Source organism: Flavobacterium sp. CF136, assembly GCF_000282055.1.
GTDB lineage: Bacteria > Bacteroidota > Bacteroidia > Flavobacteriales > Flavobacteriaceae > Flavobacterium.
In genome coordinates this window covers 55,087-112,757 of record NZ_AKJZ01000009.1, presented here as the reverse complement: position 1 = coordinate 112,757, position 57,671 = coordinate 55,087, and the positions used below count along the sequence as shown (strand labels likewise).

Annotated in this window: 52 protein-coding genes, 1 other RNA gene and 1 riboswitch (2 of these 54 only partly in view); of the genes, 34 read left to right on the top strand and 19 right to left on the bottom strand. The window is 32.8% G+C overall.

The window, feature by feature from the left end; genetic code table 11:
• The 3 genes from PMI10_RS03620 to PMI10_RS03610 form a co-directional block, all read right to left on the bottom strand.
• Positions 1 to 1,986, bottom strand: the 5' portion of a protein-coding gene (locus PMI10_RS03620; protein ID WP_007804592.1) for a hypothetical protein. It extends 786 nt beyond the left edge of the window; the window shows 1,986 of its 2,772 coding nt (coding positions 1–1,986); it begins with the start codon at positions 1,984 to 1,986; its stop codon lies off the left edge, out of view.
• Between the two features lie 182 nt (positions 1,987 to 2,168).
• Positions 2,169 to 5,600, bottom strand: coding sequence for a T9SS-dependent choice-of-anchor J family protein (locus PMI10_RS03615; RefSeq protein ID WP_007804589.1), 3,432 nt, complete (start codon positions 5,598 to 5,600; stop codon positions 2,169 to 2,171).
• Positions 5,601 to 5,921: 321 nt separating this feature from the next.
• Complete coding sequence (locus PMI10_RS03610; RefSeq protein WP_007804587.1) at positions 5,922 to 6,290, bottom strand: hypothetical protein; 369 nt, start codon at positions 6,288 to 6,290, stop codon at positions 5,922 to 5,924.
• 139 nt (positions 6,291 to 6,429) lie between these two features.
• On the opposite strand from PMI10_RS03610, the gene PMI10_RS03605 reads away from it, so the two are divergent.
• From PMI10_RS03605 to PMI10_RS03595, 3 genes are read left to right on the top strand one after another with little or no spacing between them, the layout of a single operon-like run.
• Positions 6,430 to 7,011, top strand: coding sequence for a pseudouridine synthase (locus PMI10_RS03605; protein WP_007804584.1), 582 nt, complete (start codon positions 6,430 to 6,432; stop codon positions 7,009 to 7,011).
• Positions 7,012 to 7,060: 49 nt separating this feature from the next.
• The gene (locus PMI10_RS03600; protein ID WP_007804582.1) at positions 7,061 to 7,513 is read left to right on the top strand and encodes a tRNA (cytidine(34)-2'-O)-methyltransferase; all 453 of its coding nucleotides are present in this window, start codon (positions 7,061 to 7,063) and stop codon (positions 7,511 to 7,513) included.
• A gap of 4 nt (positions 7,514 to 7,517) precedes the next feature.
• Positions 7,518 to 8,333, top strand: coding sequence for a hypothetical protein (locus PMI10_RS03595; protein WP_007804580.1), 816 nt, complete (start codon positions 7,518 to 7,520; stop codon positions 8,331 to 8,333).
• Here the strand turns inward: PMI10_RS03595 and PMI10_RS03590 are convergent.
• The 3 genes from PMI10_RS03590 to PMI10_RS03580 form a co-directional block, all read right to left on the bottom strand.
• On the bottom strand, positions 8,320 to 9,096 hold the full coding sequence (locus PMI10_RS03590; protein ID WP_007804579.1) for an ABC transporter ATP-binding protein: 777 nt from the start codon (positions 9,094 to 9,096) through the stop codon (positions 8,320 to 8,322). The two genes, PMI10_RS03595 and PMI10_RS03590, sit on opposite strands and share 14 nt — an antisense overlap.
• 122 nt (positions 9,097 to 9,218) lie before the next feature.
• Positions 9,219 to 10,247 carry a FecCD family ABC transporter permease gene (locus tag PMI10_RS03585; RefSeq protein WP_007804577.1) on the bottom strand — a complete coding sequence of 343 codons (1,029 nt, stop codon included), beginning with the start codon at positions 10,245 to 10,247 and terminating at the stop codon, positions 9,219 to 9,221.
• A gap of 1 nt (position 10,248) precedes the next feature.
• Entirely contained in the window at positions 10,249 to 11,391 is a 1,143-nt protein-coding gene (locus tag PMI10_RS03580; RefSeq protein WP_007804575.1) for an ABC transporter substrate-binding protein, read from the bottom strand.
• A 173-nt stretch (positions 11,392 to 11,564) separates the two neighbouring features.
• Here PMI10_RS03580 and PMI10_RS03575 point away from each other — a divergent pair, with 173 nt between their 5' ends.
• The 8 genes from PMI10_RS03575 to PMI10_RS03540 all read left to right on the top strand — a co-directional run bounded on the left by PMI10_RS03575 (position 11,565) and on the right by PMI10_RS03540 (position 20,058).
• Entirely contained in the window at positions 11,565 to 11,927 is a 363-nt protein-coding gene (locus PMI10_RS03575; protein ID WP_007804573.1) for a DUF5522 domain-containing protein, read from the top strand.
• 156 nt (positions 11,928 to 12,083) lie between these two features.
• A complete protein-coding gene (gene cobU / locus PMI10_RS03570) occupies positions 12,084 to 12,593 on the top strand; it encodes a bifunctional adenosylcobinamide kinase/adenosylcobinamide-phosphate guanylyltransferase (RefSeq protein WP_007804572.1) in 510 nt (169 codons plus the stop codon).
• 163 nt (positions 12,594 to 12,756) lie between these two features.
• A complete protein-coding gene (gene cobT, locus PMI10_RS21830) occupies positions 12,757 to 14,436 on the top strand; it encodes a nicotinate-nucleotide--dimethylbenzimidazole phosphoribosyltransferase (RefSeq protein WP_007804570.1) in 1,680 nt (559 codons plus the stop codon).
• A 56-nt stretch (positions 14,437 to 14,492) separates the two neighbouring features.
• The gene (locus tag PMI10_RS03560) at positions 14,493 to 15,290 is read left to right on the top strand and encodes an adenosylcobinamide-GDP ribazoletransferase (protein WP_007804567.1); all 798 of its coding nucleotides are present in this window, start codon (positions 14,493 to 14,495) and stop codon (positions 15,288 to 15,290) included.
• The gene (gene cobC, locus PMI10_RS03555) at positions 15,275 to 15,811 is read left to right on the top strand and encodes an alpha-ribazole phosphatase (protein ID WP_007804565.1); all 537 of its coding nucleotides are present in this window, start codon (positions 15,275 to 15,277) and stop codon (positions 15,809 to 15,811) included. Before PMI10_RS03560 ends, cobC begins: the two co-directional genes overlap by 16 nt.
• Before the next feature lie 67 nt (positions 15,812 to 15,878).
• Positions 15,879 to 16,114: riboswitch (cobalamin riboswitch) on the top strand.
• 26 nt (positions 16,115 to 16,140) lie between these two features.
• Complete coding sequence (locus PMI10_RS03550; RefSeq protein WP_007804563.1) at positions 16,141 to 17,994, top strand: TonB-dependent receptor plug domain-containing protein; 1,854 nt, start codon at positions 16,141 to 16,143, stop codon at positions 17,992 to 17,994.
• A 4-nt stretch (positions 17,995 to 17,998) separates the two neighbouring features.
• Positions 17,999 to 19,042 carry a DUF5074 domain-containing protein gene (locus tag PMI10_RS03545; RefSeq protein ID WP_007804561.1) on the top strand — a complete coding sequence of 348 codons (1,044 nt, stop codon included), beginning with the start codon at positions 17,999 to 18,001 and terminating at the stop codon, positions 19,040 to 19,042.
• A 53-nt stretch (positions 19,043 to 19,095) separates the two neighbouring features.
• Positions 19,096 to 20,058, top strand: coding sequence for a T9SS type A sorting domain-containing protein (locus PMI10_RS03540; RefSeq protein ID WP_007804559.1), 963 nt, complete (start codon positions 19,096 to 19,098; stop codon positions 20,056 to 20,058).
• Positions 20,059 to 20,183: 125 nt separating this feature from the next.
• Here PMI10_RS03540 and PMI10_RS03535 read toward each other — a convergent pair whose 3' ends face one another.
• Complete coding sequence (locus PMI10_RS03535; protein ID WP_007804556.1) at positions 20,184 to 21,653, bottom strand: S41 family peptidase; 1,470 nt, start codon at positions 21,651 to 21,653, stop codon at positions 20,184 to 20,186.
• Positions 21,654 to 21,813: 160 nt separating this feature from the next.
• Here PMI10_RS03535 and PMI10_RS03530 point away from each other — a divergent pair, with 160 nt between their 5' ends.
• The 7 genes from PMI10_RS03530 to PMI10_RS03500 all read left to right on the top strand — a co-directional run bounded on the left by PMI10_RS03530 (position 21,814) and on the right by PMI10_RS03500 (position 26,396).
• On the top strand, positions 21,814 to 22,323 hold the full coding sequence (locus tag PMI10_RS03530; RefSeq protein WP_007804553.1) for an RNA polymerase sigma factor: 510 nt from the start codon (positions 21,814 to 21,816) through the stop codon (positions 22,321 to 22,323).
• A complete protein-coding gene (locus PMI10_RS03525) occupies positions 22,310 to 22,795 on the top strand; it encodes a hypothetical protein (RefSeq protein ID WP_007804551.1) in 486 nt (161 codons plus the stop codon). The genes PMI10_RS03530 and PMI10_RS03525 overlap by 14 nt, the downstream gene beginning before the upstream one ends.
• Positions 22,796 to 22,811: 16 nt before the next feature.
• Positions 22,812 to 23,339, top strand: a complete 528-nt coding sequence (locus PMI10_RS03520; RefSeq protein ID WP_007804549.1) for a DUF4252 domain-containing protein — start codon at positions 22,812 to 22,814, stop codon at positions 23,337 to 23,339.
• A gap of 1 nt (position 23,340) precedes the next feature.
• On the top strand, positions 23,341 to 23,877 hold the full coding sequence (locus tag PMI10_RS03515) for a DUF4252 domain-containing protein (RefSeq protein WP_007804547.1): 537 nt from the start codon (positions 23,341 to 23,343) through the stop codon (positions 23,875 to 23,877).
• A gap of 152 nt (positions 23,878 to 24,029) precedes the next feature.
• Complete coding sequence (locus tag PMI10_RS03510) at positions 24,030 to 24,635, top strand: TIGR02117 family protein (RefSeq protein ID WP_369792091.1); 606 nt, start codon at positions 24,030 to 24,032, stop codon at positions 24,633 to 24,635.
• Positions 24,636 to 24,717: 82 nt separating this feature from the next.
• Positions 24,718 to 25,116: an inner membrane protein YiaA gene (gene yiaA / locus PMI10_RS03505; RefSeq protein ID WP_007804543.1), complete on the top strand. Its 399-nt coding sequence runs from the start codon at positions 24,718 to 24,720 to the stop codon at positions 25,114 to 25,116.
• A 224-nt stretch (positions 25,117 to 25,340) separates the two neighbouring features.
• Positions 25,341 to 26,396, top strand: coding sequence for a virginiamycin B lyase family protein (locus PMI10_RS03500; RefSeq protein ID WP_007804540.1), 1,056 nt, complete (start codon positions 25,341 to 25,343; stop codon positions 26,394 to 26,396).
• A 74-nt stretch (positions 26,397 to 26,470) separates the two neighbouring features.
• On the opposite strand, the gene carB is transcribed toward PMI10_RS03500, so the two are convergent.
• Positions 26,471 to 29,323 carry a carbamoyl-phosphate synthase large subunit gene (gene carB, locus PMI10_RS03495; protein ID WP_007804538.1) on the bottom strand — a complete coding sequence of 951 codons (2,853 nt, stop codon included), beginning with the start codon at positions 29,321 to 29,323 and terminating at the stop codon, positions 26,471 to 26,473.
• Between the two features lie 142 nt (positions 29,324 to 29,465).
• The gene (rpmH, locus tag PMI10_RS21825; protein WP_007804536.1) at positions 29,466 to 29,627 is read right to left on the bottom strand and encodes a 50S ribosomal protein L34; all 162 of its coding nucleotides are present in this window, start codon (positions 29,625 to 29,627) and stop codon (positions 29,466 to 29,468) included.
• A 166-nt stretch (positions 29,628 to 29,793) separates the two neighbouring features.
• Between rpmH and PMI10_RS03490 the strand changes: the two genes are divergently transcribed.
• A complete protein-coding gene (locus tag PMI10_RS03490) occupies positions 29,794 to 30,309 on the top strand; it encodes a hypothetical protein (protein ID WP_007804534.1) in 516 nt (171 codons plus the stop codon).
• 99 nt (positions 30,310 to 30,408) lie between these two features.
• On the opposite strand, the gene PMI10_RS03485 is transcribed toward PMI10_RS03490, so the two are convergent.
• Entirely contained in the window at positions 30,409 to 31,068 is a 660-nt protein-coding gene (locus PMI10_RS03485; protein WP_035631293.1) for an alpha/beta hydrolase, read from the bottom strand.
• A gap of 271 nt (positions 31,069 to 31,339) precedes the next feature.
• Between PMI10_RS03485 and PMI10_RS03480 the strand changes: the two genes are divergently transcribed.
• Positions 31,340 to 31,624, top strand: a complete 285-nt coding sequence (locus PMI10_RS03480; RefSeq protein WP_035631317.1) for a GNAT family N-acetyltransferase — start codon at positions 31,340 to 31,342, stop codon at positions 31,622 to 31,624.
• A gap of 74 nt (positions 31,625 to 31,698) precedes the next feature.
• On the opposite strand, the gene PMI10_RS03475 is transcribed toward PMI10_RS03480, so the two are convergent.
• The 3 genes from PMI10_RS03475 to PMI10_RS03465 all read right to left on the bottom strand — a co-directional run bounded on the left by PMI10_RS03475 (position 31,699) and on the right by PMI10_RS03465 (position 35,168).
• The gene (locus tag PMI10_RS03475; protein ID WP_007804528.1) at positions 31,699 to 33,333 is read right to left on the bottom strand and encodes an ABC-F family ATP-binding cassette domain-containing protein; all 1,635 of its coding nucleotides are present in this window, start codon (positions 33,331 to 33,333) and stop codon (positions 31,699 to 31,701) included.
• A 232-nt stretch (positions 33,334 to 33,565) separates the two neighbouring features.
• Positions 33,566 to 34,741, bottom strand: coding sequence for a GlmU family protein (locus tag PMI10_RS03470; RefSeq protein WP_007804526.1), 1,176 nt, complete (start codon positions 34,739 to 34,741; stop codon positions 33,566 to 33,568).
• 172 nt (positions 34,742 to 34,913) lie between these two features.
• Positions 34,914 to 35,168 (bottom strand): type B 50S ribosomal protein L31, encoded by a 255-nt coding sequence (locus PMI10_RS03465; RefSeq protein ID WP_007804523.1) that lies wholly within the window; start codon positions 35,166 to 35,168, stop codon positions 34,914 to 34,916.
• Positions 35,169 to 35,418: 250 nt separating this feature from the next.
• Between PMI10_RS03465 and PMI10_RS03460 the strand changes: the two genes are divergently transcribed.
• From PMI10_RS03460 to PMI10_RS03435, 6 genes are all read left to right on the top strand, one after another.
• Positions 35,419 to 35,949 (top strand): DUF4199 domain-containing protein, encoded by a 531-nt coding sequence (locus PMI10_RS03460; RefSeq protein WP_007804521.1) that lies wholly within the window; start codon positions 35,419 to 35,421, stop codon positions 35,947 to 35,949.
• A gap of 8 nt (positions 35,950 to 35,957) precedes the next feature.
• Positions 35,958 to 36,914 (top strand): glycosyltransferase family 2 protein, encoded by a 957-nt coding sequence (locus PMI10_RS03455; protein WP_007804519.1) that lies wholly within the window; start codon positions 35,958 to 35,960, stop codon positions 36,912 to 36,914.
• A 135-nt stretch (positions 36,915 to 37,049) separates the two neighbouring features.
• Positions 37,050 to 38,777 carry a phospho-sugar mutase gene (locus PMI10_RS03450; RefSeq protein ID WP_007804517.1) on the top strand — a complete coding sequence of 576 codons (1,728 nt, stop codon included), beginning with the start codon at positions 37,050 to 37,052 and terminating at the stop codon, positions 38,775 to 38,777.
• Between the two features lie 6 nt (positions 38,778 to 38,783).
• Positions 38,784 to 39,713, top strand: a complete 930-nt coding sequence (locus PMI10_RS03445; protein WP_007804515.1) for a PDDEXK nuclease domain-containing protein — start codon at positions 38,784 to 38,786, stop codon at positions 39,711 to 39,713.
• Positions 39,714 to 39,818: 105 nt separating this feature from the next.
• Positions 39,819 to 41,648 carry an ABC transporter ATP-binding protein gene (locus PMI10_RS03440; RefSeq protein WP_007804512.1) on the top strand — a complete coding sequence of 610 codons (1,830 nt, stop codon included), beginning with the start codon at positions 39,819 to 39,821 and terminating at the stop codon, positions 41,646 to 41,648.
• Between the two features lie 130 nt (positions 41,649 to 41,778).
• On the top strand, positions 41,779 to 42,480 hold the full coding sequence (locus tag PMI10_RS03435; RefSeq protein WP_007804510.1) for a DUF2971 domain-containing protein: 702 nt from the start codon (positions 41,779 to 41,781) through the stop codon (positions 42,478 to 42,480).
• Between the two features lie 111 nt (positions 42,481 to 42,591).
• On the opposite strand, the gene PMI10_RS03430 is transcribed toward PMI10_RS03435, so the two are convergent.
• The 3 genes from PMI10_RS03430 to PMI10_RS03420 form a co-directional block, all read right to left on the bottom strand.
• Complete coding sequence (locus tag PMI10_RS03430) at positions 42,592 to 43,317, bottom strand: hypothetical protein (protein WP_007804509.1); 726 nt, start codon at positions 43,315 to 43,317, stop codon at positions 42,592 to 42,594.
• Positions 43,318 to 43,409: 92 nt separating this feature from the next.
• The gene (locus PMI10_RS03425) at positions 43,410 to 45,872 is read right to left on the bottom strand and encodes a TonB-dependent receptor (RefSeq protein WP_007804507.1); all 2,463 of its coding nucleotides are present in this window, start codon (positions 45,870 to 45,872) and stop codon (positions 43,410 to 43,412) included.
• Between the two features lie 11 nt (positions 45,873 to 45,883).
• Entirely contained in the window at positions 45,884 to 47,581 is a 1,698-nt protein-coding gene (locus PMI10_RS03420; protein ID WP_007804505.1) for a M23 family metallopeptidase, read from the bottom strand.
• 178 nt (positions 47,582 to 47,759) lie between these two features.
• Here PMI10_RS03420 and PMI10_RS03415 point away from each other — a divergent pair, with 178 nt between their 5' ends.
• From PMI10_RS03415 to rny, 4 genes are all read left to right on the top strand, one after another.
• Positions 47,760 to 48,050: a hypothetical protein gene (locus PMI10_RS03415; RefSeq protein WP_007804503.1), complete on the top strand. Its 291-nt coding sequence runs from the start codon at positions 47,760 to 47,762 to the stop codon at positions 48,048 to 48,050.
• Positions 48,051 to 48,056: 6 nt separating this feature from the next.
• Complete coding sequence (locus PMI10_RS03410) at positions 48,057 to 48,350, top strand: cell division protein ZapA (RefSeq protein ID WP_007804502.1); 294 nt, start codon at positions 48,057 to 48,059, stop codon at positions 48,348 to 48,350.
• Between the two features lie 51 nt (positions 48,351 to 48,401).
• A non-coding RNA gene (gene ssrS / locus PMI10_RS21820) (6S RNA) lies at positions 48,402 to 48,511 on the top strand.
• 48 nt (positions 48,512 to 48,559) lie between these two features.
• Positions 48,560 to 50,122, top strand: a complete 1,563-nt coding sequence (gene rny, locus PMI10_RS03405) for a ribonuclease Y (RefSeq protein ID WP_007804500.1) — start codon at positions 48,560 to 48,562, stop codon at positions 50,120 to 50,122.
• A 72-nt stretch (positions 50,123 to 50,194) separates the two neighbouring features.
• On the opposite strand, the gene PMI10_RS03400 is transcribed toward rny, so the two are convergent.
• The 3 genes from PMI10_RS03400 to PMI10_RS03390 form a co-directional block, all read right to left on the bottom strand.
• Positions 50,195 to 51,718, bottom strand: a complete 1,524-nt coding sequence (locus tag PMI10_RS03400; RefSeq protein WP_007804498.1) for a PAS domain-containing sensor histidine kinase — start codon at positions 51,716 to 51,718, stop codon at positions 50,195 to 50,197.
• 93 nt (positions 51,719 to 51,811) lie between these two features.
• Positions 51,812 to 52,708 (bottom strand): site-specific tyrosine recombinase XerD, encoded by an 897-nt coding sequence (xerD, locus tag PMI10_RS03395; RefSeq protein WP_007804497.1) that lies wholly within the window; start codon positions 52,706 to 52,708, stop codon positions 51,812 to 51,814.
• A 76-nt stretch (positions 52,709 to 52,784) separates the two neighbouring features.
• Positions 52,785 to 53,369 (bottom strand): porin family protein, encoded by a 585-nt coding sequence (locus PMI10_RS03390; protein WP_007804495.1) that lies wholly within the window; start codon positions 53,367 to 53,369, stop codon positions 52,785 to 52,787.
• A gap of 351 nt (positions 53,370 to 53,720) precedes the next feature.
• On the opposite strand from PMI10_RS03390, the gene PMI10_RS03385 reads away from it, so the two are divergent.
• The 4 genes from PMI10_RS03385 to PMI10_RS03370 all read left to right on the top strand — a co-directional run.
• On the top strand, positions 53,721 to 54,281 hold the full coding sequence (locus PMI10_RS03385; RefSeq protein WP_007804494.1) for a porin family protein: 561 nt from the start codon (positions 53,721 to 53,723) through the stop codon (positions 54,279 to 54,281).
• Positions 54,282 to 54,447: 166 nt separating this feature from the next.
• Positions 54,448 to 54,861: a type II 3-dehydroquinate dehydratase gene (aroQ, locus tag PMI10_RS03380; protein WP_007804492.1), complete on the top strand. Its 414-nt coding sequence runs from the start codon at positions 54,448 to 54,450 to the stop codon at positions 54,859 to 54,861.
• A gap of 137 nt (positions 54,862 to 54,998) precedes the next feature.
• Entirely contained in the window at positions 54,999 to 57,488 is a 2,490-nt protein-coding gene (locus PMI10_RS03375) for a DUF5686 and carboxypeptidase regulatory-like domain-containing protein (protein WP_007804489.1), read from the top strand.
• A gap of 154 nt (positions 57,489 to 57,642) precedes the next feature.
• A protein-coding gene (locus PMI10_RS03370; protein ID WP_007804487.1) for a GIY-YIG nuclease family protein crosses the window boundary here: on the top strand, positions 57,643 to 57,671 show its 5' portion. It continues 289 nt past the right edge of the window; 29 of the gene's 318 nt are visible here — the first part of the coding sequence; it begins with the start codon at positions 57,643 to 57,645; its stop codon lies beyond the right edge, outside the window.

Sequence of the window (57,671 nt, the reverse complement as noted above, 5' to 3'; positions counted from 1 at the left end):
ACTTGAATAAAATAAGGGTTCATAATAATGCTGCATAGTTGTATTTGCAGATGCATAATCAACTAATTTATTATAATAAAAGTGGCGTTTATTAAAGCCTTGCTCATTGGTAATGTCTTCAATTTCTTTCACTCTGGCGCCTCCCCCATATATTGTTTTTTCTATTGCCGTTTTGTTATATAAAATAGCAACACTGCCATAAACCCCGCCTTTATCTAATGAAATTATTATTTTGTAGGTACTCCCGCCTACAGTGCAAATAGGAGCGGTGGACGTTGAAGTTGGCTGACTCAGACAAGCTATTGTTTTATCAGTTTTTAGATGGCTTCCATAAAAAGGATACTGATCCAATATCAATATATTATCTTTATATACCTTAACATTGTATTTGGTACTGGCAAGTCCTAATGAACAAGTACCCCCTTGGTAGTTTGCAAAAGCATCAAAATTCAAAACAGAACCATCTGAAACAAATTCAAAAGTACCTATTACCGGAGTTGTATTGCTATCGCAGTATTTTATTATGTTTATTGATTTCGAAAGGGGCTCTTCTACAGGTTTGGTATCCGCATTTGCTTCATAAGAAATTGTAGTATTACCACCAGTAGGATACGTGATTTTTTTTAGCATACCATAATAGACCACATTTGGGTTTACTTCTAAATTAGCAGTAGCCAAATCAGAACTAATATAAGCTGCAATATCAGAATTCAATAAACTACTGCTAAAAGGTTTTGCGTTGGCACTGCCATTATTAAATCCAAATTTATCTTTGGAAAAACTTAAACGAGTTGGTAGTTTATTATTTTCGTAATATTCAAAAGAATATTTTTCTAAATTAGCAGACTGTAAATCCCCATTAAAAATTATTTCTTTTAAAAACAATCTATATCCTAAACCTGTTTCTGCTGATAAACCGGAATTAATCGGTGTTGATCTGTTACTAACCATATCATAGTTTAGATTCACTTGCTTAACCAGTACATTATTTGCTGTAATTTTTACTGATTTTAGAGATTTCCCTCCTCCATCTTCCCTGCCTGAATTGTAGTCAAAAGCCACAATATTATTTTTGAAACTTATTGTAGATATTACTTTTGATTCCATATTATTACCACTGGTACAATCAGTGACAGTTTGCATAAAAGCAGTTCCTGTCTGATTAGAACATCCTTGTGATAGGGTTAAGTTTTCGCTAAAGCTTGTTTTATAGTTCAAACTATTTGCTGCATAGGTAAAAGAGACAACATTATTTTTTGGGGAAATTATTTCTTTTAAAAACCAACTAGAGGTATACGGTATTACTTGGCTGGAACATTCTTCATAATTAATATTTGTTTCTATAAAATTGGAATCGCCACCAAATATATATTTAAATCCTTTCTCATCGGTAATTGTAAAACTGGTAATATTATTGTTTAAAATTTGATAAGAAATCATAATATGTTCATTATCCATAATATGTGGTACCAAATCCTGGTCAAAATAAAAACTGCCAGAAATCCCATTGGCATTAAAAGAAAACCAATCCTGCTCACCATCATAACTGGAATCCCTAACTAAATTTTGTATATATAACTTTGAGGTTTCGTCTGACAAGTCTATTGTGGAGGGATACCACCGGCCTCCTGCGCCTGCCAAGTCATCTGGATAATCTTTTACAACCCTGGAAATTACACCTCCTGCATTTAAGCTCCAGTCTGTTCCAACTATACCGGATAATCCATCAACATTCACCCCGTGGCTATAATAGTTAAGAGAAATGGGGGCATCGATATCCCCAGATTGAACAGTATAAACAGGAACATTATAAGCAAAACCTCCTGAGCTTCCATTTAATGGTAAATTGCCGTATGTTGAAAAGGCATAAGCAGTTGGAGAAGGAGGTATAATTTTTTGAACAAATTCTTTTACGTATGGTGCATTTTGAGATTGTACGTAAGAATTTAGAAATAATAGAATTATTAAAAAGGTTTTTTTTGACATTGAAAATGTTCTTGAATAGTTAATATGGTTTTAATTATAGTTTTAAAATTAATCATCAAATTTGTTGAAATTTATTTTTCCAAAAGTATTAAATTTTAATCAGATTTTTATACTGATTAAAATTTACAAAAAAATAGGCAGCTCAATTCGAACTGCCTGTTTTTATACTATTTATTCTCTGCTTATTTCTTTATGATTTTATCTCTAAAAACAACTTTATTATTTTCGGTCAAAGTGTAAATATAGATACCGGTTTTAAGATAACTTACAGGAACAGCTGTATCATTTTGCTGTCCTCCAGTAATTCCAACAGGGTTTCCGACTAAACGCCCGCTGATATCATAAATTCTTAATTTCAGATTCTTCTCTGTGTTACTTTTGACAAAAACATTCATAACATCTGTAACAGGATTAGGATATGTTCTCACAGCAAATCCGTTATTTGTTTCAAAATCAATTGTTCCCAGATTGTCTTCTTTTAATTCAAAACGGGCAATTACCGGACCATGGTCTGAAGTTGTGGTTGTATAACTTGCAATATCTGTACGCGGGTCATATACTGCGATAGAATTTGCAATATATTCATCTGACAGCTCATTAGAAATTATAATATGATCTAAAAATCCTGTGGAACTTAAATAACTATAAGCACCAGCCTGGCTAATCCCCAAAGTAAGTGCATTGTAATTACTGGTATCATTAACAAATGCTTCGTAAGATGAAGGATTCGGCGTAATAACAGATGCTTTTACATCATCATTAAAATCTCCCAAAATCATCAAATTTGCATTTGGATAATAAACATCCAGACTGTCTTTTAATAATTGGGCATCGTATTTACGCATATTGTATCTCGCTATATCTGTTCCGCTATTGGCACGGGCATGAAGATCAATCAGGGTAATTTCTTTTTTAACCCCACCAATATTCGTTTCTATTTGTACCATATAAGGCAAACGTCCTGATGAAAAGAAACTGTCATCATTACTACCCGGATAATTTGGTAAAGTCGTTGTATTTGCACGGATCTTATCATATAAGTCCTTAAACATTACGCGGGTGCTTTTTACGGTAGTAGTTTGTGTATTGTAAAGTACAACCAGTTTTTGAGGAGGAAAATTCGGGTCGGGTGCATTGAAAGAATAGGACCATGATGTCGAAATCGTTTTATCAAATGTTTTTCCGTTAATGTTTATTTGCTTAATTAATTCATTTAAAGACGGATCATCAGAAACTTCCTGAACCACATACACATCTGCGTTTAATTTGTTCATGACTTTAGCCACATTCTCAATTTGCAAAACGTCATTAGTTGGACCAAATTCAACATTATCAGTACCTTTTACATCGCTGCCAAAGAACTCTAAATTATAGGTTACAACATCAAAAGTATCTGCTTTTGGCAAAGAAGAACCTGTCAAATTTCCAATTTGTTTATTCAAAGAAGTTGCGGTTACAGTTAATGCTCCGGAAATAGTTAATGTTTTCACCGAAGGTGTAAATCTTGCGTAAATAGTTTTTCCGGCTGATGCATCAAGAGCGTTTACCACAACATCGGACTGAAACGAATTATTATCTAAAGACAACTGATAATCTGCAGGAGCTGTAATTGTAATATCTCCATAACCTCCGGCGTTGAAAACAAAAGACTGACTGGCAGAAACCGTATTCACATTTACAACTCCAAAATCTAAAACAGGGTTTGAAGCTACATATCCTGATTCATTTGTAATAGCAATATCATCCAGTGACCATTCTGCAGCATTATTGCTTCCTCCTGCCGTAGTTTCGTATACCCATGCCAAGTAGGTATGACTGGTTTTATATCCTCCCAAACTTATAGATTGTGATTGAACATAAGTTCCTGTTGTTGTTGGGAAATTTCCATCTAATTCTGTCCATGTAGCTGTTTCCGGATTACTCTTACCATCATAATCAACAGAAACCATTAATTTTAAACCCGGACCTGCAAAATATTTATGGGAATAAAAAGACAGCAATGGAAATTGACTAAAATTATCCAAACGTAATTTTGGTGATATTAACCAATCTTTACTGGCTCCGCTATCAGAATAGCCATTCATAAAAACTGCACCTGTTCCGGTATTCACATTTCTGGCAGTCGTCGTATATGCCCATTTATTAACGCTTCCGGCTATATCATACTGTGTCCACCCACTATTTGTTAAAACATTTGCATCGTTAAAATCTTGCACATATGGATTAATTCCTGTTCCGGTAAGGGTAACTATTTTGCTTGCTGCACCAGTTGACTCATGTGTTATCTGACCCGAAAAAGTAGTCGTTGCATTTGGAGTAAACTTTACATAAACTGTTGGAGTTGCATTTGCTGCAAAATCAGATACATTAAATAACAAAGAAGATCCAAAAGTGCTGTTATCTTTCGAAATTGTAAAATTAGCTGAAGCAGTTACAGCAACATTATCCGTAAGATTTGCTCCCTGAATTTGATAACTTAAACTTTCTGAATCATAACTGGCTTCTGAAAACCCTAAATCAAGTGAAGTACTTGTTGTGGATAAAGAAGGAACTATTACATTTGAAGTTGTAACATCAACTTTATTTACAACTGTCTGTATATTACCATGCGAATCTTCAGAAATGGAGAAAACACTATAAGCTGTATTAAGACTTAATCCGGTAAAACTTTTTACATATACCTGAGATTCATCAGTAATATCCAAAATTCCTGATTGCAAAGCTGCAGTTCCGTTTGCATCAAGACCGGCTTTTATCTGAGTTGAACTTGGCGTAGTACTTCCGGAAGGCAATAATACATAATAAGTTTTTCCTGATTCATCTAATTTATTAGAAAAATCAAAGCTTTGTGATAAAATATTATCTGCTTTTGGATAACCTGCATCACTTATTGGAGCGGTAACATCGCTTTGAATATCAATATTATCAATTGCAAAAGAAGAACGTGAACCACTACCAGAGAATTGTCGAGAAATCCATCTAATCTGAACCATAGGCTGATTATCACATTCCGCAGGCAAAGTGACTTTTATTGTTTTCCAATTATCTTGAGGGGTAGTATCTCCTGAACCGATTTTTGTAGTCGTATTATTTCTATAAACAGTTTCTAATAATGATGTAAAATCCGCTGTAGTCCCTACCCGGTATTGCAGCACCATTTCATTAATACGTGTGTTATTGCTTCCATTATAAGGATTACGAATTACCATAGCATCGTATTGAACTTGTATTCCAAAATTATTAGTTGTATTTATAGCTAAACCTATTGATAAATCCAAAAATGAACCTCCATTTAAGAAACCTACTTTTTTATTGTAATTATAGATGGCTCCAGTAGAAGAACTAGCCGAACCATTAGCAGTTAAATCTTTATTGCCATAAATTGTACCTGATGTTGTAAAATTTGAAGGAGTTGGAACACTTGAAGGATTGCTGGCAGTCCATCCTTGCAATCCGACTGGCAAAGTTGTTAATTCTGGCGTCAAGTCATCAAATTTTTGCGTATAAGGCAAGGATTGCGCCGTAGGCATAGTCTGTGCTAAAAGATTCGCCGAAAAGCAATAAAAAAAACTTAAAAATGCCAATAAATGACGCAAAGAGTAAATGTTTTTCATAGTTTAAAAAATAGAGTTTTTAGTGGTTAAATTTATATCCTTTAAAGTTAAGGGAATATTATAAAACCATGAATTTATTAAATCATATTTTATAAACATTTCTCAACAAAAACATCATTATCGACAAATTAATTCAAGTATTCTCAGGTATATCTTAGTTTTTACGAGATTATATGTTATTTTAAAAATTTCAATACTTTTATATTTTTAACAGGAAAAAGCTTAATTTAAATTTATCCGTAATGAAAAATGAAAATATTACACTACAATAAACTATCTTAAACCGAGATAGCTCTTATAATTTTAAAATAAATAACTATTTCACTCATCTAATTTCATATTTCCTCTGTTTTCATGATTATCCGGATGAGAATTAGGGTAACGATTTGGGGTGATATCCGAATTTCTATCTTTATTTTCAATCGTTTTTTTCACCTCTTCTTCAGTCGAAACCCCACGATTTGAATTTTCATTATCTATTTCTGCTTGATTTGAAACTTCTTTTATTTTCTCGTTTTCATTCCGTGCTCTCTCGACAACTTCTTTATTTCCGTCAGCATCTGTTACAACTTCTTTTTTTAGTTTTAATTCATCAGATTTGGTATCATGCGAAACATTTTTACCTTTAGAATCCTCTATATTTTTTTGCACTCCATTTATCTTTTTAGTTCCTAAATTATTAGTTTCCATATCTTTATTTTTTAAATTCCTATTAATATTACGAATTCTAAGACTGAAATCTAAGTTCTTTAACATAGCTTTTGGATAATAAAACAACCCTTCTTTCAATAATAATCAAACAAAACTATCTTTGCATAAAAAATTCAGCATGCACCAACATTTTATTCTTTTTAAACCTTACGGCTATCTGAGCCAGTTTATATATGAATTAAAAAGAAAGAAAAAGCTTTTGGGGGAATTATATGATTTCCCCGAAGGTACAATGGCAATTGGCCGTTTGGATGAAGACTCTGAAGGGTTACTTTTACTTACAACTGACGGAAAAGTAAGCGAGCAAATAAGAAGCAAGAAAGTTGATAAAGAATATTATGTACAAGTTGACGGCATTATAACCCCGAAAGCTATCGAGCAATTGCAAAAAGGTGTTGAAATTGGTTTTGACGGAGGAAAATATAAAACCAGACCCTGCTCTGCTTTTATTGTTACTGAAATTCCTGATTTTGGACCAAGAGCCAAAAAGATCAGAGACGAACGTCATGGACCTACTTCCTGGGCTTCGATTACGGTAAATGAAGGAAAGTTTCGTCAGGTTCGAAAAATGACTGCTGCAGTTGGTTTTCCGACCTTGCGATTGATACGTGTTCGTATAGGAAATGTATATTTGCAAAACCTAAAAGCCGGCGAAGTTATCGAAGTCGCTGATTTTAAATTAAATAATGAGTCAATTTGATAATTAGATCATTTCCCTAAGTCTTTTAATCTTTTAATTTTAAAAAATAATGCTAAACGTTGTTCTTGTAGAACCGGAAATACCAAATAATACCGGAAATATTGGACGCTTATGTGTGGGTACAGAAAGCCGATTACATTTAATTCATCCGTTTGGATTTGTGATTAATGATAAAAACCTGAAACGTTCGGGTTTGGATTACTGGGTACATCTTGATGTGACCGAATATCAAAATATAGAAGAATGGATAAAACAAATTCCGGATCAATCGCGAGTATTTTTGATGAGTTCACATACCGAAAAATCATATTTAGAAACGGATTTTCAGGATGGTGACTGGTTAGTTTTCGGAAAAGAAAGTGTAGGCTTAAGCAAAGAAGTCCTTGCTCGTTTTGAAAATCATTTAACGATTCCGATGTCGAAATTAATCAGAAGTTTTAATATCGCGAATTCTGTTGCTTTTGTAGTTGGCGAAGCTAAAAGACAAATTGGTTTAAAATAACAACATGAGAGAAGAAATTACTGTAAATGAAGCTCTAAAAAAAGGAAGAATAAAACTTATCTATTTGCCGATTTCAATCATCGTTGGCTTTATTGGATTAGGATTATTATTTAAAGAAAATCAATCTATTGGAGAATGGATTCTCCTTTTAAACTTGATTGCAGGAATCTTATTAGCATGGTTAACATGGAGTTATTTTGTTAATGATTGGAAAATCTGGGCGTATGAAAATGTAAGAAACATTCATGAATTGCAACGAAAAGCAGTCGAAGAAAAATTAATCTGGGAAAGTGGCAGCTGGTTCGAAAAAACTGAATTTAAAAGTCCAGAGCAAAAAATAAAGCTGAAAGCATTAGAGAAAAAATTTCTTGAAAAAGATGTTCACAAAGACAATTTAAGTGTACCTAAAGAAACATTAATATTTTATTCAAAAACTGCTTTAGTATTTCTATTAATTATAAGATTGGGAATGATTTCTATTGGAATCTATTTTCTTTGGGAAGAAAATTATTTTGTTTCATTTCTTATCGCAATTGGATTATATCTTACCTATGAACAAATTAAAAAACTAAGAGATAATGAACCTCAAATCATAATTAATGATAAAGGAATAAAATTAAAAAATAAAAAACTTGTCTCATGGGAAAACATACATAATGATAAAGTATTTACAAAAACAAATGGAAAAAATTCCATAAATTATCTCGCCTTTAATAATGAAATGGTTGATATTGGTGAGTTAACCGTCAAATTTGAAGAGTTAGAAAACTTACTTCATGTTTATAGAGTACGTAATGAAATAATCACTAAGTCACAATAAACTTCCCTTTTTCTACATCAAAAATAATATGCTCATCTTTGAACAAAGTGCTAAAACTTCCTTTCGAAATTAAATTACAAGGCTCGTCCTGAACAACTAAATCTGGCGTCATAATAATCATTTCATCACTCAATTGTATCGCCAGATCAATATCGTGAGTTGAAAATAATATGCTTTTTTGAGTTTCCTGCGTTAGCTTTTTCAGCAATTTAAAAAGTGAAACTTTATGCAATAAATCAAGATGCGTTGTGGGTTCATCAAGGATAATTAATGGAGTATCTTGTGCCAGTGCACGGGCAATTAAAACTTTTTGTAATTGTCCGTCGCTTATTTCGAAATGCCTTTTTTGGGCTAAATGACTAATTTGAGTTAGTGCCAAAGCTTCATTTACTTTTATGATATCTTCCGGAGTTAAAGTACCGATCCAATTAGTATATGGCTGACGACCCAAAGCAACCAACTCAAAAACAGAAAGATTACTTGATGGCAGCTTTTCGGTCAAAACCAAACTTAAATTTTGAGCTAAATCTAAAGGTTTGTAGGTATTTATATTTTTATCATTCAGAAAAACAGTTCCTGATAATGGCTGCTGAATTCCGGTAATGGTTCTCAATAAAGTCGATTTCCCAATTCCGTTTGCTCCTATCAAAGAAATTAGTTTCCCTGATGTTAGATTCAAATTCAGGTGTTCGGCAATAGTCACAGTTGTTTTCCCGGACTTGTAGCCAATACTTAAATTTGAAGTTGTTAGGATCTTTTTCATTTTATTTTGATGCTTTTTTTTCTAACACATAGAAACATAGATTTTTTTCGCCACTGATGATACATATTATTTTTCAATATTTAAAAATCATTTTGATTCATTAATCTGTGATAAAAAACAATTTACGTAAAATTTCTTTTTCGTACTAATAACCAAATTACCACAGGTGCCCCAATAATCGAGGTAATAGCATTTATTGGAAGTGTAACATCGAATCCCGGCATTTCGGAAACTATATCGCAAAACAACATAATAATGGCCCCAAAAAATAAAGTACTCCAAAACAAAATCGTATGATTGCTGGTATGAAAAGTAAGCTTTGCAATATGCGGAACTGCCAATCCTACAAAAGCTATCGGACCTGCAAAAGCAGTGATACTTCCTGCTAATATACTTGTTGCAAATATGATAATCAATCTGGCTCTTTTGAAATTCAGCCCCATACTTTTTGCATAATTTTCGCCTAAAAGCAATGCATTTAAAGGTTTTATACTACTGGCACTTAAAAGCAGACCAAAACAGACACAAACTAATAAAACAGAAATTGAATTCCATGAAAGGTTACCAAGACTTCCCAACGACCAAAAAGTAAACTTCTGAAGTTGTTCTGCCGTACTAAAATAGGTTAAAACACTAACAATTGCTGTAGTAAAACTTCCGAACATCAATCCGACAATCAGAATGGCCATGGTATCCCGTAATTTTTGAGAAACCAATAAGACCAATAATAAAACCAACGTACTACCTAAAGTTGAAGCCAAAACGATTCCGTATGATGATAATGCAATCGTTCTTAAAAAAGAAGGCAAAAAACCGGCTCCTAAAATTACAAATGCCACTCCTAAACTTGCACCTGAACTTAATCCCAAAACATAAGGTCCGGCGAGTGGATTCCTAAATAAAGTCTGCATCAGTAATCCGCTAATTGACAATCCCGTTCCTACCAAAACGGCTGTAATTGCTTTTGGTAATCGATAATTTATGATAATATATTCCCATGTCGATTTACTTGCCTGACCACCTGTTAAACTGGTATAAACTTCTTTGAATGGAATCGCAACTGAACCTAAACTAATACTTGCAAAAAACATCAAAACCAGGCCTAAGCCAAGTAAAAGGAATAATAGTGTGTTTCGTTTTTTATTTGTCAATTTAGTTCAGTTTAGTGGCAAAAGTAAATTCGTAACCCGGCAATAAATCCGGGTGAAAAATCTTGATATAATCTTTTAGGACCAAATCCGGACGACTTGGTGATAATTCATAATAAATTGTTCCGCCAGTAGCGCCTAATTTACCCTCAAAAGTATAAATTGTTTTATTCTTAAATGCATCAAACTCGCTGTAATGCGGATTCATTTTTGCAAATTCATTCAGCGTTTTTACAGAACCCGTAGCAATCCAGAAATTAGCAGACTTCGCTTTGTCCAGAACTTTTTCGAATGACAAACCTTCACTTCCGGTTCCTTTTAAATTTGCCCATAAATAATTAGCCTGAGCATCTTTCATAAATTGGGCTACCCAGCTATTTCCTTTTGCAACATACCATACATCTTCATACATAGAACCGTATAAGACAGTTGAAGTCGCTTGTTTTGTAGAAACCAGTTTCTTAGTTTGTTCATAACTCAAAACAATTTTATCAAACAACTCCTTGGCTTTATCTTCTTTACCAAATAAAGCCCCGTAAAGCTTAATCCATTCAGCCTTTCCTAATGGGGATTGTTCCATCCAGTCCGCCTGAATAAAAACATTCAGACCGCTTTTTTTCAAATTATCCAACATCGGATTGTTATTGTCTACACCAAAAGTAACAATCAGGTCCGGCGATAATTCGATAAGTTGTTCCATATTTAATTTTTCGTTTTGACCAACATTTTTAACAACTCCCTGATCAATCAATTTTCTGGTTTTTTCAGAAGACACATAATCGGTATGCGGAAAACCTGTTAATTTACTTTCAACATCCAGCATTTCGAGAAAAGGTATATTTGTGGTTGAGGTAACTACAACAGACTCCAAAGGAACTTTTATTGTACTGTATTTTTGCAAGCTATCCGGAACTTTGGCATCTTTTTCTTTTAAAACATATGTAAATTTTTTATTGGCGTTTGGCCACGGATTTGTAACCATTACTACCGAATATCCTTCGTGTTTTACAATAGAAAGTCCGGAAGCATACTCAATACTGTTTTGGGGAATTTCAGTTTTAGCAATCTCTGTTGTTTCATTTTTTTTGCATCCAATGAGAAGAAAAAAAGATAAAATAAAAATAATTTGAGAAAATAAATGTTTCATATGCAGGTTATATAATTTCAGGGAAATGGCATTGTTATTGTTTTACTGAATCTGTTTTTGAATCATTGCGTAATCAAACTTTGCATCTTTCAATAAGGGCAAAGATAACGCAATTTCTATTTTTTTTATTTACCTTTATTCTTACAAAATTAAACAAATACTATTTTTAAATTATGAGTCCCATAAAAATAAAAGTTTGTTCAGGTTGTCAATCTTCTTTTAGTTGCGGAGATGTTTCTGCTGAAAATAAATGTTGGTGCAATGACTTCCCTCCTATATTTAATCTTTCAGAAGGACCGGATTGCCTTTGTCCTGTTTGCTTTAAAGAAGCATGTATGGACAAAATTGATGCTTATATAGAAACTATCACTCCTAAAAAAGCTTTAAAAAATAAAGCAATATCTTTACCCAAAACCGAAAAGTTAATTGAAGACATTGATTATTACATTGAAAATGGTAATTATGTTTTTAAATCCTGGTTTCATTTAAAAAGAGGCAGCTGCTGTGGAAATGAATGCAGACATTGCCCATATTAATTATAAATTGTTAATTCGTAAAATTAAAACACAATTGGTCTTCTGCGTTAGGGATAGCAACGGCATCCTTTTATTTTTTCTTTAAAAAATAAAAGATAAAGTGGATAGCCCGACCGAAGGGAACGCCCAAATATTCATAATTTATAATTAAAAACAATGATTTATTTAATTACCGGCGGCGAACGATCCGGAAAAAGCAGTTATGCTCAGAACCTGGCTTTACAACTTTCCAACACTCCAATATATGTGGCAACGGCCAGAAAATGGGATGATGATTTCCAGAAAAGAATCGATAGACATCAAGAGGAACGCGATGAACGCTGGACCAATATTGAAAAAGAAAAAAATCTGAGTGAAATTGATTTTACCGGAAAAACAGCTTTAATTGATTGTGTTACGCTTTGGCTGACAAACTTTTTTGTTGATCATAAAAATGATGTTTCATTATCTTTGGAAGAAGCAAAAGCTGAATTTGAAAAAATGGCAAGCCAACCCGATACAACTTTAATAATTGTTACCAATGAAATTGGAATGGGTGTTCATGCCGAAACCCATATTGGCAGAAAATTTACTGAGCTGCAAGGCTGGATGAATCAGTTTCTGGCTTCAAAAGCAGATGAAGTAGTTTTGATGGTTTCCGGTATTCCTGTCAAAATAAAAGGTTGACAATTGCAATGACAAAACTCAATTGCAATATCAATGTCAAAAAATCAGTAAAAAAATCTAAATCCTTAAATTCCAAATTTCAATATTGGCGTAGTATCTTTACATTAGATTCAACATTGAAATTGTAATTGATTTTTGCAATTGACATTGAAATTTACAAATTATGAGCTATTTAGATGATATTTTAAAATCACGCCGTGACACCCGACATTTTACAAGTGATGAAGTACCGGATGAAGTGATCCGTAAAGCTTTGCAGGCCGGACACTGGGCACCCTCTGTTGGGCTGACAGATGCTACAAAATATTATATTATTAAATCGGAAGAAGTTAAAAGTGCCATTAAAAATCTGTTTTTAGATTATAATGAAAAAGCAGCATTACTGACAGATAATCCCGAACAAAAAGAGCATTATGAATCATTAAAACTAGAGGCGATTGAAGAAGCTCCAATTGGACTTATTATTGCCTATGACCGATCGGTTCTGAATCAATTTACGATTGGAACTGTTGGCAGTAATGAAGCGGTGAAGTTTAGTTCTGTCTGTGCAGCGCAAAACATCTGGCTCTCGCTTACCGAGCAAGGATATGGGATGGGATGGGTTTCGATTTTGAATTATTACCAGTTTAAAAAAATACTTGATTTACCTGAAAACATTGAACCTTTGGGTTATTTCTGTATCGGAAAACCAGCTACCAATTATGATAATCAGCCGATGCTTCAGCAATTAAACTGGAAACAAAAATCTGAATCTCCGGATTGTATCGAAATTAAAAATATAGTTAAAAGCGAGATTCGGGATATTCAAATAAACTTTGAAACTCAACCTCAAAACAAAATAAATTTCAATCAGCTGTTACAGGACAAAATAGATTCTAAAACTAAACCAATTGGCGCATTAGGCGTTTTGGAAACTTTAGCTTTTCAGATGGGAAGTGTTTTTGAAACTTTAAATCCAAAAATAAAAAATCCGAATATTGTTGTTTTTGCGGCAGATCACGGAATCGCAAATCATGGCGTGAGTGCTTATCCACAAGATGTTACCAGACAAATGGTTACTAATTTCCTGGAAGGCGGGGCTGCAATAAATGTTTTTTGCAAACAAAACAATATCCGGTTATCTATTGTTGATTCCGGAGTGAATTATGATTTTCCAACCAATGCAAAATTAATTAATGCCAAAATTGCTAAAGGAACCCAGTCTTTTCTACATGCTCCTGCAATGAGTGAAACAGAATTACAATTGTGTTTTGAAAAAGGAAAATCTATCATAACAAATATTGCCAATACAGATTGTAATTGTATAGGTTTTGGCGAAATGGGAATCGGAAATACCTCAACAGCTTCTGTATTAATGAGTATTTTAACCGGTATTCCAATTGAAGAATGCGTTGGAAAAGGAACTGGTGTTGAAGATGAGAAACTAATTCAAAAACAAAATTTACTAAAAAAAGCAATTGATAATTATTCCGGTCAAGCCGAATTAATGCAACAATTGTCTTATTTTGGGGGTTTTGAAATTCTACAAATGGCAAGCGGAATGCTAACAGCTTACGATCATAAAATGCTGATTTTAGTTGATGGTTTTATTTGTAGCACTGCCTTCTTAATTGCTTCAAAAATAAACCCTGACATTATTAAAAATACTGTTTTCTGTCATGTTTCTGCTGAACAGGCACATCAAAAACTATTAAATTATTTGAATGCAAAACCAATTTTAAATTTAGATTTGCGTCTTGGTGAAGGTACCGGATGTGCAATTGCTTTTCCTGTGCTAAAATCAGCTGAAGCTTTTCTGAGTGAAATGGCTACTTTTGAAAATGCCGGGGTTAGCAAAAAGTAAAAAAACAATTCCAATTTCAAAAATCAATTTTAAATTTTATAAAATTTCCTTTTTAAATGAAAAAAGAACTCCATATTTTCTTTACATCCTTAATGTTTTACACCCGAATTCCATGTCCAAAAAACATAGATCATAATCCGGATTATTTGAATAAAGCAACACGCTATTTCCCATTGATTGGATGGATTGTTGGCAGTATTTCCTTTTTAGTTTTTTATGTTTCTTTACTTTTTCTATCAACAGAAAGTGCCGTAATTCTCGCAATCATTGCTTCAGTCTTAACAACGGGAGCTTTTCATGAAGATGGTTTTGCAGATGTCTGCGATGGCTTTGGCGGAGGCTGGACAAAAGAAAAAATCCTGATGATCATGAAAGACAGTGCTATTGGCGCTTACGGAGCGATTGGTTTGGTATTGCTTTTTTTACTGAAATTTAAATTGCTTTCAGAGTCTGTTTTGCTTTTTCAAATTAATGATTCAATTATTGTTTTTCAAATTTTCCTGTTGTTTATTTCAGCTCATGCTTTGAGTCGTTTAGCAGCAATTTCAATTATTTTTACATATGAATATTCACGGGATAATGCAACCAGCAAAAGCAAGCCTATTGCTAAAAGCAACACATGGAAAGAAGTTTTTGGCGCTTTTTTCTTTGGATTAATTCCTTTGCTGGCACTCTCCTATTTTAAATATCAATTTCTTTTGGCTTTAATTCCGGTTTTCATAACAAGATATTTTTTAGCCCGTTATTTTCAAAAATGGATTGATGGATATACCGGAGATTGTTTAGGTGCAACACAACAACTCTGCGAAGTTGTTTATTATTTAAGCATTCTTTTTATATGGAAATTTATTTAGTACGCCATACCGAAACAGTCTGCGAAAAAGGTATTTGTTACGGGCAATCTGATGTTGGACTGGCTGAACCTTTTGAACTTATTTTTGAGAATATTATTTCGCAGTTACCTTCAGAAGCTATTATTTTTTCAAGTCCGTTACAGCGTTGTGTTATTTTAGCAAAATATATTCAAAATAAAATTAAAATCATTTCTTATCAGGAAGACGAAAGATTAATGGAAATGAATTTTGGTGATTGGGAAATGAAAAACTGGAATGATATTCCGCCTCAACAACTCAATCCATGGATGGAAGATTTTGTAAATATTTGTGCTTTCAACGGAGAATCTTTTGTTGAATTGCATAAAAGGACAGGTACTTTTTTATCCGAACAAATTTCAAAAAAAACAGACAAACCAATCATTATCATTACTCATGCCGGTATCATCAGAAGTTTTTTATGCCATCATACTTCATTGCCATTAAAAGATGCTTTTCAGAATAAAGCAGATTTTGGACAAGTTATCAAAATAGATTTCTAAAACCCTTTTTGTTTAGAAATTCTTTTAAAAAGTAAAACAAATTTGAATCTTTCATCTTTTTAACTTTATATTTGCATCCGATTAAGGTTGTGTTTTTATTTGAAAACACATTAAAAGGGAATCAAGTAACTGATTTTTAATGTTTTAAAATCAAAATTCTTGAGCTGTACCCGCAACTGTAAGCTTAGTTCTTTAATAGAGAATGCTTGTTGTTAACTACAAAACCACTGTCACGCCCTGCGTGATGGGAAGGTAAACAACAAGACGCAAGCCAGGAGACCTGCCTTTATAACAAATATCGAACTCTCGGGAAAAAGAGTGTAGAAATTATGACTTTAAAAAAACGATTTACTTTCTGCTTTCTGCTTTTGTGCCAGATTATTTTGGCGCAGAATGACTCTATTACAAAATTAAAAGAAGTTGTAGTTTCTGACAGTAATCTCAAAAAATTCTCAAATACACAATCCGTTTCAAAACTTAATGATTCTATTATCAGCAAAAATGAAGCTTTGCTTACTGATTTATTAAATTTTAATTCAACACTCTATTTTAAAGAATACGGACGCGGAATGCTTTCTACGGTTTCATTCAGAGGAACTACTTCTTCTCAAACTGCCGTAATCTGGAACGGTATCAATATCAATTCACAAATGAACGGAAGCACTGATTTTAATACAATTTCAGGTTCCGATTATAATTCTGTTAGTGTAAAAGCAGGCGGAGGAAGTGTAATTTATGGAAGTGGTGCCGTGGGAGGAACCGTACACTTAAATAATGATATGACTTTTTATGACCGTTTTGAAAATAATTTAAAATTAGATTACGGAAGTTTCAATACTATTGGAATTAATTATAAAACCAATATTTCTAACAAGAAATGGAGCGCTCAAATCGGGTTTTCAAAAAACAGTTCTACAAACGATTATAAATATCTAAACCGATATACCTGGAAAGGTGAACAGCGATGGAATCAAAATGGTCAATACGATATCATAACACTAAATGCTAATCTGGGCTATAAATTTGATGCTAAAAATAGTTTGAAATTTTATAGCCAGACATCAAACACGGACCGAAATACATCTCTAGTTACTGAAACTGACACTAAAAGTAAATATGTAAATGGTTTCAACCGTAATCTATTAGACTATGATGGCAATTTTGGAAAGTTTACAACTAACTTTAAAACCGCTTATATATTTGAAAATTACCAATATTACGCCGATAATACCCGAAAAGATTATTCATACGGAAAAACTGAAAGCCTGATTACAAAACTCGATTTAGGATATACACTTTTTAAATCAACACAATTAAACGGTATTATAGATTATAGCCGAACCAAGGGTTTCGGATCCGGTTTTGGAAACCATCTCAGAGAAATCAGTTCTGCCGCTTTATTAATAAAACAAGACTTTTCATCAGATTGGAAAAATGAATTTGGTATCCGAAAAGAATTCACAAACAATTACAAATCGCCTGTGTTATTTTCCATGGGTTCTTCGTATCAGTTCAGTCAGTTATATAATTTGAAATTGAATATATCCCGAAATTTCAGGATTCCAACCTTTAATGATCTGTATTGGGAAGAAGGCGGCAACCCGGATTTAAAGCCTGAAAGTTCTTATCAGGCAGAAATTGGAAACGTTTTTACATTCAAAACCATTTCGCTTACACAGACATTTTATTACATGAAAATAAAAGATTTATTGCAATGGGTTCCGGGTAAAAACGGGATTTGGTCACCAAAAAACCAGGATAAAGTTAACAGTTATGGAGCAGAAACTTTATTAAGCTGGAAAAAACATTTTGGTAAAAATTATCTTGTTGCAAATATGACTTATGCTTACACGATTTCAGAAGATGAAGAAACTAAAAACCAGCTTTTCTTTGTTCCTTACAATAAAGTTACCGGGGCTGTTTCTTATTCAAGAAATAAAATTTCAGCTTATTATCAATTTTTATACAATGGTTTTGTGTACACCAGAGCAGATAATAATCCAGACGAAATAATAAACGATTACATGATTTCAAATCTGGGTATCGATTATGATTTTAAATTTTTAGACTCTTTCAAACTTGGCTTTCAAATTTTAAATGTCTTTAATGAAGAGTATGAAAGTTTAGAAGACAGACCTATGCCAGGTCGCAATTTTAATATGTATTTAACCTTAAAATTTTAATATTATGAAAATTACCAAACTGTTTTTAATAGCGCTTAGCGTTTCTCTATTTGTTTCCTGTTCGAATGATGAAAGTGATAATGAACCAAAAGGAGTTTATGACAATGGTTTTTTTATTTTGAATGAAGGAAGTGCGGGACAAGGAACCGTTTCGTTCTCAAGCGATGATTTTAGCAGCTTCACAAAAGATGTTTATACTGCGGCTAACACAAATGATTTGCTTGGAAAATATGCCCAAAATATCTTTTTTGATGGCGACAGAGCGTATATCATTGCAGGATCAAATGTGATTAATGTTGTAAACAGATATACTTTCAAGTTAATTGCTAAAATTGAAAGCGGACTTGTAAACCCAAGATATGGTGTTGTAAAAGATGGAAAAGCATACGTAACCAATGCAAATACTTACGCATATCAAAATGCTGAAACCGGTAATACTGACGATTATGTTGCCGTAATTAATTTAACTACAAACATTGTTGAATCTAAAATCGAATTGAACGCTACAGCAAATAGAATCGTATTAGAAGGTGATAAATTATACATTACAGAACCATACAATAGTGATAAATTATTAATAGTTAATATTCCAAATAAAATGTTGGAAACTCCAATAACTATTGGTTCATCTGCTGATACCTTGGAAGAAGAAGATGGCACTTTATATATTTTAAGAAATCCTTATGGAGACAGAAGCGAAATAGTAAAAGTAAAATTATCTGACAAAACAACTTCTAAAATCACATTCCCGGAATCACTGGACGGAAATGGATATTTAGACATTTACAACAACCAAATTTACTATACTGTATCAAACTCAGTTTATAGTGTTAATATAAATGCAACATCTGCTTCTACTACACCAATTGTAACTGCATCATCTGTTGCTAATTTATACGGATTTGCTGTTAATAATGATCGTATTTATATCGCCGACAGTGGGGATTATAAAGCTGACAGTAAAGCTTATATCTATAGTTTGAACGGAACATTACAAAAAGAATTAACTGTTGGTGTAGGTCCAAATGGTTTTTACTTTAATGACTAAAAATATTTAAAGCCCTTATAATTTTTTATGAGGGCTTTTTCTAAATCAAATTTATGATAAAAAAATTACTTTTAAGTTTACTACTTATTTCATCAATAATTACGGCACAATCCTATGCTCCGCCTGCCGGACAGGCTGGCAGCACGGCAATAGCAAAAAGCAGTTCTGTTTTTATAGGCTGGGCAACAGGAATTACTGTTGTAAGAGGTCCTCAGGATATTGCAAATCCTACTGGCCCATTAGCTTCTTCAGGCAATCCAAATGATGCTTTAGGAGGAACAAGTACTAGTGTGGTTTCCTTAGGAGACGGAGGAAGTGCAACTGTTACCTTTGCTTCTCCAATTGCCAATGGTTCCGGATTTGATTTTGCAGTTTTTGAGAACGGTTTCTCGGATACATTTTTAGAATTAGGTTTTGTAGAAGTGAGTTCTGACGGAATTAACTTTTTTAGGTTTCCTTCTCATAGTGAAACTCAAACCACTACTCAAATTGGTGGTTTTGGAGCAGTTGACTGTAGATATATAAATAATCTTGCCGGAAAATACAGAGCCAATTTTGGAACTCCATTTGACTTATCTGATCTTCCTGACAATGCTTTATTAGACAAAGATAATATTACACATGTAAAAATAATTGACGCAATAGGAACAATCAATCCTTTATATGCTTCTCATGACAGTCATGGAAATATTGTTAATGAGCTATATTCTACTCCGTATGCAACAGGAGGGTTTGATTTAAATGCTGTTGGTGTAATTAATCAAAAGACTTTAGATAATAAAGACTTTAACAAAAATGCTGTAAGCCTGTATCCAAATCCTGCATCAGATATTGTATATATTGATAGTGAAGAAGAAAGCGATGTAACAATTTATAATATTTCCGGGGAAATTGTTAAAACGTTGCCTAAAGCAAATCATAAAGCAATTACTGTTTTTGATCTAAACTCAGGCATTTATTTATTTGAAGTAACAATTCAGAACAAAAAATCAACTACGAGAATACTCGTGAAATAATTCATCCTTAAACGGAAACGGCAAAATGAATCGTTTGCAGTATGATACAAATGATTCCTTTTTTACAATTAGTTTTATTTTTGGAAAATTGAAAAAGGCTTTCATTACGAAAGCCTTTTTTATTTTTAGTGTTTCAAAAATTCTTTCGGAGTACTTTCCAAATACATTTCTTTTCCAAAACGACGCATTGATTTTGAATCTGTAAAATAAGGCAATATTAGTCCTTCATCATTTTGTATTCTTTTTGCCGTTGCGCCTGTAATTTTTGAAATTGCAAGATTCAACAAAGGTTCAGATGCATCACCTAATACTCCATAAGTATCAATATATTCCTGTTGTATATAATTTGGTACTAACCCTTGTGTATAATCTCCAAAATCAGCAGCATTTGTAATTTTGAAAACTAAAGGCTGCATGGCATATTTATGAGTCGGGTTTACATTTGTTTTTGTTAAAGATTCTGAATCATAAACCGTAAATGACCCAACATTCTTCCCTACTGTAGTTTCACCTATCTGAATCACATTAACATATGGCTTTAAACCATTAATAATGATTTCACTTGCTGATGCTGTATTGCCAGTTGTAATAACATAAACTGTAGTCAAATTTAAACTATTAACTGCAGTCCCATCAAAAATGTTTACAAATCTTTCATTTAAAGATTCCAGATCTTCAGTCGTTAAATCCTTCATCAGTTTAGCATTATATTGTCTTTTAGAAAATATTTGCCCAGTAAACTGTCCGGTAATCATACTAGCCAATCGGGTTGAAGACCTAACTGATCCTCCTCCGTTATAACGTAAATCCAAAATGAAATCAGTAACACCTGCTGTTTTTAATTGTCCAAAAGCCTGATTTAAATCATCATCATAATCTGCATAAAAGCCATTATACATTAGGTATCCAATTTTATGACTTCCGGAAGTTATTGTTTTATTGATTAAAATTGGATTTTCTTCTAAAGTAGTTTTAGTAAGTGCTACTGACTTACCATTTAAAACAAATGAGCTTCCATTATAAGTGGCTAAATTCAGCGTATAACTATCTGAATTTAAAAGTAAAGCTTCATAATTTGAAACCGTAAGCGGTGTTCCATTCACGCTCGTAAACAAATCTCCACGTTTAATATCTTTACCTGAAGCATCAGAATTAGGAATTATGTAACGTATATATCCAACTAAATTATTCGATCCTGAAGCTTGCCTGCTCAGTCTAAAATCAATACCACTATTTTTTGTAATTCCGTTTAATTCCTGTTCCAAAACAGTATAGTCATCTACAATCCAGCTAAAACGATCAATTGCATCTCCATTAGGATATTTACTTTCCGGTTTATTCAGTAAATCTTCAAATAAATCTTCCGGTTTTGAATATCCTTTCAAAAAAGAATCCAATGCATCCTGATTTGCAAAACGATCATCGGCTAAATTAGGCACATCTGCCTGCCATAAATAAACTTCATTCAATCCTCTCCAGATAAAATTATTTATTTGCAAATTCGGTGAGGTAGCAACATCATCTTTGTCATCACAAGATTGTAAACTAAATGCCGCTAAAAATAATAAAACCAGGCTTCTTGATATTCTTTTCATAAAATGTAAGTTTCCAAATAGATTAACGTAAAAATAGTATCTTTAGTTTTAACAGGAATCAGTTTTTCGCTTTTTTTAATAAAAATTTTCAAACTTAATTGTAACAAAAATAATAGTGCCTCGTCTTGACTATATAAGCTAACGAAATAATCTTTGCTTTATGAATCAAATTGTGTTTATAGAATTAATAAATCCTTTTAAAGACAAAGTTTTTCGTCTGGCAAAAAGATTACTGACCAGTACCGAAGAAGCAGAAGATGCAACTCAGGAAGTAATAGTCAAATTATGGAACAAGAAAGAAAATCTGGATACCTATAATAATGTTGAAGCACTTGCTATGACAATGACCAAAAATTATTGTCTGGACCAGTTAAAATCCAAAAGAGCAGGAAATCTTCAAATCGTACATAACAATTTTACAGACAGGGAACCTCAATTAGATAAAAAATTAGAAGATACGGATAGTTTACAATGGGTAGAAAAAATAATGAATCAGCTTCCGGAACAACAACAAATATTAATTCAGCTGCGCGATGTTGAACAATATGAATTTGATGAAATTGCAAAAATTGTCAACATGAATGAAACTGCTATTCGGGTAGCACTTTCCAGAGCGAGAAAAAAAATACGGGAATCAATGATTAATACACACGGTTATGGAATTATATAAAATAGAAAACATATTAGAAAAATACTTTCAGGGAGAAACTTCTATTGCTGAAGAAAATGAATTAAAAGACTACTTTTCTTCATCAAATGTTGCGCAGCATTTGGAGCAATATCAGCCAATTTTTGGTTACTTCTCTCAGGTAAAAGAACAAAAATCGACGCAGGAACTCGAGAGCCTGGCTCGAACAGGTGAAGCAATTCCACTACAAACTAAAAAACGAAATGTAGCGTGGTTATCAATTGCGGCATCTGCTGTTGTTTTACTAGGAATCGGAACCTATTTTTATATTAGCGAAAATACAACTCCAATTGTAGCGCAATCAGAATTAGGAACCTATGACAATCCTGAAAAAGCCCTTGCCGAAACGCAAAAAGCTTTGGCCTTATTGTCTAATAATGTAAATGTAGGTATAGAAAGTGTACAATACATTAAAGAATACGAACAATCAAAAAACAAAATTTTTAAACAGTAATTAAAACGTAATTAAAATGAAAAATTTCATTATAACACTAGTTTTCGCCTTTGCTACCCATGCATTTTATGCACAAGGAGCTTTTGACAAATTTGATGGTCAGGACGACGTAACATCAGTCATTGTAAACAAAAAAATGTTTGACATAATGAGTAAGGTAAAAGTTGACCCTTCTGACAAGGAAACACAACAATACATGAATCTTATCAAAAAACTGGACAATTTAAAAGTCTTTACCACAAAAAACGCAAAAGTTGAAGCTGATATGAAACTTTCTGCTGATAAATACATTAACAGTGCCAATTTAGAAGAATTGATGCGTATTAATGATGGTGGAAAAAATGTAAAAATATACGTTAAATCAGGAGCCAGCGATACTAAAATAAAAGAGTTATTTATGTTTATTGATGGAGCAAAAAATGACGATACTGTTTTATTATCTTTAACAGGAAACTTTGATTTAAATGAAATTGCAGTCCTGACAGATAAAATGAAACTTCCCGGCGGCACAGATCTTAAAAAAGCCTCAAAAGGTAAAAAATAAGATGAAAGCCAGTATTTTCACTTCAGCCCTTTTAGCATTATTAACTTTAATAAGTTGTAATTCTGAACCATCATTGCAAAAATATTTTGTAGAAAACACAGATAATAAAGATTTTATCGCTCTCGACATTTCTCCTAATATTTTGAATTTAGATAACGCAAAATTATCGACAGAACAAAACGAAGCTTTAAAATCATTCGACAAAATGAATGTTTTAGCCTTTAAAGCCAATGCCAAAAATCAGGCACAATTTGAAACTGAAAGAGCTAAAGTGAAAGCTATTCTAAAAAATCCAAAATATCAGGAATTAATGAAATTTGGTTCAGGTAAAGATGGAGCATCAATAAGTTATGTTGGTACCGACGAAAACATCGAAGAGTTTGTGGTTTTTGCCAACAGAAAAGAAAATGGTTTTGCAGTTGTGCGGGTTTTAGGAAAAAACATGAATCCTAACAACATTATGACTTTAATGTCTGTTTTACAAAAATCCAAAATCGACATGGAACAGCTCAAACCGCTGCAACAATTAATTAAATAACAATCTTACTTTAAAAACAAAAAAGCCTCAATATTGAGGCTTTTTTTGTCACTGAATTTAAAGAGATTTTTCTTTATAATTTTTGTCTGATAATTTTGCTATGAATATAATTTAAGTAAATTTGGTAAAAATCAACCATCAATAAATTCAACTTGAAAAAAACATTCAAAATTCTTCTAAAATCAATCTTGCTCTTCTTAGGATTTATTTTATTATACGTCCTATCAGCTTACACACTTTCAAAAATTACAGTTGATAAAGAAACCGACACAAAACCGGAAGTTGAAATTTTTATTCTGACAAATGGCGTTCATACAGATATTGTAATGCCAACCAAAAACGATCAGATAGACTGGAGCAAACAAGTTCAATTTAAAAACACAAAATCTGCAGACTCAACATATAAATATATTGCTATGGGTTGGGGTGATAAAGGTTTTTATTTAGAAACACCAAATTGGTCTGATCTAAAAGCTTCTGTTGCGCTTAAAGCTGCAACTGGTTTAAGTACAACAGCTATCCACACAACTTATTATAAACAAATGAGACTGGGCGATGATTGCAAATCAATAATGATCAGCAAAGCACAATACAGCCGTTTGATTAACTATATCAATAATAGCTTTCAAAAAGAGACTTCTGGCAATTTTTTGCCTATAAAAACGGATGCCAATTATGGTAAAACGGATGCTTTTTACGAAGCAAACGGAAGCTACAGCCTCTTTCAGACCTGTAATACCTGGGCTAATAGCGGTTAAAAGCCAGTGGTCAGAAATGTTGTTTCTGGACAGCTACAGATTCCGGATTTTTTTCGAAATACAAATAAAATTAATATAAAACATGGTACAAAAAACGTCGAATGCCTTTATTGCGGCATCTTGGGTAGCTCTTGGAGCTGGAACAATCGGATTTATAGTTGGGCTTGCCAGAGCTGAAATGTTACTAAACGAAAAAGGATATTATTTTACTGTTTTAATGTTTGGTCTTTTTGCTGTAGTCTCATTACAAAAAAGCGTTAGAGACAGATTAGAAAACCTTCCAGTAACAGATATATATTATGGTATTTGCTGGTTCGGAACCCTTTTATCAATTGTATTATTAACCGTTGGGCTTTGGAATGCTACTATTTTACCGAGCGAAAAAGGCTTTTATGCTTTTGCATTTTTATTAGCGTTGTTTGGTGCTATTTCGGTTCAAAAAAATACAAGAGATAATATGTCTTTTAGTCAAAACGAGTAAAAATTACAAAGATTTAACAAAATTACTTAAAGCAAGCTCCATAATCTGGAGCTTTTTTTATATCAGAATTTTATTTATTATACTTCCTTTTTAAGGCAACTTAAATAAAAACCCTAAAATTTTAATTTTTTAGTAAAAATAAAAAATGGAGATATATTTTCTTATAAAAAATAAGGCTTCACAAAGGAAAAATATATCTTTGAATTAATCTAAAAATCAAATACATGAAAAAAATTTTACTCTTTGCCTTATTATCAACATTTAGCGTTAATGCACAAACTATTACTAATTATGTAACGGGATTAGGCGTTCCAACAGGAATTGCATTTGATGGTTCAGGAAACTTATATGTTGCAGATTATAATGCCTATAAAGTAACTAAAATTACTCCAAGCCTTACGCAAACTACTTTTATTAGCACACTAAGCGCTTCCCCACAACAGATTGCTTTTGATGCCAGTGGAAATCTTTGGATAGCAGGATCCGGTAATTTCGGTAACGAAATTGCAAAAGCAACAGCAGCCGGAGTTCTAACTTCTTATACTGCTACAAACAGTCCTTATGGAATTGCTATTGATGCCGCTGGAAATGTATATTATTCAGAAGTTGATTCTGGAGATATTAAAAAAAGAAGTACAGCCGGAGTGACTACTACTTTTGCAACTGGTTTTACTACGCCTAATGGCTTAGCTTTTGATCCATCAGGTAATTTAATTGTGGCTGACAAACTTGATGGTGCAATTAAAAAAATAACTCCTGCAGGAGTTATAAGTACTCTAATTTCGGGTATGGCCAATCCAACTAATGTAGTTTATGCACCAAATGGGGATTTATATATTTCAACAGGATCTCAAAGTAGAATTTTTCGTTTTCCAGCCGGAGGTGTAGATGGTGATCAAGTTCAATTTGTTAGTTTTGGTTATCCTAATTATGATACGGCTGGGCAAATGGCAATTTATAATGGAGCATTATACGTTAGCACAGGTTCCAGCTCAAAAAAAATAATTAAAATAACTGATCCTGTTTTAGGATTAGAAGACATAAACAGTCCTGTAAATAATAAACTTGTAGTCTATCCTAATCCTGCAACTGATTATTTATATATCGAAAATAATAACGGTAATTTAGAAACAGTTGCGTTATTTGATATTGCAGGAAGATTAGTTAAGAATTTCAAATCATCAGATATCAAAGACAATAAAATTATTTTACCGAATTTAACTGCTGGAAATTATATTTTAAAAGTTAATAATGTATCTAAAAAGATAATCGTAAAATAAACATTGAAATTATTTCAAACGAAAAAAGCCTCAAATTTTAAAATTTGAGGCTTTTTTATATCTGAATTTGAATACTATTTACTCAAATACATTTTTCTTCTGGAATACAATTCGTAGAATTGATCGTCTTTTAAGTCATCAATAAATAAGATACTTTCTCCGGTTGATTTCATCTCAGGTCCTAATGCTTTGTTTACATTTTGGAATTTACTGAAAGAGAAAACCGGCTGCTTGATCGCATATCCTTTTAATTGTGGATTAAAGTCGAAGTCTGTTACTTTATTGTGTCCTAACATTACTTTTGTAGCATAGTTTACATAAGGCTCACCGTATGCTTTTGCAATAAACGGAACCGTACGAGACGCTCTAGGATTTGCTTCAATGATATAAACTGTATCGTCTTTTATCGCAAACTGAATATTGATCAGACCTACCGTTTTTAAAGCTTTAGCAATTTTTACGGTGTGGTCTTTTATCTGTTGCATTACGAATTCACCCAAGTTAAACGGAGGCAAGGTTGCATTACTGTCTCCGGAGTGAACTCCGCAAGGTTCGATGTGTTCCATAATTCCGATGATATACACATTTTCACCATCACAGATTGCATCAGCCTCAGCTTCGATTGCTCCAGCTAAATAATGGTCTAATAGTAATTTATTCCCCGGAATAGATTTCAATAAATTGATAACGTGTTCCTCTAACTCTTTTTTATTGATTACGATTTTCATCCCCTGACCTCCTAATACATAAGAAGGACGAATCAATAATGGGAAGTCCAAAGTATCTGCAAGCGCAGAAGCTTCATCAGCTGTTTCCGCAATTCCAAATTGTGGGAAAGGAATATGCAATTCAGTCAATAAATCTGAGAAACGACCTCTGTCTTCGGCTAAATCAAGTGCATCAAAACTGGTTCCGATGATTTTTACACCATATTTAGATAATTTTTCAGCTAATTTCAAAGCTGTCTGACCACCTAACTGCACAATTACACCTTCCGGTTTTTCATGCTGAATAATGTCGTAAATATGTTCCCAAAAAACTGGTTCGAAGTATAATTTATCAGCTGTATCAAAATCAGTCGAAACTGTTTCCGGATTACAGTTGATCATAATCGTTTCATAACCACATTCTTTTGCTGCCAAAACTCCGTGTACACAAGAATAATCAAACTCAATTCCTTGCCCAATTCTGTTTGGTCCGGAACCTAAAACGATGATTTTCTTTTTATCAGTCACAATGCTTTCGTTATCTACATAACGCTCGCCGTTTGCTTTTTCGATCTCAGCTTCAAAAGTTGAATAGTAATAAGGTGTTTGTGCTTTAAACTCAGCAGCACAAGTATCAACCAGTTTAAACACACGGTTGATGTTTTTTTCCATACGCAAAGTATGTACTTCGCTTTCCAAACAATTTACCATGTGAGCGATTTGTCTGTCTGCAAAACCTTTTTGTTTTGCTTCAAGTAAAAGTTCTTTTGGCAGATTAGATACTTTATAGTTTGAAATTTCTTTTTCTAAAGTATAAAGTTCTTCGTATTGTTTTAAGAACCACATATCTATTTTTGTGATTTCATGAATGCGGCTCAACGGAATTCCCATTGCAATCGCATCATAAATTACAAAAACACGATCCCAGCTTGCAAAAGTCAGTTTCTCGATAATTTGTTCGTAGTTCGTATATCCTTTTCCATCAGCACCTAAACCATTTCTTTTGATTTCCAATGATTGTGTAGCTTTGTGTAATGCTTCCTGAAACGAACGTCCAATCCCCATTACTTCACCAACAGATTTCATCTGAAGCCCTAAAGTTCTGTCAGCACCTTCAAATTTATCAAAGTTCCAACGTGGTATTTTTACAATTACATAATCCAATGTCGGTTCAAAAAGAGCTGAAGTGGATTTTGTAATTTGGTTTTGCAATTCATCTAAGTTGTATCCTAAAGCCAGTTTAGAAGCAATTTTTGCAATCGGATACCCAGTCGCTTTTGATGCTAAAGCAGAAGAACGAGATACACGAGGATTAATTTCGATAGCCACGATATCTTCTTTTTCGTCTGGAGAAACTGCGAATTGTACATTACAACCTCCTGCAAAGTTTCCGATACTACGCATCATAAGGATTGCGTAATCACGTAATTTTTGGAAAGTAGTATCAGATAAAGTCATCGCCGGAGCAACCGTAATCGAATCTCCGGTATGAATTCCCATTGGATCCATATTTTCGATCGAACAGATAATTACAACGTTATCATTTTTATCTCTTAAAAGTTCTAACTCATATTCTTTCCAACCTAATAAAGCTTTGTCAATCAATACTTCATGTATTGGCGACATTTCTAAACCGTAGGTTAGTTTTTCGTCAAATTCTTCTTTGCTGTGAACAAAAGCCGCTCCGGTTCCACCAAGTGTAAACGAAGGACGAATTACTAATGGAAACCCAAATTCCTGAGCAATTTCTTTACCTTCAAGGAAAGAAGTAGCTGTTTTTGCCGGTGCAGTTGGTACATTTATTTTTTGAAGCAATTGTTTAAACTGCTCTCTGTCTTCTGTAATATTGATAGCATTTACGTCAACACCTATTAATCGTACTCCAAAGTCCTGCCAGATTCCTTTTTCATCCGCTTCCAGACACAAGTTCAAAGCCGTTTGTCCACCCATTGTAGGTAAAACAGCATCAATTTGTGGATGTTCCTTCAGAATTTCAATAATCGATTTTGTAGTTAAAGGTTTCAAATAAACATGATCGGCCATAGTTGGGTCGGTCATGATTGTCGCTGGATTCGAGTTGATCAGGATAACTTCAATTCCTTCTTCACGAATAGAACGTGCAGATTGAGATCCTGCATAATCAAATTCACAAGCTTGACCAATAACGATAGGGCCTGAACCTATTATTAAAACCGATTTTATTGATGTGTCTTTAGGCATTTTTATTGTATTGTGTAGTTATATATTTTTTAAATCTGCAGTAGTTTGTTAAAAACCAGAATTTTAACCCTTTTTTTACTGACAAGGTATAAAAAAAGGCGATACTAAAAAAAGTAACGCCTTATTTATGTTTATAGAAACATTATTTTTTGTGTCTAGGTTCGCTAGAAACAGTCAATTTATGTCTTCCTTTTGCTCTTCTACGCGCTAGAACTTTTCTTCCATTCGCAGACTCCATTCTGTCCATAAATCCGTGCTTATTTCTTCTTTTTCTTTTCGATGGTTGAAACGTTCTTTTGCTCATTGCTTTGTATCTTTAAAATGGTATCTAATATCTCTTTTCTGTTTTTGAATATCGTTATTCTAAAACCGAGTGCAAATATACAAAGACTTTTTTTTCTGGCAAGTACTTTAATAAAAATATTTTTAATTCATTTTACTATATTTGCAGTCACAAATATACACCTATTATGTTTCATAAAAATATTAAACTTATTTTAGCCGGACTTCTTGTAGTCGCTGGCATTTGGCAATTTACAGAAAGTAATATCGGGAATGGAATTTTCCTTATTTTGCTGACTGCAATTCCAATTTTTCTTTACTTTAAAAACGAATTTATCCTTTTGGCTTTCCTTAAATTAAGAAAACAAGACTTTGAAGGCGCAAAAAAATGGCTGGCATACATTAAAAATCCTGAAACTGCATTAGTAAGAAAGCAACAGGGATACTTTAATTACTTACACGGAATCATGTTATCTCAGACTAACATCAATCAGGCTGAGAAACATTTCAAGAAAGCAATCGAACTTGGTTTATCTATGGATATGGATTTAGCCGTAGCGAAATTAAACCTTGCCGGAGTTGCCATGTCACGCAGAAGAAAACTGGAAGCAACTAATTTACTGAACGAAGCAAAGAAATTAGACAAACAAGGAATGCTGAAAGAGCAAATCACGATGATGAAAGATCAAATGAAGAAAATCTAAAATTTTCTAAAATTTCAATATTTTAAATCCCAAATTCCAATTAGGCATTTGGGATTTTTTTTATCATTGCGAGGAACGATATTGGAATTTCATAAAAATTTATTCCTCTAAAATAATCGAAGGCAAATTCTCATTCAGCCATTTATATTTATTCAGGATCATAATATGTGTTCCTCCTTTTACAACAATACAACTGTTGATGTATTTTATCGGAAAAACATCATCTTTATCTCCGTGAATATGGATTACTTTTTCATCAATTTCATTTCTGTCCCAAAGAATTACTGATTCAACAGCCCATTGTAAATATCTTAAATCGCGGACTGACAGGAATTTTTCGTATAACTGAATACGCTTATTTATTTTTTCGCCAAACGAAAACTTCGCCAGCTTTTCAACATTCAATAAAATCTGCATTGGGATCAACTTGTAAGCTTTTGTAGATTTTCCGATTTTCATCCTTCTTGGAAATTCAAGATTGCTTCTTACGCTCGAAATAATAATTACTTTTCTCGCATTAATATGTCTTGCCATCTCCTGAACTAAAATTCCGCCAAATGAAACCCCAATTAAAACAGGATTTTGATGTTTTATATTTTTAGTCATGCGAAGCGCATAATCTGATAATGATTCTTTATCAAGGGGAATCTCCCATTCCAGCAAACACATTTCAAAAATCGATTCATCTAAATCAATTCTTTCAAAAATAGATGAACTTGCAGCCAGACCTGGCATAAAATATACAGGAATTTTACTCATTTGATAAATAGTCAGATTTCAATTTCATGCTAAAATTACTTTTTTTACCAATATACATAGCAAATCTTACATCTTAATTATATTTAAAAACAAATAAAATTACAAAAAGATTGGCTGAATAATAATTTCATATTGAAAATCAAATAATTACCTTTGTAAACCAAATAATTCATATCTAAACATTTTAAGAAGAAGTTTTGAAAAATTGTTACCCCTCATCTATTATTACCTACTTAAAACATGACAAATTATGGAATCTATCGAAACTATTATGGAAATCAAAGACAACACTTTTGCAAGACAATTTGAAACCATAGTCCCTGAAGGATTACTTTCTGTTGAATATTCATTTCAGGAAAAGAAAATTTTCTTAACTAAAATCAATACTCCTGAAGGTTTTGAAAATCAAGCATTAATTGATGCATTACTTAAAAACATCATGGAAGTTGTCATCGAAAAGAAATTCAAATTGATGCCTATTCATCCGAAAATTGTATTATTTATTAAAAAAAACCCGAAGTATAAAGAATTGCTTCCTCCCGGAATTCGGATTTAGGATTTTACACGTAAAGAAAAAGAGCTGTCCGAAAATTTTCCGGACAGCTCTTTTTTTATTTCAAATCAAGAAAATTACTTCTCGATTTCTCTCATAGAATCCATTTTTTTGTGCGCTAAGAAACCTGCAACATCTTCAAAATGTTCTTTCACACGTTTGTTTCCGAATTCAAAAACCTTAGTCGCTAATCCGTCAAGGAAATCACGATCGTGAGAAACCAGGATTAAAGTTCCGTCAAAATCACGCAAAGCATCTTTAATAATATCTTTGGTTTTCATATCAAGGTGATTCGAAGGCTCATCCAAAATCAATAAATTAACTGGCTCCAACAATAATTTTATCATTGCCAAACGTGTTTTTTCACCACCAGAAAGCACTTTTACTTTCTTTGTAATATCATCACCATGGAACATAAACGCTCCCAAAATATTTTTGATCTGCGTACGAATATCTCCAACCGCAATAGCGTCGATAGTTTCAAAAATAGTAGCATTTTCATCCAACAAAGAAGCCTGGTTTTGAGCAAAATATCCAATTTGTGAATTATGACCAATATCAACACTTCCTTCATCGATACCAATTTCTTTCATAATGGCTTTAATCATCGTCGATTTTCCTTCACCATTTTTACCAACAAAAGCTACTTTTTGTCCTCTTTCGATCACAATATTAGCATCTTTGAAAACCACATGATCTCCATACGACTTAGATAAATCTTTTACCACAACAGGATATTGTCCTGAACGTGCCGCTGGCGGAAACTTTAATTTTAATGCTGAGTTATCCACTTCATCAACCTGAACAATAACCAATTTTTCCAACATTTTAACACGCGACTGAACTGCATCTGTTTTAGAAAATGTTCCTTTAAAACGATCTATAAAAGCTCTGTTGTCAGCGATCATTTTTTGTTGCTCATCATATGCTTTTTGCTGATGCACACGACGGTCTTTTCTTAATTCTAAATAATGAGAGTATTTCGCCTTATAATCGTAGATTCTTCCCATTGTAACTTCAATGGTACGGTTTGTAATATTATCGACGAACGCTCTGTCATGCGAAATTACCACAACCGCCTTTGCAGAAGTCAGTAAAAACTCTTCTAACCATTGGATACTTTCGATATCCATGTGGTTGGTTGGCTCATCCAGCAAAATCAAATCAGGTTTTTGCAATAAAATTTTCGCCAATTCGATACGCATTCTCCATCCTCCTGAAAATTCAGAAGTCTGACGTGAAAAATCTTCACGTTCAAAACCTAAACCTATTAAGATTTTCTCAACTTCCGCTTCATAATTTACTTCTTCAATCGCATAATATTTTTCACTTAAGTCAGAAACTCTTTCGATCAGTTTCATATACCCATCACTTTCATAATCCGTACGAACGGTTAATTGTTCGTTGATTTCATCAATTTCGGCTTTCATTTTAAAAACTTCGCCAAAAGCTTTTGATGCTTCTTCCATTACAGTCGAACCATCTTTAGTCAATAAATGCTGAGGCAAGTAAGCCACAACAGCATCTTTTGGAGTCGAAATACTTCCGGTAGAAGGTTTGCTTTGACCAGCAATTATTTTTAGAAGTGTCGATTTTCCCGCACCATTTTTACCCATAAGGGCAATTTTATCATTTTCATTGATAGCAAAAGAAACATCGCTAAATAATGTAGTTCCACCAAACTGAACTGAAATATCGTTAACTGTAATCATTTAGATTTTTAGATTTTAGACTGCTTTGATTATTAGATTTCTCAGCTAGTATTTTTTTGAAAGCGCAAAGATAGATTAATTAGATAATTAGGCAATTAGAAAATGTGCCAATTTGATAATTAGACAATTCTAAAAGGCAACTACAACAAAAAAAGCCTTGGAAAGTCAGGAACTTTTCAAAGCTTTTTTGTAAAATTATCTCATTGCCACATTGACAAATTATCTCATTGAGCTAATCCTTTCTCCATTTTTTGGTTTCCTCAAAAATGTGTTCTAAGATTGCCACTTCTGTTTCATCAAACTCAATATTTCTTCTACCCATAACCAATTTTGCCGTTTCAAAAGCTTTTTTAGTCACATATGTTGTAAAACCTGCCGCTCCGCCCCATGAAAAACTCGGAACAAAATTGCGGGGAAAACCGCTTCCAAAAATATTAGCGCTCACCCCTACTACAGTTCCGGTATTAAACATCGTATTGATTCCGCATTTACTATGATCTCCCATCATTAAACCACAAAACTGAAGTCCGGTTTTAGCAAAACCTTCCGTTTCATAACTCCATAATTTGACTTCTTCGTAATTATTTTTAAGGTTTGAATTATTGCTGTCAGCTCCAATATTACACCATTCACCCAAAACTGAATCACCTAAAAACCCATCATGTCCTTTATTTGAATTTTGAAATAGAACTGAATTTTTAACCTCTCCTCCTATTCTGGATCCAGGACCAACTGTTGTGGCTCCATAAATTTTTGCATTCAGTTTTACCTGCCCATTTTCGCATAAAGCAAAAGGGCCACGAATTACGGTTCCTTCCATAATTTCAGTATTCTTACCTATATATATAGGACCTGTTGACGCATTAAGAGTTACAAACTCTAATTTCGCTCCTTCTTCAATAAATATGTTTTCTGGTGCAATAACATTCACACTTTTCGGAATTGGCTGTGATTTTCGATCTTCGGTTAAGTAATCAAAATCAGCACGAATGGCAGCATCATTTTTAGAGAAAATATCCCAGGTATGCTCTATAGTTAAGCAGTCATCATTATATTGAATAATTTCATACGAATCAAAATCAACTTCTTCCTGATTTTCGGTTGTAAAAAAAGCAATTACATCATCGCCTTTAAAAATCGCCTGATTTTCCTTTAAATCAGACACCATTTCTGCAAGCGTATCATTTGGCAAATACGCAGCATTTATCATAACATTTTCCTCCATTTCCACCATTGGAAATTTGGCAGACAAGTAATCTTCGGTAATTGTTGTGATAGTAGAGCCTAAACGTGCTTCCCATTTTTGACGAATTGTCATAATTCCGATTAGAATATCAGCCACGGGTCTTGTAAAGGTAAAAGGTAATAAAGCATTCCGAACGGGACCGTCAAAAAGAATGTAATTCATAAATAATAAATTTGGTACTTGTTAAAATCTTGATTTGGTTATCGAGCTCAAAGTTACAAATATTTTATTTGTATCATTAAATGCATTTCACGCTAAAACAAAGTGATTTTTAATAATGGAGCATAAAAAAAGCCTTCCGTTTGGAAGGCTTTTGTATAAGTATAAACAGCTATTATTTTTTAGCGTGTTTTGCATATTTAGTTTTGAACTTGTCAATACGTCCTGCAGTATCGATAAGTTTAGATTTACCAGTATAAAAAGGGTGAGATGTTCTGGAAATCTCCATTTTTACAACTGGATACTCAACTCCGTCAACTTCAATTGTTTCTTTTGTATCTGCAGTAGATTTAGTAATAAAAACGTCATCATTTGACATGTCTTTAAATGCAACTAATCTGTAATTTTCCGGGTGGACTCCTTTTTTCATCTTTTCTTTTTATTTATTGTTTAGAGCATTTTTATTTTGAAGCTTTTTCATGGTTAGAAAAAGGTGTAAACAAAGGATACTCTTTTTTGTTTAAAACTTTTAATTATTTTGAGTCTGCAAATTTACAATTCTTTTTTAATATACAAATGTTTAACCCACTTTTTTTTAGTTAAATTCAAAAAGCTTTTTTATCTTCGAATATATTGGGAATTGCTATATTTGTGGATTATTTTTAAAACATATAGAAAATATGATTAATGAAGTTATAAAAAAGAACGGGATTACCTATGGTGTAATGATTGGAATTGCATCGACATTAATTACCGCAACAATATATGCAATTGATTTAAACTTATTTACTGCATGGTGGATGGGATTAATAGGTATTGCTATAAGTCTGACAATCTCTATCATTTTACTTTCTAAAACGAAAAAAGAATTAAATGGTATTTTTCCTTTTAAAGAAGCTTTCACAACTTACTTTATAGCAGCAGTAATCGGAATTTTGATTTCTACAACTTTTAATATTATACTATTTAATGTTATTGATCCGGCAGCAAAAGATACTTTAAGCGAATTAATGATTAAATATACGGTAAGCATGATGCAGAAATTTGGAACACCGGCTTCTGTTATTAATGAAACTATTGAAAAAATGAAACTAAGCAATCCGTATTCAACTATAGAATTATTAAAAGGATCTGTTTTTGCGATTGTTATCAGCTCAATTTTCGGATTAATTTTCGCCGCATTTTTTAAAAGCAAAACTATACAAGAATAAAAATATAAATGAATTTATCTATACTTATACCGCTTCTAAATGAAGAGGAATCACTAAAAGAACTCTATTCGTGGATTATTAAAGTGATGCAATCTAACAATTACTCTTATGAAATCATTTTTGTAGATGATGGCAGTACAGATGATTCCTGGAATATTATTGAAAGCTTTTCTAATGAGAACCCGAATGTAAAAGGGATTCGTTTCATGAAAAACTTTGGAAAATCGCAGGCTTTACACGCTGGTTTTGCCAAAGCAAAAGGTGATGTTATTATTACTATGGATGCCGATTTGCAGGATAGTCCGGATGAAATTCCAGGATTGTACGAAATGATTACAACTCAGAAATTTGATTTGGTTTCCGGCTGGAAAAAGAAACGCTACGACTCTGTTGTGGCAAAAAACCTGCCTTCAAAATTATTTAACTGGGCTGCCAGAAAAACTTCGGGAGTTGAGCTGAATGATTTTAACTGCGGTTTAAAAGCCTATAAAAATGCAGTTGTAAAAAACATAGAAGTTTCTGGCGAAATGCACCGATACATTCCGGTTTTGGCAAAAAATGCCGGATTTGGAAAAATTGGCGAAAAAATCGTTATACACCAAGCCCGAAAATATGGCGAAACCAAATTTGGAATGGAACGTTTCATCAACGGATTCCTTGATTTGATTACCATTTGGTTTTTATCACGATTTGGGAAAAGGCCTATGCACTTGTTTGGCGCCATTGGTTCCTTTATGTTTATCATCGGATTTTTATTGGCGGGCTACATTGGAATTTCAAAATTGTACCATATGTATAATGGAATGAAATATAGTTTAATTACCAGCAATCCTTGGTTTTTTATTGCTTTAACAACCATGATTTTAGGAACTCAATTGTTTTTGGCAGGTTTTCTTGGGGAAATTATTTTGCGAACTAAAAACAACGAATCACGTTATAAAGTGTCCCGAGAAGTTAATTTTTAATACTAAAGCCCTAGCCCTGATGGAAGCGGCATCCTTTTTTGACTTTTTCTGCCAAAAAAGATATAGCGGACAGCAGGATAAAGCTTCTAAATACCACAATTATTTTTTAAATTTTAATTGTAAAAACATATAATTATGAATATTGCAACTCCTATTTTAAATGCCGTAAATGAATGGTTAACACCTACATTTGATAAAGAAACACAAGCTGCCGTTAAGGAATTAATGACAACATCGCCGAAAGAACTTGAGGAAAGTTTTTATAAAAACCTGGAATTTGGTACTGGGGGAATGCGCGGTGTTATGGGTATTGGAAACAACCGAATAAATAAATATACACTTGGAAAAAACACGCAGGGACTTTCTGATTATCTGCATGAAGTTTTTCCAAATCAGCCTTTAAAAGTAGTAATTGCTTATGATTGTCGTCATAACAGTAACACCTTAGCAAAAGTTGTTGCTGATGTTTTCTCGGCAAACGGAATCCATGTTTATTTATTTTCGGATTTGCGACCAACTCCTGAATTATCATTCGCTCTTAAATATTTAGGCTGCCAATGCGGAATTGTACTTACAGCTTCTCACAATCCACCGGAATATAACGGATATAAAGTATACTGGGAAGACGGAGGACAGATTGTTCCACCTGAAGATGAGGCTATTATTAAGATGATCGAAAGTTTGAATTACGATAAAATTAAATTTAATGCAAACGAAAGCCTTATTCAGTATATCGATATCGAAATAGACAAGGCTTTTGTAAAATCATCGATAGAAAATGCGAGCTTTAATACTCCGGCTGCTGCCAAAGAGAATTTACAAATTGTCTTTACTTCTTTGCACGGAACTTCTATAAAATCTGTTCCTGATACTTTATCGCAAGCGGGTTACACGAATGTACATATCGTTCCTGAACAAGCGATTCCTGATGGGAATTTCCCAACGGTAAAATCTCCAAATCCAGAGGAGCCGGAAGCTTTGACGATGGCTTTGGCTTTGGCTGAAAAAACGAATTCGGATATCGTAGTCGGAACAGATCCTGATTGTGATCGTTTAGGTGTTGCCGTTAGAAACAACGAAGGCAAGATGATTTTGCTTAACGGAAATCAAACCATGGTTTTAATGACTTCGTTTTTATTAAAACAATGGAAAAAAGCAGGTAAAATTAACGGAAAACAATTCGTTGGTTCTACTATTGTTTCGACTCCAATGATAATGGAATTAGCGACAAACTATGGCGTAGAATGCAAAGTTGGCTTGACAGGTTTTAAATGGATTGCCAAAATGATTAAAGATTTTCCTGAACTTCAATTTATTGGAGGGGGTGAGGAAAGTTTCGGCTTTATGGTTGGTGATGCTGTTAGGGATAAAGATGCTGTTGCGGCTACCTTATTAATATGCGAAGTTGCTGCACAGGCAAAAGCTGCAGGAAGCAGTGTTTACAAAGAACTTTTACAATTATATGTTGAAAATGGTTTTTATAAAGAATATTTGGTTTCGTTAACCAAAAAAGGAATTGAAGGTTTAGAAGAAATCAATCAGATGATGATTGATTTACGTGAAAATCCTTTGAAAGAAATCAACGGACAACGCGTAATTATGGTTGAAGATTATCAGTCCTCCATTGCTTTGAATTTATTGACCGGAGAAGAGTCTGTAATGGATATGCCAAAATCAAACGTTTTGATTTATTATACCGAAGACGGTTCTAAAATTTGTGCAAGACCGAGCGGTACTGAACCAAAAATTAAATTCTATATCAGCGTAAATGCAGAATTGGATTCAGTAGAAAATTTTGATGCAGCAGAAAGTTTCTTAGACGAAAAAATACAAAACATTATTGCAGGAATGCAATTGAAGTAATAAAAAATGAGCAACAAAATTGACAGCAATGAAAAACCTGAACTATTAAATTCGATTATCGGGTTAATAGATCAGACTCGTCATTTTGTTGCCAAAACGGTTAATCAGGAATTGACGCTCTTATATTGGAAAATTGGAAAAAACATCAATGATGAAATTCTAAAAAATGATAGAGCCGATTATGGGAAAAAAATAATTCCTGCGCTAAGTAGCGAGTTAACCAAAAAATATGGAATAGGCTTTAACAAAAGAAACCTCCAAAGTTTCATCAAGTTAAACTCCACAATTGAAGACTTTACAATTTTGCACACAGTGTGTGCAAAATTGAGTTGGTCTCATATTAGAGTACTAATTTATATCGAAAACAATATAAAACGTGAGTTTTACATTCAGATGAGTGTTCATGAGCGCTGGAGTGTCAGAATCTTACAAGAACGAATTGACAGCATGCTTTTTGAAAGAACTGCAATCAGCAAAAAACCTGAACAGACCATACTTAATGATCTGGAATTATTAAAAACCGAAAAACAAATTAGTCCGGATTTAACTTTTCGCGACCCTTACTTTTTAGATTTTTTAGGGCTACACGACAGTTATTCTGAAAAAGATTTAGAAAACTCAATTTTAGCCCAACTACAACATTTCATCACTGAAATGGGAAGCGAGTTTGCTTTTCTTGCCCGTCAGAAAAGAATAATTATCGACGACGAAGACTTTTATATTGACTTACTTTTTTATCACAGAGGCCTAAGACGTTTGGTTGCCATCGACCTAAAACTAGGAAAATTTAAAGCCGGTTATAAAGGTCAAATGGAATTATATTTACGTTGGTTAGAGAAAAATGAACAAAAAGAAGGAGAAAATAAACCAATTGGATTAATTTTGTGCAGTGAAAAATCACCCGAGCAAATTAATTATTTAATGCTTGATAGATGACCAAATCAAAGTATCAGCATATTTGACCCAATTACCTGAAAAAAAATTATTGCTGGAAAAACTCGAAAGAGCAATTGCCATAGCAGAAAATAACATCCATAATAAATGAGTAATTTCAAAAAAATAGTTCCTTTTATATATCCGTATAAAAGATACGCATTCTTAAACATCTTTTTTAATGTTTTATATGCGCTTTTCAGTACACTTTCGTTTGTTGCTTTAATACCGATGCTTCAGGTATTATTTGATAAAAATAAGCAAATTACGGTCAAACCGGTATTTCACGGAGTTCTGAAAATTCAAGAATATGGCGAAAACTATTTAAGCTATTATATTACAACGACAAAAGGAACACATGAACCTGGTTACGTTTTATCTATAATGGTTGCGATTATAATTTCAATCTTCTTATTAAAAAACCTGGCCGATTATTTAGCTATGTTTTTTATTACTTTTTTACGAAATGGTGTTTTAAGGGATATGCGAAATGCAATGTATAAGAAAACACTGGAATTGCCTTTGGCATTTTATTCTGAAAAAAGAAAAGGAGACGTTATTTCGAGAATTTCTGCTGATGTAAATGAGGTACAAAACTCATTTTTAGCTATTCTTGAACTTATTGTAAAAGAACCTTTAACCATCATTTTTACAATAACTGCCATGCTAATCATTAGTGCTAAACTAACCTTATTTGTTTTTATTTTTATTCCGGTTTCAGGATATATTATTTCATTAATTGGAAAACAGCTTAAAAAACAATCAACAAAAGCACAGCAGGAACAAGGTACTTTTTTATCAACTATAGAAGAAACTATTGGAGGATTGAAAGTAGTAAAAGGATATAATTCTGAAAATTATTTCAACACTGTTTTTCAAAATTCCACAGAACGTTTTTTTAGTTTATCAAACAGCATTGGCAATCGTCAGAACTTAGCTTCTCCTGCCAGCGAATTTATGGGAATTACTGTAATTGCCATCTTGCTCTGGTATGGAGGTCAAATGGTTTTGATTGACAAAACATTACAAAGTGCTTCATTTATAGCTTACATGGGGCTGGCTTATAACATCCTGACTCCGGCAAAAGCGATTTCTAAAGCTTCGTACGGAGTAAAAAGAGGAAATGCCGCAGCGGAACGTGTTTTAGAGATTTTAGATCAGGAAAACCCTATTACTTCTAAACCTGATGCCATCGAAAAAACAACTTTTGACAACAATATTACTGTACAAAATATCAATTTTAAATATGAAGATGAAACGGTTTTAAAAGACTTCTCCCTTCAAATTAAAAAAGGGCAGACTATAGCACTTGTGGGACAATCCGGAAGTGGAAAAAGTACTATAGCAAACTTGCTGACTCGTTTTTATGATGTGAACGACGGAACGATTTCTATAGACGGAGTAAATATAAAAGACATGAACTTACAATCCCTTCGTGGCTTGATGGGATTGGTTACACAAGACAGTATTTTATTCAATGACACTATAAAAGCAAATATTTCATTAGGGAAATTAGATGCTACGGATGAAGAAATTATTGAAGCTTTGAAAATTGCAAATGCTTTTGAATTTGTAAAAGAATTGCCTTTAGGAATTTACACTAACATCGGTGACAGCGGAAATAAATTATCCGGTGGACAAAAACAACGTTTATCGATTGCTCGTGCCGTATTGAAAAACCCTCCTATTATGATTTTGGACGAAGCCACATCAGCTTTGGATACTGAAAGTGAAAAATTTGTTCAGGTTGCCCTTGAAAATATGATGCAGAACAGGACTTCGATTGTTATTGCACACCGTCTTTCAACCATTCAAAAAGCTGATTTGATTGTCGTAATGCAAAAAGGAAAAATTGTGGAACAAGGAACTCATGATGAATTAATTTCTCATAACGGAACTTATAACAAACTGGTTACAATGCAATCATTTGAATCTTAAGATTACATCACTATAATTAAATAATTTGCACAGGTTAAAGGATTATCAAAACTGATTTTAATTTCTTTAATCTGTGTTTATTTTTTAACTTAGATACTATTAACGATAAATCATTTAATTTTTTCAGAGAATGTATCTTAACAATCCAAATATAAAACTGCCTGATGATCCGGATACAATAGTCTGGAAATATCTGGACTTGTCTAAATTTCTTGATTTATTGCTTTCCAAAAAATTATTCATGTCTCGTTCTGACAAGTTTGAAGATCAGTACGAAGGTACTTTTAGCGAACCTACATTTGAAGAAATTAAAAAACTGGCAATTGACAATCCTGATTTTTTAAATTATTACAAAACACATCGTGAAAAAGTAGCTGTCAGCAGCTGGCATATTAACGAATATGAATCGTTTGCCATGTGGCAGATATTCACTCAGAACAGCGAAGGATTAGCTATTCAGTCGACAATTGGCAGGTTACAAAAAGCGTTAAATCCTGAAAATAATTTTGATCAGTATATTGGCGAAGTAAACTATATTGATTATAAAAAAGAATACATTCCCTTTGATGATATGTTCTTTCCCTTTTTATTCAAAAGAAAAAGTTTTCAATACGAGCGGGAGGTTCGCATTATTACAGATACTTCACAAAGTTCCATAAAACTAAATGATGGTTTAAAAATCAATGTCAATATTGATCAATTAATTGAAAAAATATACATTCATCCAAAATCAGAAAATTGGTATAAAAAATTGGTAATCGAATTGGTAGAACGACTGGGATTTGGCATTGAAATAGAAAAATCAGATCTGGAAAGTGATATTCTGATTTAGTTTTACCCAATCTTGTCACTTCGACGAAGGAGAAGTCACACAAGTTAAGAACATAATACCGTCGAATACTGGATGTGATTTCTCCTTCCTCGAAATGACAAAAATTAAACTTTATATCGGTTTATAATTTTTAACTTCCCATTTTTTTGCGCCCAAATCAATATAATTATAATGCAGGACATCATTTTTATCGAATTGCCCATTTTGATTGGTGTCTTCTATAGTTCTAAAATACAAACGATTTTTAGACTCAATTAAATTCCAATCTACTAATTCCTGAAGATCAGCCGAAACTTTAGTAAAATTTTCTCCGCTAATATCGCTTAAATACAAAGTTTTAATGTCTCCCGTATCTATTTTACCGTCTTTATTCGTATCCGAATCAGTCAGAGTATAAACCATTATTTGATTTAAAGTCTTATCTGCAAGTGATTTTAAGTAAGTTGCTGTCAGGATCAGAACAGGCTTATCTGCCAAAGGTCGAATAGAATCCGAATCTGTTTTTTGGAATTTTAGATTCTGCAAATACCCTGTAATTTCATATTCGCCTAAATTTGAAATTGTAAAACTCACATCATTTACACTTGAAGAACCATAGCGTGCTTTTGTTCCTTTTTCAAAAACTCTTAAATCTCCAACCGGATGAATCAGATAGCTGGTTCCTTCCATCTGAATAGGTAAATCTGCAACCTCTATTTGCGCTGAATCGGTTTTCGTTACAATACCACCTGTTTTATTTGAAGCATCATAAGTTACTTTCGGTTTCTGAACTTCATCACGGCAACTTGAAAATAAAATAACCAATACTGAACAAGATATATAGAATACTTTTTTCATAACTTAATTTCTAATTTCATTCAAATATAATCAATAAAATGTATATGTCTTAAATAGACATTTCAAATTCAGAAACTCTAAACCTCATAAAACTATAACCTCGCATTCAGTTTTATATTAAAAACTCTCGAAGTCATATAATTAGGAATTGCATACTGACTTTTAGAATAAGCATCCCGAACCCAGGTATTTGTTATTGCATTTTGATTATTAAAAAGATTAAAAATCTCTACACCCAATGATAATTCTTTAAATTTTTTCAGCCAATTAGCTTTTGCTGCATTATTATGATCAATAAAAACTTTAGCAAAACCCACATCTGCCCTTCTGTAATCATTCAATCTGTTCTGATATAAATAAGAATCTGAATAAGAAGGTGAGCCACCTGGTAAGCCAGTATTATAAACTAAATTCAGGTATAATTTAACGCTCGGTATATTTGGCATATAATCCTGAAACAACATAGCAAATTTCAAACGTTGGTCTGTTGGTCTTGCGATATAGCCTTTGTTTTCGTAATTCTCTTCGGTTTTCAAATAACCAAAACTAATCCAGGATTCCGTTCCGGGAACAAACTCTCCATTCAATCTAAAATCTAAACCTTGTGCAAATGCTTTTGCATTATTATCAGCAACATAACGAATACGAACATTATCTATTGAGTAAGTGTTTACATCGGAAAGGGATTTATAATAAACCTCGGTAACCCATTTAAAAGGACGATCCCACATTTTAAAATTATAATCATTACTCAGGACTATATGAACTGACTGCTGCGCTTTAACATTCGGATCCACAACCCCATTTAAATCACGAAGCTCCCTGTAAAAAGGCGGCTGATGATACAATCCGCCGGAAAGTCTAAAAATCATATCCATATCCCAGTCCGGTTTTATGGCAAACTGAGCTCTTGGACTAAAAACAACTTGATTTTTTCCATCAACAGAAGCCCCGTAAACACTCCAACTCTGAAAACGAGCACCCAAATTATACCATACCTGACTTGAACCAATCTCTGTTTTCTGATTCCATTGCGCATAACCTGAGAATCTGTTTATATCATTAAAATTGGTTGCACGAATATTTTGATAAGGTAAAAGCGGTCCTGTATATGGAGCATCAGGCTGATTATTTTTTGGTAAATCCAAAATGGGCGGATTTATTGAAAATCCAGCCGAGTCGATTACTTCCCACTCTATAACTCTATCCCTTATGGATTCTCTGGTATATTTCAAACCAAATTCTAGCTGACTATTATTCCATTCTTTAAATCCTTTAATTTCAGCATTTGCAATTAAAGCATCCAAATCATTTCGGGCATGATTGAGCTGTGCACCAATTCCCCTTGTAAAATCAACATCATCAGGATTAGTTGTTCCATCAGAATTAACATTCCCTAATCGATATTGCGCCAAAATATCAAAATGTTCTTCTTCAGTAGTATGAAATAATGAACCAATAAATTTTAAAGTAAAAGTTGATGAAGCTTTATAAGTTGTTTTTATCGCACCAAAATACGTATCGTATTGATCCTTTTCCTGCCCCTCGTAGAAAACCGCTAATGACATTGGCTGATCTATTGTCCCAAATTTTGTTTCCCGGGTCAAAGGCCTGTATAAATATTTATTCTGAGAAATGTTTCCTAAAAAACTCACTTGCCATTTTTGAGAAACATCATAGTTAATATTGGTCTGAATATCCACAAATGTTGGCGTATAGTTAGTTTGTGTATCCTGGCTATTAACCAGCAGACTATTATTACGGTACCGGACGCCAGTTATCGCCGACCATTTTTTATTTTTGGACACTGCATCAACAGCAAAACTTGCTCCTAGAAAACTAGCTTCAACAGCGGCGCCAAATCGTGTTGGCTTTCTATAGGTAATATCCAGGACAGAAGAAAGTTTATCACCATATTTTGCCTGAAATCCTCCTGCTGAAAAATCAACATTCTGTACTAAATCCGTATTGGTAAAACTCAATCCTTCCTGTTGGCCTGAACGAATTAAAAACGGACGATAGACTTCAATTTCATTTACATAAACCAAATTTTCGTCATAATTACCGCCGCGAACTGCATATTGTGTACTCAATTCATTGTTTGAATTTACACCCGGTAATGTTTTTAAAATATTTTCGATTCCTGCATTTGCTCCCGGGATTTTTTTGATTGTAGACTGATCAATAACAGTAATACCCTGAACACGTTTCTTGTTTTTTGAAGTTACAAAAACCTCTCCCATCTGTTCTTCCGAATTACTCATAACGGGATTAAAAACCAACAGTTCATTAGGTTTTAAATTCACTGCCAGCGTTATCATTTTTAAAGAAATGTGCGTAAAAATCAAAATTGACTTTCTGTTGGACGGCACTTCAATTTCAAAAAACCCTTTCGTATCCGACTGTGAGACATTATTACCTACAGATATATTTACATCTGCTACCGGATGATTCTCATTATCTAAAATAACACCTTTAACATGAGCGTTTTGAGCCGATGAAGCAAAACCAATGCATAAAAAAAGGAAAACAATTATTATCTTACTATTATTCAAACGTTCTAATTTTATTTTTGTTGACTCCTAAAAAAATGAGTTTCAAAGATAGCAGAATTCCCTACATTATCAACTACTTCGATTTTTAAATCATTCGCACCTTCTGCAACTATTCCATCCTCGAATGTATGTGTGATTTTTTTAGTTTTATTATCATATTCAAACAAAATCCAATTTCCGTTTAAATAACCATTATAGGACTTTATCCCGGAGAGATTATCACTAATAGTAAATTGAATCGTTTTTAAATCACTGATCCATTTGTCCTGAATTGGTTTAGCAATTTTAATTGTTGGGGCAATCGTATCTAAAACTAAACCGAATTGCCCTAATATTTTTGATTTGGCTGTAAAAACATCATTTTTTCTTGTCGTTGCATTATAACTTTTATTGTTACCACTTATTTTCCCAATAAAAAGTTTATCCCGCAGTGCTTCTGAATATGTACTGTCTTTAATCGTAATTGTAAAATTTGAATGTACCGGAACTGTATCTTCGTGAATATAAATCCGGTTATTTTTTACATCAAAATTTAAATTAAAATTTTCGTAAAAGGTTCCGGCCGGAAAAAAAACGGACATATTATCTTTTTCAAAATTTGAATCTTTATCATAACGAATCAGATATTTTGAAGTAACAGGCTCTTCTTTTACAATTGGTGTTTCTGAGTCATACTCGATTGGAACTGTAACCGAATTTAAATTCCCATAATAATCCGAAACTTCAATACGATAGGTTGAAGTTAAATTTGGTTCAACAGGAATTATTCCATGCAACGAATCCGTTTTAACAATACTCAGCGCGTAGGGCGTTTTCATAAATAACTTTTGCACACGCTGCCCGGTTTTTTTATATCTGGAATAATCTATAAAAGCATTAACAAAACGCATTTCATCAAAAGAATAGGTGTTAAATTGATAGTTATAATTTTGATTTCCGTTTAAAAATGTAGAAACATTGAAAACGCCATTTTTATTAAACGAAATATCATCAAAATCAACAGTATTAATTCCAAAGCCAATTTTTCCGTTCGCTTTTATTTTACTGGCCAGATATGTTCCGTCTTTCTGAAGTGAAAGATTTAATAATAAAGGCTGTTTAGATTGATTTACAATTGTATTTTCATCAAGCGGATAAACATACAAACTTGAAATTATTGGCTTTTTTGTATCTTTTATATCTTTATCAAATCCAAAAAACAATGGATTTATCACAAATTCCGTTTTAGAATCCCTAAATTCAAAATGCAAATGTGGCCCCTCTGAAGAGCCAGTATTACCGGAAAGTGCAATTAATTGTCCTTTTGTAACGGGTAATTCATCAGGTTTCAGGTATATTTCAATTTCAAAAGATTTTTCTTTATAATGTGTTTTCTGGATATATTCCTGAATTGATCCAACAGCAGTCTGTAAATGTCCATATACTGTAGTGTATCCGTTTGGATGCGTAATATAAATACATTTACCATTACCAAAAGTGGAAATTTTTATTCTTGAAACATAACCATCTGCAGCAGCATACACATTTAATCCTTCTTTTTGATTCGTCTTTAAATCGAAACCTGCATGAAAATGATTTGGTCTCAACTCCCCAAAATTACCAGAAAGCTGCATCGGAATATCCAATGGTGAGCGAAAATAATCATTTGGATATTGGGTTTGCGAATGAAGAAAATTACAAAATAGTAAAAAAATCAGGGAAAATCTCATAGGTAACATTTTTGCTAAGATAAAAAATAAGGAACGAAAACCGAAGACAAACTGACAAAAATACAATTAATTGAATTTCATGTATTTGTCTATTTTTAATGCAAAAAAAGCGATAAAAAATTGCATTAATAAAAAGGAATACTAACTTTGTAGGATTAAGTAATGAATAGGATTTATAATGAGTGTAATTGCCGAAATAATTGATACTCTTGAATATAAAGTCGAAAAGCTTTTTGAGAAATCAAAAGCATTAGAAAAAAACAATCAGGAATTACGATTACAACTAGCCAAAGCTGCGCAAATTATCCAGAAACAATCTGAAGAAATGGAAGCTTTGAAGAAGCAATATGAAACACTTAAGATAGCCAATTCGTTGCTCGGCAGCGACAATAACAAGAGAGAGACAAAGCTTAAAATAAATTCATTAATTCGCGAAATTGATTACTGTATAGCACAATTATCAGATTAGAAAAACATGGACGGAAAGCTTAAAATTAAAATATCAGTTGCAGATCGGGTTTATCCGTTAACGGTAGAACCTGCTCAGGAAGAAGGCCTTAGAAGTGCTTCTAAAAAAATTGATGCTATGATTAAGCAATTCGAAGAAAATTATGCCGTTCGCGACAAGCAAGATGTACTGGCCATGTGTGCCCTTCAATTTGCTTCACAAGTAGAACAAAAACAAATTGATAACGCTATTGATGGCGAAGAAACCATCGAAAGAATTAAAAGATTAAATTCGCTATTAGATCAATATCTCGAAAATTAAACGTTCTTTACAGAAACTAAGATACTGCCTACATTAGTTCACATTTGGTAAACTCAACACTAACAATTTAGAATGAGCAAATCATCACTACTAAAGCATGCCACGCTTTTTGCGAGGAAACTTGAACAGTGAGTTAGCTCAAAACTTGTCTTTACGAGTTTATTCAAGCAATTAATGTAGGCTTTTTTTATATATAAATTTTAACAAACATGGACATAATAACGATCATTATTTCAGGTATTATAGGTATTACAACAGGTTTTGTGATAGCTAAAATTATCGAAAAAAGCAATATTTCTAATCTAATCAAAAATGCGAAAAAAGAAGCAGCCTCAATTTTAAAAGATGCTAATTTAGAAGCAGAAAACATTAAAAAAGATAAAATCCTTCAGGCAAAAGAGCGTTTTATCGAATTAAAATCAGAACACGAACAAGTAATTTTAGCCCGTGATAAAAAAGTAGCAGAAGTAGAAAAAAGAGTTCGCGACAAAGAATCACAAATTTCAAATGAATTATCAAAAGCTAAAAAAGTAAATGATGATTTTGAGGCTAAAACACAAGAATACAACAGCAAAATTGAAATTTTAGACAAAAAACAATCTGAGGTTGACAAGTTACACAAAAGCCAATTACAGCAACTTGAAGTAATCTCAGGACTTTCTGCCGAGGAAGCGAAAGAACAATTAGTTGAAGGTTTAAAAGCTGAAGCAAAGAGTAAAGCAATGTCTCATATTCAGGAAACTATTGAGGAGGCAAAACTTACTGCACAGCAAGAAGCAAAGAAAATCATCATCAACACTATTCAGAGAGTAGGAACAGAAGAAGCAGTAGAAAATTGCGTTTCAGTTTTCAACATTGAATCAGATGATGTAAAAGGTCGAATTATTGGTCGTGAAGGCCGAAACATTAGGGCGCTTGAAGCTGCAACCGGAGTAGAAATTATTGTTGATGATACACCGGAAGCTATTATACTTTCTTGTTTTGATCCGGTTCGTAGAGAAATTGCACGTTTGTCATTACACAAATTAGTTACTGACGGACGTATTCACCCGGCAAGAATTGAAGAGGTTGTTGCTAAAACTGCTAAACAAATTGATGACGAAATTATTGAAGTTGGTAAACGTACCGTTATTGACTTAGGAATTCACGGTTTACACCCTGAATTAATAAAAGTCGTAGGCCGTATGAAATACCGTTCTTCTTATGGACAAAACCTACTGCAACACTCCAGAGAAGTTTCTAAACTTTGTGGTATCATGGCAGCTGAACTGGGCTTAAATGTAAAATTAGCCAAAAGAGCAGGTTTACTTCACGATATTGGTAAAGTTCCGGATACTGAAAGTGATTTACCTCACGCTTTATTAGGTATGCAATGGGCTGAAAAATATGGCGAAAAAGAAGAAGTTTGCAACGCAATTGGAGCTCACCACGACGAAATCGAAATGAAATCATTATTATCACCAATTATTCAGGTGTGTGATGCTATTTCAGGTGCAAGACCAGGAGCAAGACGTCAGGTATTAGATTCCTATATCCAACGTTTGAAAGATCTTGAAGAAGTTGCTTACGGATTCAGCGGAGTTAAAAATGCTTACGCAATTCAGGCAGGTAGAGAACTTCGTGTTATTGTGGAAAGCGAAAAAGTATCTGATGATAATGCAGCAAATTTATCTTTCGAGATTTCACAAAAAATTCAAACTGAAATGACTTATCCGGGTCAGGTAAAAGTTACTGTTATCAGGGAAACCAGAGCAGTTAATATTGCTAAATAAATTCACAAAAATATTTCATAAAAAAACTTCTCAGAGATGAGAAGTTTTTTTTTATTTCTGATTTATCCAAACTTACAATTCATCGTTAAAAACAATTTTGAAAGTTGTACCAACTCCAACTTCACTTTCTACAAAAACCTTCCCTTTCATAGCCTCTATTTGGTTTTTAGTGATATGCAAACCAATCCCGCGGGCATCTTTATGTTTATGAAACGTTTTATACATCCCGAATAATAAATCTCCATAAACCTTTAAATCGATTCCCTGACCATTATCTTTGATTTTTAACACCTTATTACCTTCCGGATCAAGAAAATAATCAAAAATAATTACCGGATCCCTGTCAGGATGTGCATATTTAATTGCATTTGTTACAAAATTCTGCAAAACGCTTTCCAGATAAGCAGGATTAAAATTTATAAGTAAATACTCCGGCACATTGTTTATAATTTTTACTTTGGTTTCAGAATTAAAATCCTTAATTATTGAAATCGTCTTATTAATGTAATCTGACAATTTTAATGGCCTGACAACTATATCTACATCATTTTGAATCTGAATAATTTGATTTAAATTTAAAATCGTATCATTCAAATCATTGGAAACAGTTCGAAGATGCATTAACATCTCTTTGATCGTTTCTTTTTTTTCATCAATATCAATAAAATCCAGGATAGACTTAATATTACCTGCCTGCGTATTTAAATTATGCGAAACGATATAGGAAAAGTTTAGTAACCGGCTATTTTGATCACTATACAGCTTCATTGTTTTTATAAGCTCTAACTCTTTTTCCTTTTGTGCAGATACATCCGTATGTGTTCCTATAACGCGCAAAGGTTTACCATTTTCATCACGTTCAATTACTTTTCCCCTATCCAATATCCATTTGTATTTACCACTGGAAGTCATCACACGATGATAATTTTCATAAAATGGAATCTTATTATCAAAATGTTCCTGTATATCCGAGTAATATTTAGACAGATCATCCGGATGAACAATTTTATCCCAACGTTCCGGATCATCAAAAATATCCGTTGATTCTAATTCTAAAATTTTTAATGATAATGAGGAATAAAAAACACTGTTTGTTACCATATTCCAATCCCAAATACCTGTAGTTGAGGCTTCTAAAGCAAACTGAAACCTTTCTTCCGAGATGCGTAATTTCAGCTCTTTGTCTTTCAAATCCGTAATATCGGAAACACGCCCAAAAAAGCTTATGCGACCATCAGGTGAAGCTTCGGATTTAGACGAAATTTTAAACCATCGCAATCCTTTTTTTGGCAATACTCCCCTAAACTCTATTTCCCATGGCAAAATACCTCTTTTTGCTTTTACTAAAGTTTGAAAAAACAAATCCCGGTCCTGCGGATAAACCCTTTCATAAATAATTATTTTAGTATCATTTGAAAAGTCATTAGCAGTCAATTCAAAGATTTCTTCCACTGATTTACTAACCAATGGAAATGAATAATTATTTTCTGAATCGATAATAAACTGAAAAATCAAATCAGGAATTTCAGCAAACAATTTCTTATAAAAGTCATTTACGTTCTGAGAATTTTCATTCTCATACAAATCGAAAACCATATGCTTATTTGTCTAAGATTGGGGAATCATTCTGAATAACAATATATTGCTTTTTCGGGAAAGTAAATGTTAAATATATAAATTTCGAAAAAATTATCTTCTTGGATGAAAAGTATGCATGATTCCTTTTAAGAAACTTCTGTCCAAATGCACATAAATTTCTGTAGTGGTTATTGATTCATGTCCAAGCATCAATTGAATTGAACGCAAATCGGCACCATTTTCAAGTAAATGTGTTGCAAAGGAATGTCTAAAAGTATGAGGGCTTATACTTTTATTTAAATTAATTTTTACTGCCAGATCTTTTATAATTGTAAAAATCATGGCACGTGTAAGTTGATTTCCTCTTCGATTCAAAAACAAAGTATCCTCATTACCTTTTTTTATTTTTAAATGAATCCTGACATCCTTTTGATAAATATCAATGTATTTTTGAGTAAAAGCACCAATAGGAACAAAACGTTCTTTATTACCTTTTCCGGTAATTTTTATAAAACCTTCGTCAAAAAACAAATCCGAAATTTTTAAAGACACTAATTCGGATACTCGAAGCCCGCAGCCATACAAAGTTTCCAGCATCGCCCGGTTTCTTTCACCTTCATTCGAACTTAAATCTATTGCATTAATCAAATTATCAATTTCCTCAACAGACAATGTATCTGGTAATTTACGTCCGGTTTTAGGACTTTCAATTAATTCTAAAGGGTTATCAACACGATAATCCTCAAAAACCAAATAGTTAAAAAAGCTTTTTAGTCCAGAAATTATCCGTGCCTGAGATCTTGGATTCACTTCCTTTGAAACGGAATATATAAACTGCTGAACCGTTTCTTCTGTAATCTTCAATGGTGAAACTTCAATTTGATTATTTTCTAAAAAATGACACAATCTTTCAATATCAAAACCATAGTTTTCGATTGTATTTTTAGACAAACCACGTTCGATTCGCAAATACGATTGATAGTCTTTTATATAGTTACTCCATTTCATATTACAAAGTAAACACTTTAAAGCATAAAAAAACCTTCCTGATCAGGAAGGTTTTAATATTAATTTTAATTACAAATTAGAATTTGTAAAGAAGACCAAAGTTGATTGATCTCAAATCAGCACCTAAACCAAAAGTATTAGTTTTGTCTGCTCCGTCACCTCCATTATCATTAGAAGTATAGCCTAATCCAGCCCAAGTAGCCTCTAAAGCAAAGTTACTTGACACGAAGTAGCTCAAACCTAATCCTAAATTTGCACCAATTTCATTTTCTTTAACATCAGCTAATTTGTTATCAACTGAACTGTAATCAACACCAAGTTCACCAAATAAAGAGAAATCAGAAGAAGGAGTAAAATAATATCTACCAAAAGCACCAACTGTTAATCTTGCTTCATCCTCAGTATCTGTAACAGCATTCTCTGCTTTGTCAGATCTGTATCCTAACTTACCGCCAATTGCGATATTATCTGTAACAAAAAAACCAACTTTAGGCTCAATTTCAAATCCTGAAGATTTATTATCTCCTGTTTTTTCTGAATTAATTCCAATAGCTCCAGAAACAAAAATACTTCCTTTACTGAAACCTTTTCCTGTAGACTCTTGTGCATTAGCAAATCCAAATGCTAAAATAGCAACCATTGATAAAACAATTTTTTTCATTTTTTTTTTGATAAATTAATTTGATTATTTAGTAGGACAAATCTATATAAATTAACATCTATAAACCAAATTTTATTGTAAAATAATCACACTAAAACGTTATAAAAATCTTATTAAAAGAAATAAAAAACTAAATATCAAACGATTACATTTTAAAATATCACCAAAAACCGTTAGACAAAAAATATTGCAATTATTAGTAAAATTCTCTCTTAATGTTAATTTTTATAAATTTACCTAATTATTTTCATCACAAAATGAAAATTTTAGAACTTAAAAAACAATAAATATAAGAAGGATGAGTTTTTAATTGTAGTAATTTGTATTAAATCAAATCTTAAAATTAACATTATGAAAAAAATACTTTTAGCAGCCGTTTTATTCCTGGCAGCATCGGCATCAATTCAGGCACAATTATTACAGATTGGGGTTAAAGCAGGGGTTAACTTTGCAAATCAAACCGGAGACGCAAATTTTGATGGAATAAATTTTAGCAAAGAAGGCATTACCAGTTATCATGCAGGTTTAGTTGCAGAAATTAAATTATTAGAAAGTTTTTCTGTTCAGCCTGAACTTTTATACTCTACGCAGGGAGCAACCTACAAAAATGCAGGAGAAGAATTCAAAAATGAATTAGGATATTTATCAATTCCTGTGATGGCAAAATTTTATCTAAGCGATTCATTCAGTTTGGAAGTTGGACCACAGGCATCCTTTTTATTAAGTGAAAGAAGTGATTTTGATGTAAAAGACGCAGAAACTTTTGAATTTGGTGTCAATGCCGGATTAGGGTTTAAGCTTACAAAGAATTTTTTCATTCAGGGTCGTTATGGTTTAGGGTTGACCGAAGCTTCAAAGAATGCTGACGTTAAAAACTCAGTAGTCCAATTATCAGCCGGATTTATGTTCTAAAAATATATCACATAGTTTTATAAAAACCGTTCTGTTAATTAGAACGGTTTTTTTATTTTTACCCAATTCAATGACAATTGCAAAAATCAATTGCAATGGCAATATCAAATATAATGTCAAGGCAATTAAAAAATCAATTTAATACAAAATCAAAAATATCTTACATATGAGAATTGCCATCATCAACGGACCCAATTTGAACCTTTTAGGAAAAAGAGAACCCGAAGTTTACGGAAGTCAGACTTTTAAAGATTATTTTGAAAGATTGGAACACAAATTTCCAAACGTTGAACTTTCCTATTACCAAAGTAATATTGAAGGCGAGCTGATTGGTAAAATTCAGGAAGTTGGTTTTACATTTGACGGAATCATTTTGAATGCCGGTGCTTATACACATACTTCGATTGGTTTAGGCGATGCAATAAAAGCCGTGACAACTCCCGTTATTGAAGTACATATTTCGAATACATATGCACGCGAAAGCTTCAGGCATCAATCGTATCTATCAGGAAATGCAAAGGGTGTTATTTTAGGTTTTGGTCTAAAAAGTTACGAATTGGCGATTCAGTCGTTTTTGTAAAATAGTAAAACTCTGGACTGAGCTAAAGACAGCCAGAGAAAAAGAGCTTCTACTCCGGTCAGCCCGATATACAATTTAACAAATTTTTAATAGGCTCGCCTTTAACATGTTTTATTTTTGTTAGAGAAAAATCTTTCATGAGAAACTATATATTATTTGCCTTTTTATTTTTTTCAATTTCTAACTTTGCTCAAATAAAAGGAATCATAACTGATGAGAAAGGAAATCCACTGCCTTTTGTTTCTGTTTTCGAAGAAAACACATATAGGGGAACAACATCAAATGAACAAGGAAAATATCAACTTAACGTAAAAGAAGTTGGCAAAAACAAAATTACTTTTCAGTCTTTAGGATTTAAAACACAAAAAATAACGGTTTCATCAGATTCGGAACCCATTGTTTTGGATGTAAAAATGCAGGAAGAAAGTTTTGCTTTGAATGAAGTGGTAATTGATCCCAAAAACAATCCTGCAAATGCAATTATCAGAAGCGCAATTGCAAATAAAAAAGAAAATTCCGAAAAAACATCCCGATATACTGCTGATTTTTATTCCAAAGGAATGTTTAAAGTCAAAGATTTACCCAAAAAGATTCTTGGGCAAAAAGTAGATCTTGGCGAAGATATGGCATCCAATTTAGATTCGACCGGAACAGGAATTTTATATTTGTCTGAAACTGTATCAAAGATCACTTTTGAGAAACCCAAAAAATTAAAAGAGAAAATCATTGCCTCAAAAATCTCGGGAAATAACAAAGGCTTCAGTTATAACACTGCCAGTTTATCCACTTATGATTTTTATGATAATACTTTAGAATTCGGCATCAATCTAATTTCGCCAATTGCAGATAATGCATTCAATTATTACAAATACAAACTTGAAGGCACTTTTTTTGATGCCAACAATCAGCAAATCAATAAAATAAAAGTAATACCCAAACGAGATAAAGAACCTGTTTTTGAAGGTTACATTTATATTGTTGATGATAGTTTTGCAATTTATGCAGTCGATTTAGACATAAAAGGGTATCGAATGAAAAATGAATTTACTGAAGTTATGACTTTAAAACAAAGCTTTAGTTATAATTCAAAAAATAAAATCTGGTCAAAAAACGCTCAGACGCTTTCTTTTAATGCTGGTGCTTTTGGCATTAAGTTTTCCGGGAATTTCAATTATGTATATTCTAATTATGAATTTCCGGATTCATTTGAGAAAAAGACTTTTGGAAATGAAATTGTTGCTTTTGAAGCAAACGCCAATAAAAAAGAGGAAACTTTCTGGAATGAAATTCGTCCCATTCCGTTAACGATTGAAGAAAGTACAGATTACACTAAAAAAGACAGTCTGCAGACGATTAGAAAATCTCAAAAATATACGGATTCCATTGATGCCAAAAACAATAAATTTAAGGTTTGGGATATTTTGACGGGCTATGATTACAAAAATACTTTTAAGCACAATTCTTTCGAATACAAAGGATTATTAAATATTACTTCCCTGAGTTTTAACACTGTCCAGGGCTTTAATTTAGATTCGGGTTTCTCTTTTAAAAAATGGAATGAAGAGGAAGGAAAAAGCACTTCGATAAGTACAACTTTTAATTACGGTTTTTCAGATGAGCGATTTCGCGTAGTTGGCGAGTTTAATCATCGGTTTAATGCTCTAAATTATGCCACAATTGGTATTTCCGGCGGTACAAAAGTTGCTCAGTTCAACAGTTTTGAACCCATAAGCAAATTGGTCAATTCTGTGAGTTCTTTATTTTTTAAAGATAATTACATGAAGCTGTATAATTTAGAATTTGCACAGATCAATTATTCGCAAGACGTTTTAAACGGAGTAAATTTGAATGGAAAAATCAGTTATGAGCAACGAAAACCTCTTTTTAATACAACCGATTATTCGTTCTTTAAAAAAGATGATTTTTATTCGTCTAACAATCCACAGGCACCAAATGATTTTGACACACCTGCTTTTGATGAACATCATTTGTTCAAAACTGCTTTAAGCGCACGGATCAATTTTGGAAATAAATATATTTCCAGACCAGACGGAAGGTATAATTTTAAAGATGAAAAGTATCCAACATTATTTTTAGCTTTTGAAAAAGCATTTGCCGCCAGCGAGAAAAAATATGAATTCGAAAGAATTGGTGCTTCAGTCCAATACGATCTATCATTAGGAAATAAAGGTTTATTAGGAATGAATTTGAGAGCGGGAAAATTCTTTAATGCCGAAAATATCGCTTTTATAGATTACAGACATTTTAACGGAAACCAAACCCACATTGGGACGAGCGATCGTTATCTTAATGTTTTTAACTTAATGCCTTATTATGCTAACAGCACCAATGACAGTTATTTGGAAATACATTTAGAGCACAATGATATGGGATTTATCATGAATAAAATTCCGTTATTGAATCTCTTAAAATCAACTATGAATCTCGGATTTCATTCGCTTGCAATTCCGGACAGAAAACCTTATTCTGAATTTACGGTTGGTTTAGACAATTTAGGCTTTGGAAAATTTAAATTATTCCGATTGGATTATGTTCATTCTTATCAAGGCGGTGTTCAACAAAATGGCGTTGTATTTGGAATGAAGATTTTGAATGTTTTGGATTAAACTCGCCTGAATATCCACAATATTGTCATTTCGACGAAAGGAGAAATCACTGAGGGAGAGCAATTTTCTATATTGCTAATGTAAGCTTCTTGTGTGACCTCTCCTTTCGTCGAAGTGACAAAAAGAAGCCAAAAATTATAATTAAATATAAATTATGCTTAATCCACAAGAAGGCTTTCATAC

Bases quoted from the DNA above. Each gene is read 5' to 3' on its own strand.
- PMI10_RS03615 (WP_007804589.1), bottom strand. From the start codon at position 5,600: ATGAAAAACATTTACTCTTTGCGTCATTTATTGGCATTTTTAAGTTTT.
- PMI10_RS03610 (WP_007804587.1), bottom strand. From the start codon at position 6,290: ATGGAAACTAATAATTTAGGAACTAAAAAGATAAATGGAGTGCAAAAA.
- PMI10_RS03605 (WP_007804584.1), top strand. From the start codon at position 6,430: ATGCACCAACATTTTATTCTTTTTAAACCTTACGGCTATCTGAGCCAG.
- PMI10_RS03600 (WP_007804582.1), top strand. From the start codon at position 7,061: ATGCTAAACGTTGTTCTTGTAGAACCGGAAATACCAAATAATACCGGA.
- PMI10_RS03595 (WP_007804580.1), top strand. From the start codon at position 7,518: ATGAGAGAAGAAATTACTGTAAATGAAGCTCTAAAAAAAGGAAGAATA.
- PMI10_RS03590 (WP_007804579.1), bottom strand. From the start codon at position 9,096: ATGAAAAAGATCCTAACAACTTCAAATTTAAGTATTGGCTACAAGTCC.
- PMI10_RS03580 (WP_007804575.1), bottom strand. From the start codon at position 11,391: ATGAAACATTTATTTTCTCAAATTATTTTTATTTTATCTTTTTTTCTT.
- PMI10_RS03575 (WP_007804573.1), top strand. From the start codon at position 11,565: ATGAGTCCCATAAAAATAAAAGTTTGTTCAGGTTGTCAATCTTCTTTT.
- cobU (WP_007804572.1), top strand. From the start codon at position 12,084: ATGATTTATTTAATTACCGGCGGCGAACGATCCGGAAAAAGCAGTTAT.
- cobT (WP_007804570.1), top strand. From the start codon at position 12,757: ATGAGCTATTTAGATGATATTTTAAAATCACGCCGTGACACCCGACAT.
- PMI10_RS03560 (WP_007804567.1), top strand. From the start codon at position 14,493: ATGAAAAAAGAACTCCATATTTTCTTTACATCCTTAATGTTTTACACC.
- cobC (WP_007804565.1), top strand. From the start codon at position 15,275: ATGGAAATTTATTTAGTACGCCATACCGAAACAGTCTGCGAAAAAGGT.
- PMI10_RS03550 (WP_007804563.1), top strand. From the start codon at position 16,141: ATGACTTTAAAAAAACGATTTACTTTCTGCTTTCTGCTTTTGTGCCAG.
- PMI10_RS03545 (WP_007804561.1), top strand. From the start codon at position 17,999: ATGAAAATTACCAAACTGTTTTTAATAGCGCTTAGCGTTTCTCTATTT.
- PMI10_RS03540 (WP_007804559.1), top strand. From the start codon at position 19,096: ATGATAAAAAAATTACTTTTAAGTTTACTACTTATTTCATCAATAATT.
- PMI10_RS03535 (WP_007804556.1), bottom strand. From the start codon at position 21,653: ATGAAAAGAATATCAAGAAGCCTGGTTTTATTATTTTTAGCGGCATTT.
- PMI10_RS03530 (WP_007804553.1), top strand. From the start codon at position 21,814: ATGAATCAAATTGTGTTTATAGAATTAATAAATCCTTTTAAAGACAAA.
- PMI10_RS03525 (WP_007804551.1), top strand. From the start codon at position 22,310: ATGGAATTATATAAAATAGAAAACATATTAGAAAAATACTTTCAGGGA.
- PMI10_RS03520 (WP_007804549.1), top strand. From the start codon at position 22,812: ATGAAAAATTTCATTATAACACTAGTTTTCGCCTTTGCTACCCATGCA.
- PMI10_RS03515 (WP_007804547.1), top strand. From the start codon at position 23,341: ATGAAAGCCAGTATTTTCACTTCAGCCCTTTTAGCATTATTAACTTTA.
- yiaA (WP_007804543.1), top strand. From the start codon at position 24,718: ATGGTACAAAAAACGTCGAATGCCTTTATTGCGGCATCTTGGGTAGCT.
- PMI10_RS03500 (WP_007804540.1), top strand. From the start codon at position 25,341: ATGAAAAAAATTTTACTCTTTGCCTTATTATCAACATTTAGCGTTAAT.
- carB (WP_007804538.1), bottom strand. From the start codon at position 29,323: ATGCCTAAAGACACATCAATAAAATCGGTTTTAATAATAGGTTCAGGC.
- rpmH (WP_007804536.1), bottom strand. From the start codon at position 29,627: ATGAGCAAAAGAACGTTTCAACCATCGAAAAGAAAAAGAAGAAATAAG.
- PMI10_RS03490 (WP_007804534.1), top strand. From the start codon at position 29,794: ATGTTTCATAAAAATATTAAACTTATTTTAGCCGGACTTCTTGTAGTC.
- PMI10_RS03485 (WP_035631293.1), bottom strand. From the start codon at position 31,068: ATGAGTAAAATTCCTGTATATTTTATGCCAGGTCTGGCTGCAAGTTCA.
- PMI10_RS03480 (WP_035631317.1), top strand. From the start codon at position 31,340: ATGGAAATCAAAGACAACACTTTTGCAAGACAATTTGAAACCATAGTC.
- PMI10_RS03475 (WP_007804528.1), bottom strand. From the start codon at position 33,333: ATGATTACAGTTAACGATATTTCAGTTCAGTTTGGTGGAACTACATTA.
- PMI10_RS03470 (WP_007804526.1), bottom strand. From the start codon at position 34,741: ATGAATTACATTCTTTTTGACGGTCCCGTTCGGAATGCTTTATTACCT.
- PMI10_RS03465 (WP_007804523.1), bottom strand. From the start codon at position 35,168: ATGAAAAAAGGAGTCCACCCGGAAAATTACAGATTAGTTGCATTTAAA.
- PMI10_RS03460 (WP_007804521.1), top strand. From the start codon at position 35,419: ATGATTAATGAAGTTATAAAAAAGAACGGGATTACCTATGGTGTAATG.
- PMI10_RS03455 (WP_007804519.1), top strand. From the start codon at position 35,958: ATGAATTTATCTATACTTATACCGCTTCTAAATGAAGAGGAATCACTA.
- PMI10_RS03450 (WP_007804517.1), top strand. From the start codon at position 37,050: ATGAATATTGCAACTCCTATTTTAAATGCCGTAAATGAATGGTTAACA.
- PMI10_RS03445 (WP_007804515.1), top strand. From the start codon at position 38,784: ATGAGCAACAAAATTGACAGCAATGAAAAACCTGAACTATTAAATTCG.
- PMI10_RS03440 (WP_007804512.1), top strand. From the start codon at position 39,819: ATGAGTAATTTCAAAAAAATAGTTCCTTTTATATATCCGTATAAAAGA.
- PMI10_RS03435 (WP_007804510.1), top strand. From the start codon at position 41,779: ATGTATCTTAACAATCCAAATATAAAACTGCCTGATGATCCGGATACA.
- PMI10_RS03430 (WP_007804509.1), bottom strand. From the start codon at position 43,317: ATGAAAAAAGTATTCTATATATCTTGTTCAGTATTGGTTATTTTATTT.
- PMI10_RS03420 (WP_007804505.1), bottom strand. From the start codon at position 47,581: ATGAGATTTTCCCTGATTTTTTTACTATTTTGTAATTTTCTTCATTCG.
- PMI10_RS03415 (WP_007804503.1), top strand. From the start codon at position 47,760: ATGAGTGTAATTGCCGAAATAATTGATACTCTTGAATATAAAGTCGAA.
- PMI10_RS03410 (WP_007804502.1), top strand. From the start codon at position 48,057: ATGGACGGAAAGCTTAAAATTAAAATATCAGTTGCAGATCGGGTTTAT.
- rny (WP_007804500.1), top strand. From the start codon at position 48,560: ATGGACATAATAACGATCATTATTTCAGGTATTATAGGTATTACAACA.
- PMI10_RS03400 (WP_007804498.1), bottom strand. From the start codon at position 51,718: ATGGTTTTCGATTTGTATGAGAATGAAAATTCTCAGAACGTAAATGAC.
- xerD (WP_007804497.1), bottom strand. From the start codon at position 52,708: ATGAAATGGAGTAACTATATAAAAGACTATCAATCGTATTTGCGAATC.
- PMI10_RS03390 (WP_007804495.1), bottom strand. From the start codon at position 53,369: ATGAAAAAAATTGTTTTATCAATGGTTGCTATTTTAGCATTTGGATTT.
- PMI10_RS03385 (WP_007804494.1), top strand. From the start codon at position 53,721: ATGAAAAAAATACTTTTAGCAGCCGTTTTATTCCTGGCAGCATCGGCA.
- aroQ (WP_007804492.1), top strand. From the start codon at position 54,448: ATGAGAATTGCCATCATCAACGGACCCAATTTGAACCTTTTAGGAAAA.
- PMI10_RS03375 (WP_007804489.1), top strand. From the start codon at position 54,999: ATGAGAAACTATATATTATTTGCCTTTTTATTTTTTTCAATTTCTAAC.